The organism is Enterobacter sp. C6 (assembly GCF_008122455.1).
GTDB classification, from domain to species: domain Bacteria; phylum Pseudomonadota; class Gammaproteobacteria; order Enterobacterales; family Enterobacteriaceae; genus Enterobacter; species Enterobacter pseudoroggenkampii.
In genome coordinates this window covers 1-41,959 of record NZ_QPFW01000220.1, presented here as the reverse complement: position 1 = coordinate 41,959, position 41,959 = coordinate 1, and the positions used below count along the sequence as shown (strand labels likewise).

40 protein-coding genes and 1 pseudogene are annotated in these 41,959 nt (G+C 56.4%); 21 read left to right on the top strand and 20 right to left on the bottom strand.

Annotated elements, in window-relative coordinates; all coding sequences use genetic code 11:
• The coding region (locus tag DOU50_RS12325) for a hypothetical protein (RefSeq protein ID WP_416202955.1) at positions 1–191 on the bottom strand (191 nt) is incomplete at its 3' end.
• A gap of 242 nt (positions 192–433) precedes the next feature.
• On the opposite strand from DOU50_RS12325, the gene DOU50_RS12320 reads away from it, so the two are divergent.
• Positions 434–1,495, top strand: a complete 1,062-nt coding sequence (locus tag DOU50_RS12320; protein ID WP_148769486.1) for a YncE family protein — start codon at positions 434–436, stop codon at positions 1,493–1,495.
• Positions 1,496–1,546: 51 nt separating this feature from the next.
• Here the strand turns inward: DOU50_RS12320 and ansP are convergent, their stop codons facing one another.
• Together ansP and DOU50_RS12310 are read right to left on the bottom strand one after the other, a co-directional pair.
• Positions 1,547–3,043 (bottom strand): L-asparagine permease, encoded by a 1,497-nt coding sequence (gene ansP / locus DOU50_RS12315; RefSeq protein WP_024909651.1) that lies wholly within the window; start codon positions 3,041–3,043, stop codon positions 1,547–1,549.
• 304 nt (positions 3,044–3,347) lie between these two features.
• Positions 3,348–4,262: a LysR family transcriptional regulator gene (locus DOU50_RS12310; RefSeq protein WP_061715047.1), complete on the bottom strand. Its 915-nt coding sequence runs from the start codon at positions 4,260–4,262 to the stop codon at positions 3,348–3,350.
• A 108-nt stretch (positions 4,263–4,370) separates the two neighbouring features.
• Between DOU50_RS12310 and DOU50_RS12305 the strand changes: the two genes are divergently transcribed.
• A complete protein-coding gene (locus DOU50_RS12305; protein ID WP_061715048.1) occupies positions 4,371–4,769 on the top strand; it encodes a cupin domain-containing protein in 399 nt (132 codons plus the stop codon).
• On the opposite strand, the gene DOU50_RS12300 is transcribed toward DOU50_RS12305, so the two are convergent.
• On the bottom strand, positions 4,766–6,301 hold the full coding sequence (locus DOU50_RS12300) for a methyl-accepting chemotaxis protein (protein WP_148769485.1): 1,536 nt from the start codon (positions 6,299–6,301) through the stop codon (positions 4,766–4,768). The two genes, DOU50_RS12305 and DOU50_RS12300, sit on opposite strands and share 4 nt — an antisense overlap.
• 344 nt (positions 6,302–6,645) lie before the next feature.
• On the opposite strand from DOU50_RS12300, the gene DOU50_RS12295 reads away from it, so the two are divergent.
• The 11 genes and pseudogenes from DOU50_RS12295 to DOU50_RS12240 all read left to right on the top strand — a co-directional run bounded on the left by DOU50_RS12295 (position 6,646) and on the right by DOU50_RS12240 (position 16,915).
• On the top strand, positions 6,646–7,185 hold the full coding sequence (locus DOU50_RS12295) for an AAA family ATPase (RefSeq protein ID WP_148769484.1): 540 nt from the start codon (positions 6,646–6,648) through the stop codon (positions 7,183–7,185).
• A gap of 110 nt (positions 7,186–7,295) precedes the next feature.
• On the top strand, positions 7,296–8,297 hold the full coding sequence (locus tag DOU50_RS12290; RefSeq protein WP_148769483.1) for an LLM class flavin-dependent oxidoreductase: 1,002 nt from the start codon (positions 7,296–7,298) through the stop codon (positions 8,295–8,297).
• Entirely contained in the window at positions 8,294–9,415 is a 1,122-nt protein-coding gene (locus tag DOU50_RS12285; protein ID WP_148769482.1) for a M20 peptidase aminoacylase family protein, read from the top strand. Before DOU50_RS12290 ends, DOU50_RS12285 begins: the two co-directional genes overlap by 4 nt.
• 16 nt (positions 9,416–9,431) lie before the next feature.
• Positions 9,432–11,695: pseudogene (locus tag DOU50_RS23860) on the top strand (NtaA/DmoA family FMN-dependent monooxygenase).
• A gap of 9 nt (positions 11,696–11,704) precedes the next feature.
• The gene (locus DOU50_RS12270) at positions 11,705–12,214 is read left to right on the top strand and encodes a GNAT family N-acetyltransferase (RefSeq protein ID WP_008501765.1); all 510 of its coding nucleotides are present in this window, start codon (positions 11,705–11,707) and stop codon (positions 12,212–12,214) included.
• Positions 12,215–12,223: 9 nt separating this feature from the next.
• Positions 12,224–13,150, top strand: a complete 927-nt coding sequence (locus DOU50_RS12265; RefSeq protein WP_023327573.1) for an amino acid ABC transporter permease — start codon at positions 12,224–12,226, stop codon at positions 13,148–13,150.
• Positions 13,134–13,907 (top strand): amino acid ABC transporter ATP-binding protein, encoded by a 774-nt coding sequence (locus DOU50_RS12260; RefSeq protein ID WP_024909602.1) that lies wholly within the window; start codon positions 13,134–13,136, stop codon positions 13,905–13,907. Before DOU50_RS12265 ends, DOU50_RS12260 begins: the two co-directional genes overlap by 17 nt.
• A gap of 9 nt (positions 13,908–13,916) precedes the next feature.
• Positions 13,917–14,804, top strand: a complete 888-nt coding sequence (locus DOU50_RS12255; RefSeq protein WP_148769481.1) for an ABC transporter substrate-binding protein — start codon at positions 13,917–13,919, stop codon at positions 14,802–14,804.
• 41 nt (positions 14,805–14,845) lie between these two features.
• Complete coding sequence (locus tag DOU50_RS12250; RefSeq protein WP_048992013.1) at positions 14,846–15,463, top strand: glutathione S-transferase family protein; 618 nt, start codon at positions 14,846–14,848, stop codon at positions 15,461–15,463.
• 37 nt (positions 15,464–15,500) lie between these two features.
• Positions 15,501–15,731 (top strand): tautomerase PptA, encoded by a 231-nt coding sequence (gene pptA / locus DOU50_RS12245; RefSeq protein WP_024909599.1) that lies wholly within the window; start codon positions 15,501–15,503, stop codon positions 15,729–15,731.
• Positions 15,732–15,913: 182 nt separating this feature from the next.
• On the top strand, positions 15,914–16,915 hold the full coding sequence (locus DOU50_RS12240) for a Kdo(2)-lipid IV(A) acyltransferase (RefSeq protein WP_024909598.1): 1,002 nt from the start codon (positions 15,914–15,916) through the stop codon (positions 16,913–16,915).
• 44 nt (positions 16,916–16,959) lie between these two features.
• Here DOU50_RS12240 and DOU50_RS12235 read toward each other — a convergent pair whose 3' ends face one another.
• Positions 16,960–18,645: an NAD-dependent malic enzyme gene (locus tag DOU50_RS12235; protein ID WP_148769480.1), complete on the bottom strand. Its 1,686-nt coding sequence runs from the start codon at positions 18,643–18,645 to the stop codon at positions 16,960–16,962.
• 32 nt (positions 18,646–18,677) lie between these two features.
• Entirely contained in the window at positions 18,678–19,625 is a 948-nt protein-coding gene (locus DOU50_RS12230) for an AEC family transporter (protein ID WP_024909596.1), read from the bottom strand.
• 405 nt (positions 19,626–20,030) lie between these two features.
• Between DOU50_RS12230 and DOU50_RS12225 the strand changes: the two genes are divergently transcribed.
• Together DOU50_RS12225 and DOU50_RS12220 are read left to right on the top strand one after the other, a co-directional pair.
• Complete coding sequence (locus DOU50_RS12225) at positions 20,031–21,362, top strand: 2-hydroxycarboxylate transporter family protein (protein ID WP_033145663.1); 1,332 nt, start codon at positions 20,031–20,033, stop codon at positions 21,360–21,362.
• Between the two features lie 121 nt (positions 21,363–21,483).
• Positions 21,484–22,119, top strand: coding sequence for a helix-turn-helix domain-containing protein (locus DOU50_RS12220; protein ID WP_024909594.1), 636 nt, complete (start codon positions 21,484–21,486; stop codon positions 22,117–22,119).
• 27 nt (positions 22,120–22,146) lie between these two features.
• Here the strand turns inward: DOU50_RS12220 and DOU50_RS12215 are convergent, their stop codons facing one another.
• Positions 22,147–23,625, bottom strand: a complete 1,479-nt coding sequence (locus tag DOU50_RS12215) for a PLP-dependent aminotransferase family protein (protein ID WP_148769479.1) — start codon at positions 23,623–23,625, stop codon at positions 22,147–22,149.
• 164 nt (positions 23,626–23,789) lie between these two features.
• Between DOU50_RS12215 and DOU50_RS12210 the strand changes: the two genes are divergently transcribed.
• Positions 23,790–24,245, top strand: a complete 456-nt coding sequence (locus DOU50_RS12210; protein ID WP_048992019.1) for a GNAT family N-acetyltransferase — start codon at positions 23,790–23,792, stop codon at positions 24,243–24,245.
• 58 nt (positions 24,246–24,303) lie between these two features.
• On the opposite strand, the gene DOU50_RS12205 is transcribed toward DOU50_RS12210, so the two are convergent.
• Positions 24,304–24,606, bottom strand: a complete 303-nt coding sequence (locus DOU50_RS12205; RefSeq protein ID WP_148769478.1) for an ArsR/SmtB family transcription factor — start codon at positions 24,604–24,606, stop codon at positions 24,304–24,306.
• Between the two features lie 160 nt (positions 24,607–24,766).
• On the opposite strand from DOU50_RS12205, the gene fusA reads away from it, so the two are divergent.
• On the top strand, positions 24,767–26,866 hold the full coding sequence (gene fusA, locus DOU50_RS12200) for an elongation factor G (RefSeq protein ID WP_032647431.1): 2,100 nt from the start codon (positions 24,767–24,769) through the stop codon (positions 26,864–26,866).
• Between the two features lie 77 nt (positions 26,867–26,943).
• Here fusA and DOU50_RS12195 read toward each other — a convergent pair whose 3' ends face one another.
• The 3 genes from DOU50_RS12195 to DOU50_RS12185 form a co-directional block, all read right to left on the bottom strand.
• On the bottom strand, positions 26,944–27,369 hold the full coding sequence (locus DOU50_RS12195) for a DUF3828 domain-containing protein (RefSeq protein WP_024909589.1): 426 nt from the start codon (positions 27,367–27,369) through the stop codon (positions 26,944–26,946).
• Positions 27,369–27,731, bottom strand: coding sequence for a hypothetical protein (locus DOU50_RS12190; RefSeq protein ID WP_024909588.1), 363 nt, complete (start codon positions 27,729–27,731; stop codon positions 27,369–27,371). The genes DOU50_RS12195 and DOU50_RS12190 overlap by 1 nt, the downstream gene beginning before the upstream one ends.
• Before the next feature lie 126 nt (positions 27,732–27,857).
• On the bottom strand, positions 27,858–28,430 hold the full coding sequence (locus tag DOU50_RS12185; protein WP_024909587.1) for a flavin reductase family protein: 573 nt from the start codon (positions 28,428–28,430) through the stop codon (positions 27,858–27,860).
• 108 nt (positions 28,431–28,538) lie between these two features.
• On the opposite strand from DOU50_RS12185, the gene nhoA reads away from it, so the two are divergent.
• A complete protein-coding gene (gene nhoA / locus DOU50_RS12180; RefSeq protein WP_048992022.1) occupies positions 28,539–29,384 on the top strand; it encodes an N-hydroxyarylamine O-acetyltransferase in 846 nt (281 codons plus the stop codon).
• Positions 29,385–29,438: 54 nt separating this feature from the next.
• On the opposite strand, the gene DOU50_RS12175 is transcribed toward nhoA, so the two are convergent.
• Positions 29,439–30,032 (bottom strand): TetR family transcriptional regulator, encoded by a 594-nt coding sequence (locus tag DOU50_RS12175; RefSeq protein WP_148769477.1) that lies wholly within the window; start codon positions 30,030–30,032, stop codon positions 29,439–29,441.
• A 116-nt stretch (positions 30,033–30,148) separates the two neighbouring features.
• On the opposite strand from DOU50_RS12175, the gene DOU50_RS12170 reads away from it, so the two are divergent.
• Positions 30,149–31,636: an MFS transporter gene (locus DOU50_RS12170; protein WP_148769476.1), complete on the top strand. Its 1,488-nt coding sequence runs from the start codon at positions 30,149–30,151 to the stop codon at positions 31,634–31,636.
• Positions 31,637–31,713: 77 nt separating this feature from the next.
• Complete coding sequence (locus tag DOU50_RS12165; protein WP_148769475.1) at positions 31,714–33,597, top strand: potassium transporter Kup; 1,884 nt, start codon at positions 31,714–31,716, stop codon at positions 33,595–33,597.
• 36 nt (positions 33,598–33,633) lie between these two features.
• Here the strand turns inward: DOU50_RS12165 and DOU50_RS12160 are convergent, their stop codons facing one another.
• From DOU50_RS12160 to DOU50_RS12130, 7 genes are read right to left on the bottom strand one after another with little or no spacing between them, the layout of a single operon-like run.
• Complete coding sequence (locus DOU50_RS12160; protein ID WP_148769474.1) at positions 33,634–34,860, bottom strand: Zn-dependent hydrolase; 1,227 nt, start codon at positions 34,858–34,860, stop codon at positions 33,634–33,636.
• On the bottom strand, positions 34,857–35,339 hold the full coding sequence (locus tag DOU50_RS12155; RefSeq protein ID WP_090416815.1) for an L-2-amino-thiazoline-4-carboxylic acid hydrolase: 483 nt from the start codon (positions 35,337–35,339) through the stop codon (positions 34,857–34,859). Before DOU50_RS12155 ends, DOU50_RS12160 begins: the two co-directional genes overlap by 4 nt.
• Before the next feature lie 17 nt (positions 35,340–35,356).
• Complete coding sequence (locus tag DOU50_RS12150) at positions 35,357–36,514, bottom strand: branched-chain amino acid ABC transporter substrate-binding protein (protein ID WP_148769473.1); 1,158 nt, start codon at positions 36,512–36,514, stop codon at positions 35,357–35,359.
• 28 nt (positions 36,515–36,542) lie between these two features.
• Positions 36,543–37,262, bottom strand: coding sequence for an ABC transporter ATP-binding protein (locus tag DOU50_RS12145; RefSeq protein ID WP_148769472.1), 720 nt, complete (start codon positions 37,260–37,262; stop codon positions 36,543–36,545).
• A complete protein-coding gene (locus tag DOU50_RS12140) occupies positions 37,255–38,022 on the bottom strand; it encodes an ABC transporter ATP-binding protein (protein WP_148769471.1) in 768 nt (255 codons plus the stop codon). Before DOU50_RS12140 ends, DOU50_RS12145 begins: the two co-directional genes overlap by 8 nt.
• Entirely contained in the window at positions 38,019–39,125 is a 1,107-nt protein-coding gene (locus tag DOU50_RS12135) for a branched-chain amino acid ABC transporter permease (protein WP_048992039.1), read from the bottom strand. The genes DOU50_RS12140 and DOU50_RS12135 overlap by 4 nt, the downstream gene beginning before the upstream one ends.
• An 8-nt stretch (positions 39,126–39,133) precedes the next feature.
• A complete protein-coding gene (locus tag DOU50_RS12130; RefSeq protein ID WP_148769470.1) occupies positions 39,134–40,084 on the bottom strand; it encodes a branched-chain amino acid ABC transporter permease in 951 nt (316 codons plus the stop codon).
• Positions 40,085–40,254: 170 nt separating this feature from the next.
• On the opposite strand from DOU50_RS12130, the gene DOU50_RS12125 reads away from it, so the two are divergent.
• Complete coding sequence (locus tag DOU50_RS12125; protein WP_148769469.1) at positions 40,255–41,199, top strand: LysR substrate-binding domain-containing protein; 945 nt, start codon at positions 40,255–40,257, stop codon at positions 41,197–41,199.
• A 49-nt stretch (positions 41,200–41,248) separates the two neighbouring features.
• On the opposite strand, the gene DOU50_RS12120 is transcribed toward DOU50_RS12125, so the two are convergent.
• On the bottom strand, positions 41,249–41,959 hold a 711-nt coding region (locus DOU50_RS12120; RefSeq protein WP_194266144.1), incomplete at its 5' end, for a porin.

The window sequence follows — 41,959 nt, the reverse complement described above, 5'->3', positions numbered from 1 at the left end:
GGCGCGGCGTGGCGCATGTCATCGCCATTGACGACGCTGACCGCGGCCGAGGTATCCAGCTCCGATACGGTTTGCGGCGTGGCGCTGACGATCATGGTCTGTTCCTCCGCGCTCATAGCGGTGAGCGGCGCGAAAGTAACGGGAACCAGCAGCAGCGGGAGAGAGGCCTTACGGGCAGAAATGATTTTCATGAATAAAACCGGTTGTGGTGTATAAACGAACCAAATGGAACATGTCCATACATGTTAAAGGTTTTGTAAATGTTTTGAAAACTATAACCGCACATTGCGTTAATGAAAGGTGGTGTGGGAAAGAAAAACTCCACATTCATCTGATTAATGATTACTATTCTCATTATCAAAAGGCAATGCCATGACGTTGTCTGCCGGAAGTGATGTCAGCCCAAACCCCACTTTTCAGAAAAGGAATTGTTATGTCTTTACGTCATCTGTGCTCGCCGCGTCTGAGCCTGTCACTGCTGTCTGCCACTTTACTGCTTGCCGGGACGTTCCAGGCGCATGCCGCCGAAGAGGTGCTGCGTAAAGCGGTGGGCAAAGGGGCGTATGAAATGGCCGTGAGCCAGCAGGAGAATGCGCTGTGGGTGGCGACCTCGCAAAGCCGCAAAACCGATAAGGGCGGGGTTGTTTACCGTCTTGATCCGGTCACGCTGGACGTGACGCAGGCGATTCACAGCGATCTGAAACCCTTTGGTGCCACTCTCGACAGCGCGACGCAAACCCTGTGGTTTGGCAACACCATCAACGGCGCGGTAACCGCGATTGATGCAAAAACGGGCGACGTAAAAGGACGTCTGGTGCTGGACGGGCGTCAACGCAGCGAAACCGTCAAACCGCTGCAGCCGCGCCAGCTGGTGGCTGATGACGCGAACAACACGATTTACATCACCGGTGTCGGCAAAGAGAGCGTGATTTGGGTCGTGGATGGCGCAACGCTGAAGCTGAAAGAGACCATTGCCAATACTGGCACCTACAGTACCGGTCTGGCGCTGGATGCGCAGGCGAAACGTCTCTATACCACGAATGCGGACGGTGAACTGGTGACGATTGATACGGCCAGCAACAAGATTATCAGCCGTAAAAAAGTGCAGGACGACGGGAAAGAGCACTTCTATCTGAACCTGAGCCTCGACGCTGCCGGTCAGCGTGCGTTCCTGACTGATTCAAAACAGCCGGAAGTGCTGGTAGTGAGCCTGAAAGACGGCAGCGTGCTCGAGAAAATCGCCGCGCCGGAATCCCTGGCGGTCCTGTTTAACCCGGCCCGCAACGAAGCCTACGTGACCCACCGTGAAGCCGGCAAGGTGAGCGTGATTGATGCGAAAACGTATAAGGTTACTAAAACGTTCGACACGCCGGTCTACCCGAACAGCCTGGCGCTTTCTGCCGATGGTAAAACGCTGTATGTGACGGTGAAACAAAAATCCACCCGCCAGCAGGAAGCCACCCAGCCTGACGATGTCATTCGTATCGCGCTGTAAGATAAAAAAAGGGAAGGCATTTGCCTTCCCTTTTTAATGCTTTCTGGATGCTTAACGCGAGGTTTCTTCTACCAGCGGCGCGTCGTGTTTTTCATCGTCGTGATGAACCGGCGCGGTGCTGTGGATCTCGTGAACGCGCTTACGCACGCCGAACCAGCCGGCAATCAGCAGTACCGCCAGCAGCGGAATCGTCGCGATGGTGTAGGTACCGTTCGGATAGTCGAACGCCATCAGCACCAGCACGCTGAACAGGAAGAGCAGAGTGAGCCAGGAGGTCACCGGTGCGCCCGGCATCTTGAAGCTCACATCAGCCGCTTTGCCTTCTTTAATCGCCTTGCGCAGACGCATCTGGCAGACCACGATAAAGCCCCAGGAAGCGATAATCCCCAGTGCAGCCACGTTCAGAACGATCTCAAATACGCGGGACGGCACCAGATAGTTCAGGAACACGCCAAAGACGTAAACCACCAGCGTTGCCAGAATCCCTGCATAGGGAACCTGCTGCTTGCTCATCTTCGACATGAACTTCGGCGCGGAACCGCCCATCGACATGGAGCGCAGGATACGACCGGTAGAGTAAAGGCCGGAGTTCAGGCTGGAGAGCGCCGCCGTCAGGACCACGATGTTCATGATGCTGCCCACGTAAGGCACGCCCAGCTTAGAGAAGAAGGTCACGAACGGACTCTGGCCCGCCTGATAGGCAGTCCATGGCAGCAGCAGAACCAGCAGCACCACGGAACCGACGTAGAACAGACCGATACGCCAGATCACGCTGTTGATGGCTTTTGGCACCATCGTCTGCGGATCTTTACATTCACCTGCCGCGGTGCCCACCAGTTCGATAGAGGCGAAGGCGAACACGACGCCCTGAACCAGTACCAGCGCAGGCAGCAGACCGTGCGGGAAGAATCCGCCGTTATCGGTTATCAGGTGGAAGCCGGTGGCATTGCCATCCAGCGGCTTACCGCTGCCGAGGAAGACGGTACCCACGACCAGGAACACCACGATGGCCAGCACTTTTACCAGCGCAAACCAGAACTCCATCTCCGCGAACCACTTCACGCCGATCATGTTCATGGTGCCGACAATCGCCAGCGCGCCAAGCGCAAAGACCCACTGCGGCACATCACCAAACGCGCCCCAGTAGTGCATATACAGCGCAACGGCGGTGATATCGACAATACCTGTCATCGCCCAGTTGACGAAGTACATCCAGCCCGCAACGTAGGCCGCTTTTTCACCGAGGAATTCACGGGCGTAAGAGACGAAGCTTCCGCTGGAAGGGCGATGCAGTACCAGTTCGCCCAGTGCACGAAGAATGAAGAAAGAGAAGATCCCGCACACCAGATAGACCAGGGCGAGAGCCGGGCCAGCCATCTGCAGGCGTGCACCAGCACCTAAAAACAGACCCGTTCCGATAGCGCCGCCGATGGCGATCATTTGAACCTGACGGTTGCCCATCGCTTTGTGGTAGCCCTCTTCGTGAGAGTTCAACCAGCGACGTTTAGCAGCATGATGATCGGCTGCGCTTTTATTGCTTGTTTTCATTGAGTTACCTGTTTGCCTGTCTGAACCATTATCGTGATAGTCCTGCCTGGCAGAAAGCAATACAAACGATTGCTTCTGCGCAAACACATGTCGCCTTCCCAGTCATTCTGCGTATGGATAAGGCGAAACATGGCGAGGCATCCTACCTGCAATTCATAAGCGACGCAAAATATAACCGTGCCGAAAGTGATGCACGTCGAAGGAAATCGTGTGGTCAGAGCAGACGGGGATCACAACACGCTGAATCGTGATGAGTTTTTAGTCAAAACAATGGCGAGGTTGATTATTTAATCATCAGATTCTCTTAATTATTACCAGATGGTATAAATTTTTGCTGCTGCAGGGCATCGAGAAGTAACCTGAACGCGGTTGTGTGCTGCCGGCGGCTCGGATAATAGAGGTGGTATCCTTCAAACGTGGGGCACCACGATTCAAGGACCCTGACCAGCCGTCCCTGATTCAGAGCGTCCAGAACCGAGGACTCGGGCACGTAGGCTAATCCGAGACCATTCTCCGCGGCGTCGATGCGCTGCGACAGGTTATTCAGCGTAAGCTGTCCGTCAACCCGCACGCGAAGCTCGCGCCCGTCGCGCTCAAATTCCCAGTTATACAATCCCCCTCGGGTGGGCAGGCGGAGATTGATACAGCGGTGTTCACCCAGCTGCTCCGGCACGAGCGGCACGCCAAAACGAGCCAGGTAATCCGGGGAGCCGACGACCGCCATGCGCATGTCCGGCGCAATCCGCACCGCAATCATGTCTTTTGCCACCTGTTCACCCAGGCGAACCCCTGCGTCGAAGCGGCCATCTACGATATCTGTCAGGCCATTGTCGACCATCACTTCGACGTTAATGTCAGGATATTGCAGCATAAAAGCCTTTAGGACCGGCCAGAGCACGGCATCCATCGCGTGCTCGCCGGCGACGATGCGGATAGCGCCTGCGGGTTTGTCGTGGGTGCTGCGAAGCGCCGTGAGTTCCTGTTCGATCTCCAGCAGATGCGGGCTGAGGCGCGAAAAAAGCTGCTCACCCGCGGGTGTCGGAACCACGCTGCGGGTTGTGCGGGTTAACAGGCGAACGTCTAATCGCGCCTCAAGCTTGCGCATCGCATGGCTCAGTGCCGATTGCGAGACGCCCAGCTGCGCCGCTGCGCGCGTAAAGCTACGCTCGCGGGCCACCACCATAAAGGAGAGCAGATCGTTGAAATTATCTTTTAGCATCGCGGTTCTATTTATGAGTTTCAGTCATGTGTCCTATCTGATTATGCACCCTAATGCTGCCGAGTGCTTTGCGCTACTGTTAACGCAACAGTCAACGAGGAGCAAAAGATGAAAATTATCCGCAGCGGTTCAATACCTTCAGTACGAGGACCGGAAGCCTGGTTTACCGGGACTGTTCGGATTGACGCACCCTTTCAGGCGACCGAACCTGACAGCGTCGGCGGGGCAACCGTAACCTTTGAGCCGGGCGCGCGCACGGCCTGGCATACGCATCCCCTGGGACAAACGCTGATTGTGACGCAGGGGCGCGGCTGGTTACAGGAGTGGGGCAAAGAGGCGGAAATTCTGAATCAGGGCGATATCGCCTGGATCCCACCCGGCGTGAAGCACTGGCACGGCGCAAATGCGCAAACGGCGATGACGCATCTTGCCATCGCCGAAGCGGTAAACGGCAGCCCGGTAACATGGCTGGAAAAAGTGACTGACGAGCAGTACCCGAACGGCTAACCGCCAAAAACGGAAATTGCCTGCTGCAGGCGCGTCGTCCGCTGCGTCAGGTGATTCGCAGCGTGAGTGACGTTATCCACCATCCCCGTATTGCTCTGGGTCATTGCGCCGATACGGGAGAGGGAGGCGTTGATCAGCGTCAGCGCCTGGGTTTGTTCCTGCGTGGCGTGGCCGATCTCCTTAATCAAGGTGGAAACCTGCAGAACATGGTCGATCATGACCGTCAGCTGTGATTCGGTTTGTACCACCTTCTCCACGCCAGCGTTGACGCTGGCAACGTTTTTCTCGATCAGCGCTTTGATCTCTTTCGCCGCCGTCGCGGAGTGCTGCGCAAGATTGCGCACCTCAGCCGCCACCACGGCAAAGCCGCGCCCGGCTTCACCCGCGCGCGCCGCTTCCACGGCGGCATTCAGCGCAAGAATATTGGTCTGGAAGGCAATGCGATCGATAACGCTGATAATATCGACGATCTGGCCGTTATCCTGCGACACGGACTGCATCATACCGATGGTCTCTTTCATCATCGCTTCACCGCAGTGGGCGCTGTCGCTGGTGCGATCCGCCATCTGGATCGCTTCATTCGCGGTTTCTGCCGTCTGCTTCACCGCGCTGGCGATCTCTTCCACCGCAGATGCGGTTTGCTGCAGAAAGTCTGCGGTTTCTTCAGAGCGCGTTTGCAGCGCCGCACCTTCTTTCGCGACCTGCTGGCTGATGGTGCCAATCCCGCTGATTTGCGCCCCGACATCGTCAACCAGCGAATTCAGGTTCAAACCTGATTGATTCACCAGGCGCATCATCAGCCCGATGTCATCGATCCTGTCAAAATGGTAATAGTCCGTTTTACGTCCTGAAACCACGCGCTGCATCTGTTGAACAATAGATTTTACCGGCCGTGCGATCTGCGCGTGAAGATAACAGGCAAGGGCAGAAAAGAGCAGCGCCAGACTCCCCGACTGCACAAGTTTATCAGGGAAGAAATACACCGCCAGGCAGGAGAGTAACGCTGTCGTTGCAATACCAAGATGGATTCGTTTACAGGTGCTGAGACATTTAAAAAGCGACATAAAGGAAAATAAACCGCGTCGAACCAACAGTCCTTTATAAAAACGATAATGTTTTAATTCGTTATTACGCACTTTTGCATACAGTTTTTCACTGGCTGCGATCTCTTCCCGTGCGGGGATATTTCGCACCGAAATATAGCCCGTCAGGGATCCACCCTGCCAGACCGGCGTCACGTTGGCCCGCACCCAGTAGTGATCGCCATTATGACGACGGTTCTTCACCAGCCCTGTCCAGGTCTCGCCCTGCTGCAGGGTAAACCACATGTCGCCAAACGCTTCGGCAGGCATGTCGGGATGGCGGATGAGGTTATGCGGCTCACCAAGAAGATGTTCTTCTTTATATCCGCTGGCTTCAATAAAAGCGGAATTAGCATAGGTAATATGACTTTTTGTATCGGTGGTCGACATTAACGTCGAACCATCGTTAAGCAAATACTCGTTTTGTGTAACGGGAGTGTTACGCCTCATGAGTAACTCCATGATGTTGTGCAAGAATAAAAAAACGTCCGGAAAGCACTCCGGCAAGATTAATGAGATTATTTTTATAACTGTCTGCTGCTTATTCTCTCTGAATTTTTGGCTGTCTGAAATACTCGCTACATATTATTTTTAAACGGTTAACGCTATCGAATGTAATAAAAATGAAAACATTTTCAGGGGCGTTTTTGGGAGGCGCTGTAAATAAATGACATAAGCCAAACTGTAAGAGGGAGATCGCTTCCCGGGAAAAATTGTCATGCTGAAATAGCGTTTCGTTAACAGGATGAAAACGCTATGATTGGTCACATTTTCGTAAATACAGGGAGGCTGAGGTGAAAATTAACGTCATAGGAACCAGCGGAAGTGGAAAAAGCACGCTGGCGAAGCAGATTGCGACCGAACTGGCTATTCCCTGTATCGAGATGGACAGACTTTACTGGCAGGCTGACTGGCAGGGCACGCCGGACGACGAGTTTCAGGCAAAGCTGGAGCAGGCGCTACAGGCGTCGCCAGACTGGGTGCTGGACGGTAACTACAACCGCACGCGGCCTGTGAAATGGCGCGATGTAGATGTGGTGGTGTGGGTGGATTATGGGTTTATCCGCACCCTCTGGCAGGCCGTCACCCGAGCAATAAAGCGGGCCTGGCATAAGCACGAGCTCTGGCCGGGAACGGGGAATAAAGAGAGTTTCCGGCGCGCGTTCTTCAGCAGAGAATCGATTATCATCTGGACGATGAAAACCTGGCGTAACAACCGCACGCGCTATGAAGCCGATCTGCAAAACCCGCAATATAGCCATATTCGCTTCGTCCGCATTACCCGTCGGGAGCAGGTGGAAACGCTGATTGCCTCCTTAAAGTCTTATCCTTAGCATGGTTTTATATATCTGTTTTCCGGCAAACTAAATGTAAATTAATTGTTTCTCAGTGGTGAAATGCGCCTTTAATAATGACGACATGTTAAGTCAAACGAGAACGCAACATGTCATGGCGAATCAGCATTCTGGATAAAAGCCCCATCGCTGAAAACGAAACGGCTGCCGATGCACTGGCGCGTACCCTGGCGCTGGCGCAGCAGGCAGAAAATCTGGGCTATCATCGTTTCTGGATTGCCGAACACCACAACACCCCACAGCTTGCCAGCCCTTCCCCGGAGCTGCTGATTGCCTGGATCCTCGGGCAAACCACGCGCATTCGCGTCGGGTCCGGCGGCGTAATGCTTCAGCACTACAGCCCCTATAAAGTCGCCGAGAACTTCAACGTGCTGGCCGCGCTGGCGCCTGGCCGCGTGGATCTCGGCGTCGGGAAGGCCCCCGGCGGACTACCGCTCTCAACCCGCGCGCTGCAGCAGGGCCTGAATCAACAGGAAAAGGGCAGTTTTGCCGAACAGCTGGCCCAGCTCGACAGCTGGATCCGTCCTGAGCATCACGCTATTGAAGAAGCCGTCCGCGCCACGCCGCTGCCGCCGCTGCCTGCGGAGGGTTTCCTGCTGGGCGCGAGTACCGAAAGCGCGCTGCTGGCCGCCAGGCTCGACTGGCACTTTGTGTTTGCCGCACACCTGAACGGTGACCCGGATCTGCTGCGTGAGGTGGTATCGACCTGGCGTGAGAACAGCGCGCGGGACGTGATAGTGGCAGTACAGGCGATTGTCGCGCCGACGCAGGCCGAGGCAGACGCGCTGGCGCAGAAGGTCGAGGTGTGGGGCGTTGAGCTGGCAAACGGGCAGCGCGTCACCGTGGCCAGCGAAGAGCAGGCCTACGCCTTTGCACGCCAGGCGGGCAGCGAGCCGGTGCGCATTGCACGTCGGGCGCAGTCGCTGCTGGCGGGTACCGCTGAGTCGGTAGTGGAACAGCTCAACGCGCTGCATCAGCAGTGGGGCATTGACGAATTTATCATCGACACGCCGGTAGCGGAGGGAGCAACGCGCGTCGCGTCGCTGCGCCTGCTCGCCGAGGCGCGTCTTAACAGGGAGGTCACCGTATGAGCTTTGGCGAACAGCTGATTGCCTGGCGTCGCGAACTGCACCAGAACCCGGAGCTCTCCGGCCAGGAAGTGGAGACCACGACGCGCCTGCGCCAGTGGCTGACGAATGCCGGGATTACCCCGCAGCCTTACGACCTGTCTACCGGGCTGGTGGCGGAAATCGGCTCGGGCAGCAAACTGATTGCGCTGCGGGCGGATATTGATGCCCTGCCGATTGAAGAGCGCAGCGGCGTGCCGTTTAGCTCGCAGCGTGCAGGCGTAATGCATGCCTGCGGACACGATATCCACACCAGCGTCATCCTCGGCGCCGCGTTAAAGCTGAAAGAGCGAGAGGCCTCGCTTAACGGCCGGGTGCGGATCCTGTTTCAGCCTGCCGAAGAGAACTTCGGCGGTGCGAAGAGCATGGTGCGCGCCGGTGCCTTACGCGATGTCAGCGCGATTTTCGGTATGCACAACGAGCCCGGCCTGCCGGTCGGTGAGTTCGCTACCCGAGGCGGTCCGTTCTATGCCAACGTCGACCGCTTTGTGATCCGCATTACCGGTAAGGGCGCGCACGCCGCACGTCCGCATGAAGGCAACGACGCCATTGTGCTGGCGAGCCAACTGGTGACGGCGCTGCAAAGCGTCGCCAGCCGCAACGTCAATACGCTGGATTCGGTGGTGCTGAGCGTGACGCGCATTGCGGGCGGTAACACCTGGAACGTGCTGCCGGAAAGCGTCGAGCTGGAAGGCACGCTGCGTACCCATCGCACGGAAGTGCAGCAGAATGTGAAATCCCGCGTGGGCGAAATCGCTGCCGGTTTTGCCAGCGCCTTCAGCGCGCAGATTGATATCACCTGGTATGCCGGGCCCACCGCGCTGGTGAATGACGAACGCTGGGCCGATTTCGCCACCTCGGTCGCCCGGGACGCCGGATACGAAACCCGGCACGCCGAGCTGCATATGGGCGGGGAAGATTTTGCGGTCTATCTGCAGCAGATCCCGGGGGCGTTTGTCAGCATCGGCAGCAACAGCCCGTACGGTTTACATCATCCGGCATTTAATCCGGATGAAGCCTTAATTGAGCCCGCTGCCCGCTATTTTGCACAGCTTGCGGAAAAAGCCCTGCAACACGTTTAATTCTTAAGAGGTGAATATGTCTGCACATCGTCAACTGCGGCTGGGGACCATTTTGCATGGTGCATCCGGAAATATGTCCGCCTGGCGTCACCCTGAGGCCGTCGCCGATGCCAGTATCAATTTTGATTTCGTCAAATCGACGGCGTTAAAGGCGGAGGAGGGCAAACTCGATTTTTTATTCGTTGCCGACGGTCTCTACATAAACGAGAAATCCATCCCGCATTTTTTAAATCGCTTTGAACCGCTGACGGTGTTATCTGCTCTCGCCAGCATCACCTCGCGCCTGGGGCTGGTGGGAACCTTATCCACCTCCTACAGCGAACCCTTCACCACGGCGCGCCAGTTCGCCAGCCTCGACCACCTCAGCAACGGACGCGCGGGCTGGAACGTGGTGACCTCGCCGCTGGAAGGGTCGGCGAAGAACTTTTCCCGCGAAAAACACCCCGAGCATGCGCTGCGCTACCGGATTGCGGATGAGTATCTCGACGTGGTGAAAGGGCTGTGGGATTCCTGGGAGGGTGATGCGTTCGTACGTAATAAAGAGAGCGGGCAATTCTTTGACGCGTCAAAGCTTCACACCCTGGATCATCACGGTGATTTCTTCCAGGTCGCCGGGCCGCTGAATATTGGCCGCACCCCGCAGGGGCGTCCGATTGTCTTTCAGGCCGGGGCGTCGGACGACGGGAAAAAGCTGGCGGCGAAACATGCCGACGCCATTTTTACCCATCACGAGACGCTCGACGAGGCAAAAGCCTTTTACCGCGACGTGAAGCAGCAGCTGGAAACAAACGGCCGCCGCGCGTCAGATTTACATATTTTTCAGGGCGTCAGCGTGATTGTGGGTAGCGATGCCGAAGACGTGGAAAACCAGTACCAGACCACGGCGGCGCTGGTGTCGATTAACGATGCCCTCAATTACCTCGGGCGTTATTTTGAACATCACGATTTCAGCCAGTATCCGCTCGACGAGCCGTTCCCGGATATCGGCGATTTAGGCAAAAACAGCTTCCGCAGTACCACCGATGAAATTAAGCGTAACGCCCGCGAGCGCAGCTTAACCCTGCGTCAGGTAGCCCTTGAAGCTGCATCACCGCGCCCGCGCTTTTCCGGCACGCCGGAGGAGGTGGCAGACGGTCTTCAGGCCTGGTTTGAAGGCTATGCCGCTGACGGCTTCATCATTCAGGGCGGTACGCCAGATACCTTCCCGCGCTTTGTTGACCAGGTGGTGCCCATTCTTCAGGCCCGCGGCCTGTTCCGTACCGACTATCCGGGCACCACGCTGCGCGAAAGCCTGGGTTTAGACCAACCGAAAAACCAGTTCACACAACAATAAAAGAGAACCCCGCTATGCAGAAATCATCGCTTATTCTGGCGCTCGCGCTGGCCTTTACCCCTGCCGTCTGGGCAGAGAATGTGAATATTAACGGCACCGGCGTGAGCATCGAGGCCAATAAAACGCCGGTTAACACTGCCAAAAACAATGATGCGGTGGCACAGCTGCCGAAAGACTATCGCTTTGCCGTGCCGGGGAAATTTACCGTGGCGGTTGCGGGGCTCAATCAACCGCCGCTGACGGTCTTCTCCGACGACAACAAAACGCTGCTGGGGAGCGAGGTTGACGTCGCCCGTCTGGTCGCCGACAGCCTCGGGCTGGAGCTGAACGTGGTGCCCACCTCCTGGGAAGACTGGCCGCTGGGCGTGGCCTCCGGGAAATACGATGCCGCCATCAGCAACATCACCGTCACTAAAGAGCGCAAACAGAAGTTTGACTTTGCCACCTACCGAAAAGATTCCCTCGGGTTCTACGTGAAATCAACCAGCCCGATCAAGTCGCTTGAGAAGGCTGAGGACATCGCCGGGCTGCGGATTATCGTCGGCTCCGGCACTAACCAGGAGGCCATCCTGCTGGCATGGAATGCCGAAAACCTGAAGAAGGGGCTGAAGCCCTTTACCCCGATCTACACCAAAGACGATGCGGCCCAAACCCTGGCGCTGCAGTCCGGGCGCGCGGATGCCTACTTCGGTCCGAACGTGATTGGCGCCTGGAAAGCGGCGCTGAACGGGAAAACCAAACTGGTGGGCAGCGTCGACGGCGGCTGGCCGAAGGCGGCACACATCGCGGTGACGCTGAAAAAAGGCAGCGGACTGGTTGAGCCGGTGCAAACCGCGCTGAACGGCGTCATCAAAAACGGCGATTACGACAAAGTGCTCAACCGCTGGGGGGAAGGGGTTGAGCGCATTCCTCAGTCCGAAGTGAACCCGGCTGGCCTGGGCGATTAAGGAGGCGTGATGAGCGAACGATTTCGTGATGTATCACCGGAAGATGCTGAACTTCAGCCCATTATCGAGGGGCTGTTCGGTGAATATGCCGCCCGCTACGGGGACTACTTCTCAAAAGACGCGGAAGTGGAGCTCACCGAGTGGTATTTAGCGCCGCAGGGGCTGTTTATCGTCCTGGAGCGCGATGGGAAGATTATCGCTACCGGCGCATACAAACCGTTCGACGAACGCACCGCGGAAATCAAACGCATCTGGACGGACAAAACCCTGCGTCAGCAGGGGCTTGCCGGGCGCGTGGTGCAGGAGCTGGAGCGCAGGGCGGTGCTGGCAGGGTACAGTCAGATCTACCTGACAACCGGTTTTCGTCAGCCGGAGGCGGTCAGGCTCTATCTTAGCCAGGGCTATCAGCCGCAGTTCGATCTGAACCGCGATCCGGAAGAGTACAGCCAGCCGCCGTTTGATGGTCGGCTGCGATTCACCAAAACGCTGGTACGTGAAGCGTTCAGTAAAACCGCATGAGGAACGACGATGAGCAACGTTGAAACCATTAAGGTGGTCCCGGCGCGTTATCCGCTGCGGGCCGTCGGCGCCGCGGTGGCGCTGTTTGTCCTGGCGGTCGTGATTCAGTCCGTGGCCTTTAACCCGCGCTGGGAGTGGGCGGTGTTCGCCCGCTGGTTCTTCGACCCGGTGATCCTCGAAGGTGTCGGACAGACCCTGCTGCTGACGCTGATCGGCACCGCGCTGAGCGTGGTGTTTGGCGGCATGCTGGCCCTGGCGAGACTCTCTTCATCCTGGCTGCTCAGCAGCCTGGCGTGGGCGTACATCTGGCTGTTTCGGTCGCTGCCGCTGATTGTGGTGCTGATCATTCTGTACAACTTTTCATATCTCTACGACACGCTCTCGCTCGGCGTGCCTTTCACCGGCATCACCTGGGGCAGCTTTGAAACCATTAACGTGCTGGGGCAGTTTTCTACCGCCGTGGTGGGGCTAACCCTGGTGCAGAGCGCCTATACCGCCGAGATCATTCGCGGGGGCTTCCTCGGGGTCGATCACGGCCAGTATGAGGCCGCCGCCGCGCTCGGCCTGCCGGCCTGGCGCCGCACGGTGCGCATCATTTTGCCTCAGGCGCTGCGCACCATTCTGCCGTCGGGGTTCAATGAAATCATCAGCCTCGCGAAGGGCACGGCGATGGTGTACGTCCTGGCGATGCCGGAGCTGTTCTATACCATCCAGATGATCTACAACCGCACGCAGGAGGTGATCCCGCTGCTGATGGTCGGTGCCGCCTGGTACCTGGCGATCACCACCGTCCTGTCCGCTATCCAGTACGGTGTTGAACGCGCACTTGCCCGCAGCGAACGCCGCTCTGCCGTTAATCAGAACCGTGCCGCTCGTCGTACCCGTTCTGTCACCACCACGCCAGCACAGGAGCCTATCCATGCAAGCCTCTCCTGAAGGACATATTTCGATTACCGGCGTCAGCAAATTTTTTGGCCGCCATAAGGCGCTCGACAACGTTTCGCTTGAGATCCCTCCCGGGTCCGTGACGGTCATTCTCGGGCCGTCCGGGTCAGGCAAATCAACCTTGCTGCGCACCATTAATCACCTGGAGCGCGTCGATGAAGGCTTTATTCAGATCGACGGGGATTACATTGGCTACCGTCGTCAGGGAGACAGGCTCTACGAGCTGAAGGAGAAGGAGATCCTCAAACAGCGCGTCAACGTGGGCTATGTGTTTCAGAACTTCAATCTCTTTCCGCATCTCACGGTGCTGGAAAACCTGATTGAGGCGCCCATCGCGCATAAAAAGCTCAGCAAAAAAGAGGCGGTAGAAAGGGCGTACAGCCTGCTGGACGTGGTCGGGCTGCGGGATAAAGCCGATGCCTGGTCGCGGCATCTCTCCGGCGGGCAACAGCAGCGTATTGCCATTGCCCGTGCGCTGGCGTTACGTCCTCGCGTGATGCTGTTTGATGAACCCACCTCGGCGCTGGATCCGGAGCTGGTAGGGGAAGTGCTGGACGTAATCAAAAAACTGGCCCGGTCCGGGACTACGCTGGTGGTGGTCACTCACGAGATCGGCTTTGCCCGGGAAGTGGCGGATCAGGTGGTGTTTATGGTCGACGGAAAAATTGTCGAGCAGGGAAGCAGTGACGAGGTATTAAACCGTCCGTCACATGCGCGAACGCGCCAGTTCCTGTCAAAAGTGCTGTAAGGAGCGCAGATGAAATATGGACTTCTGGCAGGACTGCTTTTTACGACGGCGAGCCACGCCAGCATTGATTTGAAAGCCAACGAGCAGCCGCTGCCGGTGACGGTGGATCGGCAGGCCGTGGCGAAGATCCCCGCCGGTTACAAATTCGTGGAGCCGGGTACGCTGACGGTCGCCGTCTCAATGCTGAACTCCCCGCCGCTGGCGCTGCTGGCCAGCGATAACCGTACGCGCATTGGCAGCGACCCGGATATCGCCCGCCTGCTGGCGGGCAGCCTGGGGCTGAAGCTGAAGCTGGTGCCGACGGCGTGGGAAGACTGGCCGCTGGGGATCGCCTCCGGGCGCTACGACGTGGCGCTGGTGAACATTGCGGTGACCGAACAGCGTAAAGAGAAGTTTGATTTTGCGACCTACCGCGTCGACTCGCTGGCGTTTTCGGTGAAATCCACCAGTGAGATCCAGTCAATCAAAAGCGCGGAAGATCTGGCCGGGAAAAGGGTGATTGTCGGCTCCGGTACGAATCAGGAACGCATTCTGCTGGGCTGGAACGAAGAGAATAAAAAGGCGGGGCGCGAGCCTGCGCTGCCGGTTTATCTCCACGATGATGCCTCGAGCAATCTCTATATCCAGTCCGGAAGGGCGGATGTGTTCTTCGGACCGCAGTCGGTTTCAGCCTATAAAGCGGCGCTCACAGGTAAAACCCGCGTGGTCGGTTTAGGGCCGAAAAAAGCCTATGTCGCGACCACGACCAAAAAAGGCAATGAGCTGGTGTACGCGTTACAGGCGGCGCTGGACGGCGCGATCAAGCGGGGAGATTACCAGAAGGTGCTGGCGCGCTGGGGCGAGCAGGGGGAAGCGGTGGCACAGTCGGAGGTCAACCCGCCTGGGATAACCTACTAATGGTGCTCTACACTTAGGATTTTCACTCCTGAGGGGGCAACATGATTAAACTCTATGGCGTACCCGGCTGGGGCTCGGCGATCGGTGAAGTGATGCTAACCCTGGCTGATATCCCTTATCAATTTATCAACGTGGACGGGTTTGACCAGCCCGGCCCGCAGCGTGAGCTGCTGCAAAAGCTCAACCCGCTGTGTCAGGTGCCGACGCTGGCGCTGGAAAATGGTGCCATCATGACCGAAACGGCGGCGATTGCCCTGATGGTGCTCGACAGATGTCCCGACCTTGCTCCGCCCGTGGGGCAGGCCGAACGCCAGCAGTTTCAGCGTCTGCTGATCTGGTTTGTGGCCAACGTCTATCCCACATTTACGTATGCAGACTATCCCGAACGCTGGGTGCCGGATGCGCCGGAACAGCTGCAGAAAAACTGCATCGCATACCGGAAATCCCTCTATTTGTGGTTCGAAAGCCAGCTTAAGGCCGCCCCGTTTGCGCTGGGGGAAAGGCTGACGCTGCTGGATGTGTATATTGCGGTGGCGCGCACCTGGGGGCCTCGTCACGCCTGGTTTGCCGAAAACACCCCTAAATTCACGGCAATTGCGGACACCGTATGTCAGCTACCGGAACTGCACAAGGTGTTAAAGGCAAACAATATTATCTGATAACGTGTAACCCACATTCACAACCGGAAGCCTGCACATGCCACACGTAGATATCAAATGTTTTCCCCGTGATTTGAACGACGAACAAAAAACGGCCCTGGCGGCGGATATTGCCGACGTGATTATTCGCCATTTCAACAGCAAAGACAGTTCCGTGTCGGTGGCGTTGAACCAGATCGCGCCTGAAGACTGGAAGGCGCAGGTCTGGGATACCGAAATTGGACCGAAGCTGGAGGAGCTTATTAAGAAGCCCGGGTATTCGATGTAGGATCTTTGCCGGGGAGCGAATAAGTCCTTCCCGGCTTGTTTTCCCGTTTTCGCAAAAATCGATAAAAATGCGTTTTGTCTTATCCGCTACACTTAACGTTTCTGGCTGACATATTATTAATCCTTAGGAAAGATCTTCAACAGAATCAATTAAGGACAGACACGTTAAAGGATAATTTTCTGATGACAAAATTACCCCGTTTTTCATTCGCCTTTCTTCATCCCCGTTACTGGCTAAGCTGGGCCGGCATTGCCGCGCTGTGGCTCATCATGCTGCTCCCTTATCCGCTTCTGTTCAGAATCGGTCATGGCCTTGGTCGACTGGCGATGCGCTTGCTTCCCCGCCGCGTCGAAATTGCCCGCCGCAACCTGGAGCTTTGTTTCCCGGAGATGAAAAAGGCGGAGCGAGAGTCATTGCTGCAGCGTAATTTTGAATCGGTAGGAATGGGGGTGATCGAGACCGGGATGGCATGGTTCTGGCCCGAGTGGCGGGTGAAGAAATACTTTACCGTGCGGGGTTATGAGCACATGGAAAAGGCCAGGGCGCAAGGAAAGGGCGTGGTGCTGGTGGGGATGCATTTTCTGACGCTTGAGCTAGGCGCGCGGATATTTGGCATGCTTAACCCCGGTATCGGGGTGTATCGTCCTAATAATAATGCCCTGCTGGACTGGCTTCAGACGCGCGGGCGCCTGCGTTCCAATAAAACCATGCTCGATCGTCATGATTTAAAGGGCATGATCCGCTCGCTGAAGCAAAATGAAATTTTGTGGTACGCCCCGGACCATGACTATGGCAAAACCAATAGCGTATTTGTGCCGTTCTTTGCGGTGCCGGATGCCGCGACGACCGCTGGAAGCTATATGCTGGTCAAAAGCGCTAAGCCTGCCGTCATTCCCTTTGTGCCGCGCCGTAAGGCGGATGGCACCGGTTACGAGCTGATCATTCTGGACGATATCAGCGAGGCGTTGCAGGGCGGCGATAAAGAAGCCGTGGCGACGCAGATGAACAGGGCGATTGAACACGCTGTACGGATGGCGCCAGAACAGTATATGTGGCTGCACCGGCGCTTCAAAACGCGTCCCGAAGGTGTACCTGACCGGTATGACCGCCGCAAGAGCGTGGCCCCACGGGGTGATATTCTCTCCGCCAGCGATTTTTCTGACCGATCAGGCATACAGCACTAAAGCCTCAGCGATGCCCTCACCCTGCGGTGAGGGCATGACCGTCGCTACAGCGCGGATCGGCGGTACGGCGCATAGTCCGCCTGCCACCACGTCTTCTCGATACGCGCCATCAACGTCTCATCATCTATCGCCGGTGCCACGCCCTGTTCAATCGCAGCCCGGGCGACGGCGACGGCAATCTGGCGTGAGACCGTTTCAATCTGATCTACCGGCGGCAGCAATCCACCTTTTTCCGTGGTGACCAGAGGAGACTGCGCGGCCAGGCTGCGGCTAGCTGCCATCAGCATCTCTTCCGTGACCCGGCGCGCGTTACAGGCCAGAACGCCCAGCCCCAGACCAGGGAAGATATAGGCGTTGTTACACTGGGCAATCTCGTAGTGTGCATTCTCCCAGAATACCGGCGCGAACGGGCTGCCGGTGGCCACCAGCGCGGCTCCCTGGGTCCAGGCGATAAGATCCTGAGGCTGGGCCTCCGCCCGCGACGTCGGGTTTGAGAGCGGCATGATAATCGGACGCGGGCAGTGGCGATGCATCTCTTTGACAATCTCTTCGCTGAACAGACCCGGCTGGCCTGAAACGCCGATCATCACCGTAGGATGCGCGTTCTTCACCACGTCCAGCAGGGAAATATTCTTCGCCTCTACCTGCCAGCGGCTAACGGCGTCGCGCGCGGTAAGCAGGTTTTTCTGGAAATCGAGCAGGTTGGTCATGTCGTCGGTCAGCAGACCGAAGCGATCGACCATGAAGATCCGGCTGCGCGCTTCGGACTCGCTCAGGTCGTCATCCACCATCAGCGCCACAATTTTTTCAGCGATCCCGCATCCGGCAGAACCACTGCCCAGGAAGACAACGCGCTGATCGCGAATGCGGGTGCCTGCCGCATGGGCCGCCGCCATCAGCGTACCTGCGGTGACCGCTGCCGTGCCCTGGATATCATCATTGAAGCAGCACAGCTGGTCGCGGTAGCGCTGGAGCAGGCGAGTTGCGTTTTTCTGCGCAAAGTCTTCAAACTGCAGGAGAACATTGGGCCAGCGTGCTTTCACGGTGCTGACAAACATATCCATAAACTCTGCGTATTGGTCGTCGCTGATGCGCGGATGACGCCAGCCCATGTACATCGGGTCGTCGAGGTGTTGCTGATTATTGGTGCCGACATCCAGCATAATCGGGAGGGTAGAGGCCGGATGGATCCCCCCGCAGGCGGTATACAGCGACAGCTTACCAATCGGGATGCCCATACCGCCGATACCCTGATCGCCAAGCCCTAAAATACGTTCCCCGTCCGTCACCACAATCACGCGAACGTCGTTGCGTGAAAAACTTTGCAGCATCTCATCAATACGATGACGGTTAGGCCATGAAATAAACAAGCCGCGCGCGCGGCGATAAATCGTAGAGAAATGCTCGCAGGCTTCACCGACCGTCGGGGTATAGATAATCGGTAACGTCTCTTTCAGATGCGAACGCAAGAGATTGTAAAAGAGAGTTTCATTGGTGTCCTGAATATTTCGCAGATAAACATGACGCGAGATATCGCTTTTAAAATGACAGAACTGTACCCAGGCGCGCTCGGTTTGTTCTTCAATGGTTTCAACGTTGTGCGGCAATAACCCATGCAGATTAAAATTATCACGCTCTTCTTTAATAAAAGCGAGTCCTTTATTTAATAGCGGATTCTCCAGCAATACGGCCCCATTGTAAGGGGTGTACAGAACTTCTTTCCGGGACATGGTTAACTCCTGAATTTTTTATATAAAACAGATTAAGAGATGAAATAGATCATAATGCCTTCGGTCACGACCCCGACGGCAGTACCAATTAATATGGAAGAGGATGCGGTATCAATATAGGTGTCGCTGCGTAAAGCAAACATCCCCGCGGCAATAGCGGAAGGCGTTGCGCCAATAATTACGACCTGCTGCAGTAAGGTATGACTCAGGCCAAAGGCGATCCCTGCGGCGGCCATCATTGCCGGCTGAATCAGGTTTTTAATACTGATATTGGTAAATGTCTGCACGTTCAGTTTTGGACGTTCACCGTAAAACAGCAGGCCGAGGGCAAACAGGGACAGTCCGCCGGAAACCTTGCCAACCATCTCAATAGGCATGCTGAGAATGGAAGGGATTTGCACACCGGCGAGACTGAGCAAGACGCCGGAGACCGGGATCCAGACGATAGGGTTGCGAGCCGCTTTGATGAGGTTTTGTACGATCATCGCCCCCGGGTGCAGCGCCTCCAGGCCATCATGACCGTTTTTATCACCCATACGAATCAGGACGATAGTCAGAGGGATCATGATAACGCTGGTGATAATGTTACCTATCAGCACACCGATAAATCCTTCCGGCCCAATCAATACCGCCAGGACCGGCGCGCCAAAGTAGGCCATATCAGGAAAGGCGCAAACCAGAGACTGAATGGCGCTGGTTTTGATATCGTGGCGAAAAACATAGCGTGAAATAAACAGCGTCAGTAAATACGACCCCATTAAACCGACAACCAGGACGGCCATAAAGGTCAGGTTTTTAATTTTATTGGGATCGGTATGCAATGCACCAATGAAAAGATGAAAAGGAAGGGCGAAACGAATCACCACGGTTGCCATGACGTTTGCATCTTCACGCCGGGAATATCCCAGCTTTCCACTTAGCCATCCAAGTAACATAATAAAGACGAGCGGAAACAGTGACTGTAATAGTAATGAAGGCATAGTATTTCCTGTAGGGTATTTTATGTGTTTTATTGCAGCGCTAATCTAGCGCTTAGATAGCAGGGCAGGAGTGACAAGTGTCACACTCTCTCTGGTTTTATTAATTTCAAAAAGATTGCATTAGTTGGATAAGTAATGCTTGCGTTAAAAATTGATAAGACGCAAGAATGCGACATGAGTTGCGATAAATAACTTTAGTTACTAAACGCTGAATTAAGTTATTTAAAGGCAAAGAGCCGAATTGTTCACATTTCTCCCTGCAGGCCCGTGATAATTTCACCCTGAGCCTGTTTTTAGAAAAGGCCATCTAAATCATTATTTATATTTAAGAACATTTTTTCGTATCAGGAATAGTTTCAGTTATTCCTTTCTCTGTATATCCGAACACAATTTTCAGGTGATTATATGAAAGATAATCCTGTACCGACTTCTGAGCTGTCTACCTCGCGTTTTGCCTTTGGGCTCAACAATACCGAGGTGGGCACGGTCCCGCTGATGCTGTTCGTCGGGATTGCCGCGATTGTGGCGACATCCGCCTGGGCAGGGCTGCTGCCAAAAAATATGATAGGTGGCCTCGCGGTGATCATGACCCTCGGTTTCGCGTTTGCGAAAGTAGGGCGTCAAATCCCGGTGCTGAAAGATATCGGCGGCCCGGCGATCCTGTGCCTGATGGTGCCCTCCGTGCTGGTCTATTTTGGCGTATTCGGGAAACATACCCTTGATACCGTGCATCTGCTGATGAAAGAGGCGAACCTGCTCTATTTCGTGATTGCCTGCCTGGTGGTCGGCAGCATTCTGGGGATGAACCGGGTGCTGCTGATCCAGGGGATGATGCGCATGTTTGTTCCGCTGGTGGCGGGAACATGCATGGCCGTGCTGAGCGGCCTCATTGTGGGCTCACTGTTTGGTTATACGCCTTACCACACCTTCTTCTTCATCATTGTGCCCATCATTGGCGGCGGAATTGGCGAGGGCATTTTGCCGCTGTCCCTGGCCTATTCGGCAATACTGGGGCAGACGCCGGACGTCTACGTTGCACAGCTGGCACCCGCTGCGGTCGTCGGGAATATCTTCGCCATTATTTGTGCGGGCTCGCTGGCGCGTCTCGGCGCGAAACGTCCTGCGCTTTCGGGAAATGGCATGCTCACGCGGAGTAAAGACGACGCCAGCCTGTTTGCCGGAGCGCAAAGCACGCAGCAGACGGATTTTCATCTGATGGGCGGCGGGTTACTGATGGTGTGCGCGTTTTTCATCGTCGGCGGATTGTTTGAAAAACTGGTCCACATTCCCGGCCCGGTGCTGATGATCCTGATTGCTGTTCTGTGTAAATACTTCAGGGTGATCCCGGCCTCAATGGAGCAGGGCGCGCACAGTTGCTATAAATTCGTCTCGGCTGCGCTGGTCTGGCCGCTGATGATCGGCCTTGGGATGTTATACGTGCCGCTTGAGAGCGTGGTGTCGGTGTTCTCGGTAGGATACGTGGTGGTATGCGGTTCGGTTGTGATTGCAATGGCGTTGAGCGGCTACTTTATCGCGTCGCGTCTGAATATGTATCCTGTGGAAGCGGCTATTGTAACCTGCTGCCACAGCGGGCTGGGCGGAACGGGGGACGTGGCCATTTTGTCCGCGTCTAACCGGATGTCGCTCATGCCGTTCGCGCAGATCGCCACCCGCATCGGCGGCGCGTCGACGGTGATTTTCGCCACGCTGCTGATGGGCTGGATTATGGCGCACTGATTCGAAACGTCAGGATACTGAATCGCAACGACATTTTCAGGATGTCGCTGCGGTTCAGTCCTTTATAAATATCACCGTACTGTATAGAATTACCGCATCCACAGCGACGGGATACCACACGATGACCGGAAGAGTTGATTATCAGATTGAAAAATATCTCCTTACCGAAGCCGCCGAGCCGGAGCGCCTGACGCGCCAGTGGGCGGAGGTGATGGAAGAGTGTCGTGAGCAAAAGTCCGGGGCAGAGGAGCGGTTGCGTCTCGCGTTGCTTAATGTGGATTACGTCACCAGCTTCGAGCTGCCCTTCAGGCTACTTCTCACCCGTGCGCCCCAGTTAATAGACGTTGTCAGAAAAGAGCTTCAGCTCAGTCAGAAAAATGTTCTGTTTAACGGCAAGCGCTTTGGCTGCGTCTATAGCCTGAAAAGGGATCTCGATGGAATACCTGACGAGTTTACCTATCAGCTGAAAACGCGGATCCAGCGCAGTGACGCGACAGGATGTAATGAAGTGCCTTACAGGCAAATTGCCCAGCAGGTCAAAGCCCCAAAGGAACGTCTCAAGCTGGCGCTGGAAAACGGCCTGTCTGTGACGGCACTCGACGGGCTTTTCTGGTTTGGCATTCAGCGCATCGCGGCGGATGTACAGAGGTTAAGGAAAATGGGCGTGAGAATTGTGACGTCGGAGACCGAAGTCTTTGATACGCTGACAAAGACCAGCCGACGGATCCCCGTATATAGCCTTGCTCGCCCGGAATGAGTATTCGCCGCTGACCGGTCGACGGCATCAAACATGACGGAAAATGGCGGCCAGTTTTTTTACAGCGTCTTCTATTTCCCTTTCCGTGTAAGCAGCAAATCCCATCAAAAAACCGGTGGACGCGGGGGGACCTGCATATAAATCGGTGAGCCCAAGTATATCAACACCCGCACGGCGGGCGGCGGTTGCTATCTCTTTCTCGGATATTCCGTGTTTCAGATGACAAGGCATTTGCATTCCCCCCGCAGGCGTTTCAGAGGCAACATACTCAGAAAGATACGCATCCATCAGGCTTGCCAGCGTGTCGCGACGAGCAACGTAAATACTCCTCATCTTACGAACATAGGCACCAAAATGGCCTCCCTCCAGAAATTTAGCCAGCGTCAGCTGGGTTATTGAGGCGGTGTGACCATCCATCAATGTCCTCGCCATGGTAAAGGGCTCTGTCAATTCTGAGGGAACGATCATGTAGGCAATACGCAGCCCGGGGAACAGAGACTTGGTGAACGTGCCGATATAAATTGTCCGGTTGTACGTATCAAGCCCCTGAAGACTGGCCATAGGCTTACCTTCGTAGTGAAACTCACTGTCATAGTCATCCTCAATGATCCAGGCCCCGTAACGGTTTGCCCATTTGACAACTGACAGTCGTCGGTCAAGAGAGAGCGTCACCCCGGTAGGGTACTGATGAGAAGGCGTAAGGTATATCGCCCTGGCTGGCTCGGTCAGAGAATTAAGACCGTCAACCGAGATGCCTTTTTCATCAAGAGGAACCGGAATGCAGCGAAGTCCTGCGGCGTTGAACGCTTTGTGTGCCCCTTGATAGGAGGGATCTTCAATGACAATCCCGTCTCCGGCATCCATCAGCACGTGGGAACAGAGCGCAAGCGCCTGTTGAGAACTTGTCAGAACGATGATCTGTTCTGCCCTCGCACGCGTTCCGCGCTCCAGGTTGACATATTCCGCAATGGCCCGTCGCAGGTGCTCTATACCCTGTGGTGGACTTTGCTCTAATGCCTGATGCTGAAACTCCTTCAGGACCTGTCGCTGAAGACGCTCCCAGGTTGAAATGGGAAACATGCGGGTTTCAGGAATGCCGGGCGCAAGGGGACGAGGGGAGGAAAATTCGCGGATCCCGCCGCTTTCATAAACGATCTTTCCTCGGACGCTGAGTTTTGCTTTTCGTATCTCAGCGGTTGGCTGATGCTGTCGAGGATGGGGTTTTAAAAAGCGCGCGCTGGAAGAGACGAAGCTCCCTCTGCCTGTTTGTCTCTCAATAAACCCTTCGGCATGCAGGCTGGAGTAGGCCGCTTCTATGGTATCCCGGGAAACGCTGAGAGAAGCGGCCAGAGCGCGTGAAGCAGGAAGGGCCTTACCGTGAGATAGTACCCCTTCCAGTATCAGCGTCCGTATTGCTCTCTGGATCCTTTCATGAAGCGGTAGCGATCCGTTAGCGGGGTCGATAATCCATGCCTTAACCGTTTCAAGCTGCGCGTGCTTAAACATTACGTTGTCCACTTTTCCTCTGTGTCTCTTGATTCTAAAGCAATACTGCATGCAGCAGGATGAAAAATTGGTCTGCTTTGATGGCGAGAATTGGCGGGGCAAAACGTGCCATTCAGCGAATACACTCTTCCTGAAACGAATAAACGGGTGAGAGAAGAGGCAATATGAACAATACGATCGTGACAATTGAGGCAGTTAAAGAACGTGATTTTGAAAGCTGGATGCCACTATGGGGAAAATATCAGGCGTTTTACAACGTCGATCTGTCCGGGGCGATTACAGAACGAACCTGGCAACGATTTTTCAGCCCCGTTGAGCCGCTATTCTGCGTGGTGGCACGATGTAATGGAGAAATAGTGGGTTTTGCGCATTATCTCTTTCACCGTTCGACCTGGGCTGAGAGCGATTACTGCTACCTCGAAGATTTATATGTCTGCGAAGCTGTCAGGGGCAAACACATTGGCAAACAGTTAATAGAATATGTTCAGAGAGAAGCCAGAAAACATCATGCCAGTCATCTTTACTGGCACACGCATGAAGCCAACTATCGCGGGCAACGATTGTACGACTGGATTGCGAAAAAAAGTGGAATGATTGAATATCGTATGCAGGTAAGGTAAATCCCTTTGCTGACGATATGCCCCTTACATCATTAAGGGGCTTTAACCCGATATGCTCTTATGATTTAGCCTGTAAAAGTATCGCCATCAGCCCCGGAAAGCGGGTATCCAGATCCTCTCTGCGCAATGAAATCATGTTTTCTCGTCCCTGCGGACGCTGCCAGATCACGCCGCTGTCGCGCAATACGCGCCAGTGATGGGTCATCGTAGACTTCACCACATCTTCCGGGCGCAGCGCGTTACAGCTGAGTTCGCTGCCATCGGCCAGCCGGCGAATTATCGACAGCCGGAGCGGGTTGCCGAGGGCAAACAGCACATTTTCCAGCAGTATTTGTTCAGTTTCAGGGTGGTTTGGGATCATCGTTTTCCTGCGTATGGCGTCAGATTGAGCTATATCAACAATAGGTCAACCGTTAAAAAATAGTTCGATAATACTCGTACAATAGGACTATTATAGCAAACGAACGAATGCACGACCATCCTGGTCGTCACAGACAAGTCATAAGACTTAAGGAAATATCATGCCCCGACCCATCCCTCTCGAACGTTATCGCAACATCGGTATCTCCGCGCATATCGATGCCGGTAAAACCACCACCACTGAGCGCATCCTGTTTTATACCGGGATGAGCCACAAGCTGGGTGAAGTACACGATGGCGCGGCAACCACTGACTGGATGGCGCAGGAGCAAGAGCGCGGGATCACGATTACCTCCGCGGCGGTCAGCTGCTTCTGGCCGGGTATGGACAGAGGATATGAGCCGCACCGGATTAACATCATCGACACCCCGGGGCACGTGGATTTCACCATTGAAGTGGAACGTTCCATGCGCGTACTCGATGGTGCCGTGATGGTGTATGACTCCGTGGGCGGCGTGCAGCCGCAGTCAGAAACCGTCTGGCGTCAGGCCAATAAATATCACGTTCCGCGACTGGCCTTCGTCAACAAAATGGACCGTCCGGGTGCTGATTTCTTCCGCGTCGTGCGGATGATGCAGGAACGCCTGAAGGCCAATCCGGTGCCGATTGTCATCCCGGTGGGTGCTGAAGATCACTTCACCGGCGTGGTGGATCTCATCAAGATGCGCACCATTCTGTGGGACGATGCGACGCAGGGCATGGTGTTTACCTATGCGCCCGTGCCGGATGATTTAGTCAGCACCGCCCGGGAATGGCGGGAGAAAATGGTCTCTGCGGCGGCGGAAGCCAGCGATGAACTGATGGATAAGTACCTGGAGACGGGCGACCTGACGGAAGCGGAAATCATCAAAGGGCTGCGTATTCGCACCATCTCGGGCGAAATCCAGCCGATGCTGTGCGGCAGCGCGTTCAAGAATAAAGGCGTACAGCGCATGCTCGATGCGGTTATTGAGCTCATGCCGTCGCCGCTGGACGTGCCGGCCATTGATGGCGTGGATGAAAAAGGGCAGCATGCGGAGCGTCATCCGAGCGATGATGAGCCGTTCTCGGCCCTGGCGTTCAAGCTGATGAGCGACCCGTATGTCGGGCAGCTGACCTTTATCCGCGTGTACTCTGGCGTGCTGCGCAAAGGCGACGCGGTGTACAACCCGGTGAAAGGGAAGAAAGAGCGTATCGGACGTATTGTGCTGATGCATGCCAACGATCGCCACGAGGTGGACGAACTGCGCGCCGGGGATATCGCGGCCTGTGTCGGGCTGAAAGACGTGACCACCGGCGACACGCTTACCGATCCGAACGCCGTCATTACGCTTGAGCGCATGGAGTTCCCGGATCCGGTGATCTCGCTGGCGATTGAGCCGAAAACCAAAGGAGATCAGGAGAAAATGGGGATCGCGCTGCAGCGTCTGGCAGCGGAAGACCCGTCTTTCCGCCTGCATACTGACGAAGAGTCCGGCCAGACCATTATCTCCGGGATGGGTGAGCTACACCTCGAGATTATCGTCGACCGCATGAAACGTGAGTTTGGCGTCGAGGCAAATATCGGTCGTCCGCAGGTGACCTATCGTGAAACCCTGCGTAAAACGGTGAAGGATATCGAAGGCAAATTTGTCCGTCAGTCCGGCGGTAAAGGCCAGTACGGTCATGTGGTGCTGAGCCTGGAGCCGCTGGAGCCCGGAAGTGGTTTTAAATTTGAAGATGCCACTAAGGGCGGCGTGGTGCCGCGCGAGTATATCCCGTCCGTTGAGAAAGGACTGCGGGAAGCAATGAACAGCGGCGTGCTGGCGGGCTATCCGGTCGTCGATGTCAAAGCGACGCTGACGTTTGGCTCGTATCACGATGTCGACTCCTCGGAGATGGCCTTCCGCATGGCGGCGATCCTCGGTTTCAAAGAGGGCGCCCGCAGGGCAGATCCGGTGATCCTCGAGCCGATCATGCACGTGGAGGTGGAAACACCGGAAGAGTACGCCGGTAACATTATGGGCGATCTCTCTTCACGACGCGGCATGGTGCAGGGGATGGCGGAGCAGTACGGCAGCCAGATTATTCGTGCTGACGTGCCGCTGGCAGAGATGTTTGGCTATGCCACGACATTGCGCTCGATGTCCCAGGGACGCGCGACGTATACGATGGAGTTCCATCATTTTGCGGAAGCCCCGCGGAATGTTGCGGATGAGATTATTTCACGGCGTGCGAAGTAGTTAATGAATTGCACACGGTAGCCGCTGGGTTACCGTGTGCTTTTGCCGCTGTAGCAGAGGACTTTCATAGACGTTTATTACTTGATCAGCGTGGCCGACCGAACTTTCCATTTCCCTTTTTCCTGAACGAGACAATCTGCTACAACGTGATCTTGTTTCTTACCAAATGCGATATAAACGTTTGTGCAAACGGCATCAAAATCAGAATGCAGAACGGTTATCTGATCCCAGTCCTCATCCCAGTCCTGCGCTTTAATGAACATATCAGCATCGGGCATGTCTTTTTCGTTACTGTCTCCTGAGTACATCTCCTTAATTGCATCAATTGTCCCAGAGGCAACGTATTCATTCATAATGTCTGGATTCAGCACTGGTGGTTTGTCCTGATTCAGCTGAGCGATATACCATTGATTGAATTTAAGCGCAGCCTGGCCTGGGGCATAGTCAGTTTGGGCGACTGCGAACGGAGAGAGGGCAAAAAGAAAAAAGCAGAGTATTTTCATTAGTCGTGCCTGAACAATTCGTAATGAGGCTGTATGTTTCGGTAAGCCTGTCCCGGATACAGGGTGCGTTGTACAAAATCGCTTATCCACTGCTGGCCATCATAAATGCAAACGTGCCCGCTATCGTGACCCACTATATTTTGGATAACGGCTACGTCTCCGGCATGAGGTTGATCGTATACCAGGCGGAATCCAGCGTTGACCAATGTACGCCCCATATCTTTTGCCAGACGCGTATTGGGAATTTTTAATTTTCCCCCCGTTCTGATCGCTTCGGTGACGTAGCGAGCACAATAACCGGTGCTCTTCGGTTGGGCGTGTGATTTGGCATAGGAGATTGCGCCATCTTTATTCCATGACATTGATATTTCCTTAACGGGAGAGTGCTAATGCAGCAACTCCGGAAATATCCTCCGTTTTACAACGCAAGAGTAAACATAAAATGCCATAGAAATTTAATATAATTCAGCCATATATGATTTAAACAATCAATCCAGCGCCTTCACCATCTTCCCGCTCGCCACAAACGTCCCGGCCCCAAGATGATGCAGGGTATTGAGCTTATCCCCATCAAACTGCCAGCGTCCGGCGATAAACGCCCGTTCATCCGCTGCCGCTGAAACTACTTCGCCAAACAGGGTGTCGTATTTCTCTGCCGCGGAGGTCACGGGTAATAACCGGCATTCCATCCACGCCAGGCATTTCTCTTCAATGACCGGCAGGCCGAGCTCCGGGCCATTCACCACCGGGATCCCATAGCAGTTGAATTTGTCCTCATCGCGCCCGCTGACGCTGCCGACCGCGTAAGTCCAGTTGGCCGCCGCCACGCCGGGGATAACGATGCCAAATTTCCCGCTGCGTTCGATCAGCTCGCGTGACCAGGTACTTTTATCCACGACTATCGCGATGCGTGGCGGTTCAAACTCAACGGGCATTGACCATGCGGCGGCCATAACGTTACGTCTGTCCAGGCTTTCATCGCGGCTGGTGATCAGCACGGTAGGGCCGTGGTTCAGCAGACGGCTGGCATGACGTAATTCAACAGGGTGAAAGTGGCTCATAGGATCTCCTCATCTGTAACGATGAGTATGACGAAAAAGCACGTAAATCAAAGTGAGTGCGTAAAATTAGTTTATAAACAGAACATCACAATCAAAGGAAACTGATGTATGTCCCCATTCCTGACCGCCTACTTCGCTCGCATCGGCTGGACGCAACCGACACGGGTGGATATCGATACCCTGCGCGCGCTGCATTTACACCATAACTGTGCGATCCCTTTTGAGAATATTGACGTCGTGCTGCCGCGCGAAATCCAGCTTGACGATCGGTGTCTGGTCGACAAGCTGGTCACCGCCCGTCGCGGAGGATATTGCTTTGAGCAAAACGGCCTGTTTGAGCGGGTATTGCGTGAGGTCGGGTTCACGGTGCGCAGCCTGCTGGGACGGGTGGTATTAGCGAACCCGCCGCAAATGCCGCCGCGCACTCACCGCCTGCTGCTGGTTGAGCTTAACGGCGAGCGCTGGATTGCGGACGTGGGATTTGGCGGCCAGACGCTGACGGCGCCAATTCGTCTGCTCGCCAGTGAGGAACAGGAAACGCCGCACGGCCTGTATCGTCTGCTGAGCGAGGGTAACGACTGGGTGCTGCAGTTCCGTCACCACGAGCACTGGCAGTCGATGTACCATTTTGACCTGACGACACAGTATTTCAGTGATTACGTGATGGGGAATTTCTGGTCAGCGCACTGGCCGCAGTCGCACTTCCGCCATCATCTGCTGATGTGCCGCCATCTGCCGGACGGCGGCAAGCTGACGCTGACCAACTTTAACTTTACCCACTGGCAGAACGGTCATGTGGAGGAGCAGATCCATTTGTCGGATGCGGAGGCGCTGTATAAGCTGATGCAGGAGCGGTTTGGCCTGGGCGTTGACGACCCTAAGCACGGTTTTTCACTCGCAGAATTGACGGCGGTGATGGCGGGCTTTGATACACATCCTCAGGCCGGGAAATAATGCGCAAAGAGGTGGGCTGTAGGCCGGGTAAGGCGAAGCCGCCACCCGGCAACATCACGGCTGAGACGGGGTAGTAAACAACTCGAGCGTGATTAACTTATCCAGATGATTGTTGAACGCGACCTCATCCATTTCGGGCATGTTTAAGATATACATTCCGTCAAGACCACACACCAACCCAATCAAGCGCCAGGCGATATTTTCCGCCCGATCGCCGGGACGAAATACCCCGGCCTCCGTTCCCGCGTTAATCAGCGCCACCGTTTCCTGATGCCACATCTCCATGGTCATCACATAGGCGCCCTTGATGTCGGCATCACGGCTGGCAAGGATCTGGGCTTCACGCCACAGGCGAATATAGGGCTCAAACCTCCCGTCATCGCTGCCGAGCATGGCATGAAGCTGCTCCCGCCAACCGGCCTGTTTACCCGCGACATCTGCATCCAGCAGCTCGCGAATCAACCGTACGAAGGCCAGCGATTTTAACTCCCCGCCGGAGGTAAAATGATGGTGAACCTGTCCGGTGGCGACTCCGGCTTCAGCCGCAACGCGGCGGACCGTCATTGCCGCCAGTCCTTCTGCCAGCGCCACGCGCATGGCGGCCTGTAAGATGGCTTCCCGCCGTTCATCCTTGCTCAGATATCGCATGTTTACTCACTCTCAATGGGAACGAAACGAGTGTAACAAAAAGCTGGACATGCGTTCAACTTTACGTAGGATCGCATCCTGGACATGTGTCCATGTTTTAAAAGAAAAGGAAATTTATGTTTCGTCAGTGGTTAGCGTTAGTGATTATCGTGCTGGTGTATATCCCGGTGGCGATCGACGCGACGGTGCTGCACGTGGCGGCGCCGACATTGAGCATGACGCTGGGTGCCAGCGGCAATGAATTGCTGTGGATCATCGATATTTACTCGCTGGTGATGGCGGGTATGGTGTTGCCTATGGGCGCCCTGGGTGACCGTATCGGTTTTAAACGGCTGTTGATGATCGGCAGTACGCTGTTTGGCCTGTCATCGCTGGCGGCAGCGTTTGCCCCGTCAGCAGGGTGGCTGATTGCGGCGCGCGCCTCGCTGGCAATTGGTGCGGCGATGATTATTCCGGCTACGCTGGCTGGGATCCGTACGCTGTTTATCGACGCGCGGGATCGTAATATTGCGCTCGGCGTCTGGGCGGCGGTCGGTTCCGGTGGGGCGGCGTTTGGCCCGTTGATTGGCGGTATGCTGCTTGAGCATTTTTACTGGGGATCGGTGTTTTTAATTAACGTGCCGATTGTGCTGGTGGTGGTTTCGCTGGCTGCGCGTTTTGTGCCTCTTCAGCACGGCCGCCCGGAGCAGCCGCTGAATATTAGCCATGCCATTATGTTGATTGTGGCGATTTTACTGCTGGTCTTCAGTGCGAAAACCGCCCTGAAAGGCGCGCTGTCACCGTGGATAGTCGCGTCCGCGCTGATTACCGGCTCGGTACTGCTGTTTATCTTCGTGCGTATTCAGCTCCGCGCTCGCGTACCGATGATCGACATGCGTCTGTTCTGCCATCGCATCATTTTGAGCGGCGTGGTGATGGCGATGACCGCCATGATTGCCCTGGTCGGGTTTGAGCTGCTGATGGCCCAGGAGCTGCAGTTTGTTCACGGCTTTACGCCGTTTGAAGCGGGCATGTTCATGCTGCCGGTGATGGTCGCCAGCGGGTTCAGCGGGCCGATCGCAGGCGTGCTGGTTGGGCGTTTGGGGCTACGCATTGTCGCGGCCGGCGGCATGGGGCTCAGCGCCGTCAGCTTTATCGGGCTGTCGATGCTCGACTTCAGCACACAGCAGTGGCAGGCGTGGGGGCTGATGGTGCTGCTCGGCTTCAGTGCCGCCAGCGCGCTGCTGGCCTCGACCTCGGCAATTATGGCGGCCGCGCCGAAGGAGAAAGCCGCCGCCGCGGGAGCAATTGAAACCATGTCCTATGAACTGGGCGCCGGGCTGGGGATCGCCATTTTTGGTCTGCTGTTGACCCGCAGCTTCTCGGCCTCGATTGCCCTGCCGCAAGGGCTGAATGCCTCGCTCATCGATAAAGCCTCGTCATCCATTGGTGAGGCGATGAAGGTGGCGCAGGATCTGACCCCGACGCTGGCGGAGTCGGTGATTGAGGCGGCGAAAAGCGCGTTTATCACCTCGCACAGCGTGGCGCTGGGCAGCGCGGGCGGAATGCTACTGCTGTTGGCAGTGGGGATCTGGTTCAGCCTGGCGAAGGTCAAGCCGCAGTAATACAGGGCGCGCGGTTGGCGCGGGCGGGGCAGATGGGCTATGTTTTTTACAGGATTATCTGACTCTTGCTGGAAAATATGAGCCTTCGCCACAGCAGTGAACCGTCCCAACCGCTCTCCCGGTTAACCCTGCTTGCAGGGGGGGCGCTGGGCGTCGTTTTTGGTGATATCGGCACCAGCCCGCTTTATACCTTCCGCACGGTGCTTTCGCTCTCTGAGCATGACCCTACGCCTGACGTCATCCTGGGCCTGCTCTCCCTTATTACCTGGACGCTCATCCTGGTGACCTCCATCAAGTATGCCGCCTTCGCCATGCGAATTGATAATCATGGCGAGGGGGGCATCATGGCCTTAATGTCGCTTCTGGTGGAAAAAGGCAAAGGCGGTCGCTGGGTCATTTTTGCCGCCCTGATTGGAGCCGCGTTGATATACGGTGACGGCGCGATAACCCCGGCCATCTCCGTGCTTTCCGCCCTGGAAGGGCTGGAGATGGTGATCCCTGAGTCCCAGCCGTACATATTACCCCTCACGGTGGCGGTGTTGCTGGCGCTGTTCCTGATCCAGCCTTTTGGTACCGCCCGCATAGGGAAGATATTTGGCCCGGTGATGGCGCTGTGGTTTTTGGCGATTGCGGCCCTGGGCGTGCGGGGGATCGTTCAGCACCCCTCGGTACTGTTGGCTCTTAATCCTGCTTACGGCATCGCGTTTTTGTTTTCGAACGGGTATACCAGTTTCCTGGTCCTGGGGGGCGTTTTTCTCTGCGTGACGGGGGCCGAGGCCCTGTATGCAGACATGGGGCATTTTGGTAAAAAGCCGATCTGGCTGGCCTGGTACGGCATCGTCTTTCCTTCGCTGCTGCTCAACTATGCTGGCCAGTCAGCGCTGATTCTGGCCGGTGCCGACAGCAAGCAAAACCTTTTCTACACGCTCTGTCCGCCTGTTCTCCAGGTTCCGCTCATCATACTTGCCGCGCTGGCGACGATCATCGCCAGTCAGGCGATTATTACCGGCGCTTTTTCCATGACGCGTCAGGCGATTCAGCTCGGCTGGTTACCCCGGCTACGCATCAAACAGACGGCGGCAGAAAGCTACGGTCAGATTTATATAGGGATAATAAACTGGCTGCTGATGGTGGTGACGATTGGCCTGGTGGTGTTCTTTAAATCCTCCGATAAGCTTGCCGCGGCGTACGGCATCGCCGTGTCGTTAACCATGCTGATGACCACGGGGCTGTTGTTTGTGGCGATGCGGGAAGTGTGGCGCTGGAGCCGGGTCAGCAGCGCGCTTATTGCCCTCTGTTTCCTGGTGATTGATGCCACCTTCTTGTTTGCCAATCTGATTAAAGTCCTGGAGGGTGGCTATATCCCGCTGCTGATGGCCGCAGCCATTTGTACGGTGATGCTAATCTGGCACCGCGGCGTTAAGGCGGTCTCCGCATCGGTGGGCGAGAAGGGCGTCAGCGTGGATGCGTTCTTTGCCCAGCTTCAGCAAAAGACGGTGCCCAGAGTGGTAGGCTCGGCCGTGTTTTTGACCCGTACACAGAACAATATCCCACCGGTCATGCGCTGGCATGTCGCGCGAAACCGGGCACTACAGCAGGATGTGTTGTCGCTGACCATTGATATACTCAATGTGCCCTACGTCGGGGAAGAGCAGCGTATCAGGGTGGAGCAGCGCGCGCCGGGCTACTGGCACGGCGTGGCGCAATATGGCTTTATGGAACACCCGGACATTCCGCGGTTGTTACAGGGGGTCAGCGAGATTAACGCGCTTTTTGCCACGGATGATGCCACCTGGTATGTCGGGCATGAAACCATTGTGGCAGGCGAAGGCGGGACCGGTATGGCGGCCTGGCAACGGCACATTTTTGCCTTCATGAAGCGCAACTGCACGCACGTCATCAACCACTACCACCTTCCCAGCGATCGGGTGGTTGAAATCAGCCGGCGCGTTGCCGTCTAGCGTCGCGCGAAAGCAGGGGGCTGCTTTCGCGCCGTTCTAGCTCTCCTGGGCCGCGGACAGGACGCTGTGCAACAGCACGTTCGCCCCTTTCTCCGACCACTCCGGCAGGATCCTTTCCGCTTCGTTATGGCTGACGCCCTTCACGCAGGGGATAAAGATCATGCTGGCGGGCGCTATTTTGCTGACATAGCAGGCGTCGTGTCCCGCACCGGAGACCATCTGTTTCGACGAATAGCCCAGCTCCGTCACGGCCTTCTCCGTACGAGCGAGGCATTCGGCATCAAACGCGATGGGCGCGTAGTCAAAAATGCGCTCAACGAGAGCCGACACGCCGCGCAGGCTCAGGCTTTCAGCCACCTTATGCAGCGCCGCTTCCATGGCTTCCAGAGCCGCCTGCGCCGGATGGCGAAACTCCACGCTGCATTCAACACGAGACGGCACGACGTTGCGCGAGTTTGGCGTAACCTTCGCCATACCGATCGTCGCGCGTCCGTCCGGCGCATGCCGATAGCCAATCTCTTCCACTTTCAATGCCAGCTCGGCGAAGGCGGTCAGCGCGTCGCGGCGGCTGTGCATCGGCGTCGTGCCCGCGTGAGAGGCGAATCCGTCCAGCGTCAGGGTAAACCAGCGCTGCCCCATTGCCGCGCGGACTGAGCCGATATCGATGGCCTCATCTTCCAGGATCGGGCCCTGTTCGATGTGCAGTTCGTAGCAGGCGTGAACAGGAAACGCGCGGGCAGGGGCTTCACCCCGGTAGCCAATGCTATCCAGCGCTTCACCCACGGTGATACCGTTGCTATCCGCGCGGGCGTGGGCGTACGCTTCGCTAAACTGCCCCGTCCAGACCCCTGAAGCGAGCATGGCTGGCGCAAATCGCGCGCCTTCTTCGTTAGTCCAGTTCACCAGCACGATGTCACGCTCCGTCTCAACGTGATGGTCATTGAGGGTACGCAGCAGCTCCAGCCCGGCCAGCACGCCGTAAACGCCGTCATAGTTCCCGCCCAGCGGCTGGGTATCCATGTGCGAACCGGTCATGACCGGGGCAAGCTGCGGGTTTTTCCCCACGCGGCGGATAAACATGTTGCCCATGCTGTCGACGTCACAGGTAAAACCGGCGTCCAGCGCCCAGTCGCGCAGCAGGTCACGCGCAACACGATCTTCCTCGCTCAATGCCAGACGGGTGACGCCACCGGCGGGCGTGCCGCCGATCTGCGCCATCATCTCAAGCGTTGACCACAGCCGTTCGGCGTTGACGCGGATCATGTCTTGTCCTTGCTGCTGCGGTAGCGGAAATCACAGCACGCACCGCCCTGCATAATGGTGGTGGTGCGGGTTAGCTCAACGTCCGGCGCATAGCCAACGATGAATTTTTCATCCCGCGCGCAGGAGAGCAGATGACCAATCTCGCCCAGCCCCATTTCGTGATACATCTCCGCGTAGCGACAGCGGGTCACGTTGTAGTTGTACTGCTGGTCGTCGGCGTCGATCACCTTCACCTCCAGGGCGTTATCTTTCTCCCACAGATACTGCAGGGCGATAAAGCTCTTGATGTTCGCGCCGTTGGGTTCTTTGCTGGCAAATGCTTTACCAGCGTCAATCGCGGCCTGCTCAATGGCCTCGCCAATCACCGCCTGGGCGCGGGCTTTCCCTATCTCGCGCACCAGGATTTCATAAATTGGCTTAATAATTTCTGCTTCAATTTTGCGGCGGGCGAGAATGCCCAGCTCGTTATTATCACTCATCACATTGCCTCGCTGCGTTACTTCGCTTTTGCGCCGCCCAGCACGGTCTGCGGCTGCCATTTGCCGTCGACCACCTTGTAGACCGTGAACGACGGCGATTTCAGGTTGCCCTCTTTATCAAACGCGATCTGTCCGGTGACGCCGGAATAGCTGATGGCGCGCAGGGCGGGCAGATACGCGGAAGGCTCAACGGAGTCTGCTTTTTCCATTGCCGCAACCAGCACGCGGGTGGCGTCATAGGCGAACGGGGCGTGCAGTTCGATATGGGTGTGGTAGCGGGACTGGTACGCCTGCTCGAACGCTTTGCCGCCCGGCATCTGGTCAACGGGCAGGCCCGGTTCCAGGGCCACAACGCCTTCGCCTTCTTTCTGCGCCAGCTTCAGGAACGTCTGGCTGACGAATCCGCCTGCGCCCATCAGCGTGGCATTCATGCCCAGCTGTTTGATGCGACGCGCCAGCGGTGCGGCCTGGCTGTCGACGCCGCCGAAGAAGATCAGATCGGCGTTTTTACTGCGGATGGCGGTCAGGACGGCGCTAAAATCGACCGTTTTGTCATCCACGTACTGACGATCGACAATTTTCACGCCCTGGGCTTCCAGCGATTTAATAAACTGGTCTGCCAGACCCTGACCAAATGCGGTACGGTCGTCGATCACCGCAATGCGTTTGGCTTTCAGGGTATTCACAGAGTACTGACCGGCAAACTGACCGCCGTCATCGTCGTGTCCCATCACGCGGAAGCTGGTATCAAAACCTTGTTGCGTATAGGCGTGACCGGTCGCGACCGGTGCGACCTGTGCGATGCCCGCATCGTGATAGACACGTGCGGCAGGAATGCTGGTACCGGTGTTCCAGTGACCGACGACGCCCGCCACGCCGCTATCCACCAGACGCTGCGCGACGGCCACGGCGGTGCGCGGATCGGACTGATCGTCTTCGGACTGCAGTTTGAAGGTCACCGCTTTGCCGCCGATGGTCGGGTGCTGCTTGTTAATGTCGTCAATGGCCAGCTGCGCGCCGTTCTCCAGATCTTTACCGATACGGGCAGACGGGCCGGTGAGCGGGCCCGCGAGACCGATAACCACGGTTTCGCTGTCAGCGGCCCACGTGGCCGTCGAGGCAAAGCTGCCGAGGAGGATAGCGGCGCTGAGCGCACTGATTTTTACTGTTTTCATTGTATTTCCCTGATGTTGGCTGGTGTGGTTAAACGGGCATTTCGCCCAAATAAATCTGTGCAATCTGGTCGTCATTGAGCAGCGCTTTCGATTCGCCATGATGAACAATGCTGCCGCTGTCCATCACCCACGCGCTGTCGGTGACTTCCAGCGCGAGACGGGCGTTTTGTTCGATGAGCAGCAGGGCAACGCCGCGCTCGCGCAGGCCGGCAATGACGACAAAAATGTTTTCAACCATCTTCGGCGCAAGGCCCATCGACGGCTCGTCGAGGATCAGCAGGCGCGGGCGGCTGAGCAGGGCGCGGTTAAGGGCCAACAACTGTTGCTCACCGCCGGACAGCAGGCCGGCAAGCTGATGCTGGCGTTCGCCCAGGCGCGGGAAGCGCTCGAAAATCTCGTTCATTTCGCGACTAACGGTGACAGTGTCACGTCTTAGCCAGGCGCCCATCTGCAGGTTTTCCAGGACCGTCATGCGGGAGAAAATCCCGCGGCCCTCCGGGACCATCACCAGTCCGTCGCGCAGTAGCGCCTCGGGCCTGTGTCTGCGGACGTCTTTACCGCGGAATTCAATACTGCCGCTAAAGCTTTCCAGCCCGGTAATGGCGCGCACGGTGGAGCTTTTCCCCGCGCCGTTAGCGCCGATCAGCGTCGCCTGTTCACCCTCGTGCAGGGTAAAAGAGACATCCCGGACGGCCTGAATACCGCCGTAATGCACATCCACACGTTCCACCTTCAGTAATTCAGACATGGGCGTTGCCTCCAAGCCAGGCGGCGATCACTGCCGGGTCTCGACGTACGTTCTCCGGCGTGCCGCTGGCGAGCGTTTTGCCGTAATCCAGCACCGTCAGGCGATCGCAGATGCCCATCACCAGCTTGACGTCATGCTCAATCATCAGCAGGGTTTTGCCGTCATCGCGCAGGCGCATTAGCAACTCGCCGAGCGCCACTTTTTCCGCCGCGTTCATCCCGGCGGCGGGTTCGTCCAGCGCCAGCAGCAGCGGATCCGTTGCCAGCGCGCGGGCAATCTCCAGACGGCGTTGATGACCATAGGCCAGATCGCAGGCGCGGTAGTGGGCGAACCTGGCAATGCCGGTGTACTCCAGCCAGTGCCAGGCCAGTTCCCGGGTCTGCCTCTCTTCCTCGCGAGCGCGTTTGTAACGGCTCAGCGCGGCCCACAGGCCGTTACGGGTGCGCACGTGGCGACCCACCATCACGTTTTCCAGCACCGACATGTCGTTAAAGAGGCGCACGTTCTGAAACGTGCGGGCAATCCCGGCGGCGGTGACTTTCTCAATGTGCTTTGGGAAATAGGGCTTATCGGCAATCGAAAATTCACCACTGTCCGCCGGATAAAGCCCGGTGATCAGGTTAAAACAGGTGGTTTTTCCCGCCCCGTTGGGACCAATCAGGCCGTAGATCTCACCCTTGTTCACGGTGATCGAAACGTCATCCACGGCGGTAAGCCCGCCGAAGCGTTTTGACATGTTGCGTACGGTTAACAGGCTCATGCTTTCACCTCCTTGTGGCGAACCGGCCAGATCCCGGACGGGCGCACCAGCATGACCAGTACCAGCGCCAGGCCGTAAAACAGCTGACGCAGCACTTCCGGGTCAATCAGCACCGTACCGAACAGCGCCTGCTGAACCGGCGCTGCCTGACTGCGCAGCAGTTCCGGCAGGGCGGTAAGCAGTATCGCGCCGAGGATCACGCCAGGAATGTGTCCCATACCGCCCAGCACCACCATCGCCAGCACGGCAATGGACTCCTGTAACGTGAAGGATTCTGGGGAGACAAAGCCCTGAAACGCGCCGAACAGGGCACCCGCCACGCCGCCAAAAGAGGCACCCATCGCAAAGGCCAGCAGCTTATAGTTACGCACGTTGATGCCCATCGCGCGCGCCACATCCTCATCCTCGCGGATGGCGTGCCAGGCGCGACCAATACGGGAATGCTGCAGGCGCAGGCAGACAAAAATAATCGCCACAATCACCAGCATCAGCAGGTAGTACCACAGCCACAGCGCGGGCACTTTGAAACCAAACCAGTGGTATACGCCGCTGAACTTCAGGCCGAACAGGTTGAGCGTATCCACCCCGGTAATACCCTTCGCACCGTTGGTGATGTTCACCGGTCGGTCGAGGTTGCGCATCAGAATGCGGATAATTTCGCCAAAGCCGAGGGTTACTATCGCCAGGTAGTCCCCGCGCAGCTTCAGCGTAGGAGCACCGAGTAAAATGCCGCAGACCGCCGCGACGAGCGCCGCCAGCGGTATAATCAGCAGATATGAGGTGTGCAGCCCGTCAGGGAACCAGACGCTGAGGATCGGAAACACCTCCAGAAGGTGTGGGGAGGCCATTAGTGCCGCAAGGTAGGCGCCGACCGCGTAAAAGGCGATAAAGCCCATGTCCAGCAGGCCGGTATAGCCCACCACAATATTAAGCCCGAGTGCCAGCATGATGTAGAGCAGGGCGAAGTCGATCACACGTACCCAGTAGTTGCCGCCAAGCTGCGTGGCCATTACGGGAGCAATCAGCAGCGCGAGGCAGAACAGGACCATGCCTGACCAGAATTTGCGCGTCGTCGTCGGGGCCTGAAGTTGAAGTGTTGTCATGGTATTCCTTACGCCCTGTGCGCCACGCGCTCGCCCAGCAGGCCTGCCGGACGGAAGACCAGCACCAGAATCAGGACCATAAAGGCAAAGACATCCTGATAGTTGCTGCCAAAGACGCCGTGGGTGAGTTCCCCCAGATAACCTGCGCCCAGCGCTTCGATAATGCCGAGCAGGATGCCGCCAATCATGGCGCCACGAATGTTACCAATGCCCCCCAGCACGGCGGCGGTAAAGGCCTTGATCCCGGGCAAAAAGCCCATCGAGAAGCTGGCGTTACCGTAATTGCTGGCCATCATCACGCCTGCCAGCGCGGCAAACACGCCGCCAATGGCAAACGTCAGGGTGATGATGGCGTTTGGGTTAACCCCCATCAGCGTGGCCACGTGTGGGTTTTCCGCCACGGCGCGCATACCGCGCCCCAGACGGGTGTATTCCACCAGCAGCCACAGGCCGGTCATCACAGCCAGCGCCAGCGCCACGGTGACAATGCCGGTAACGGTCACGATGGCGGGCGGGTGCGTTTCACTTCCAGACGTCACGGCAATCGGATCCATGGGCAGGATCTGCGGGAACATCAGCGGGTTGCGCGTCCAGATAATCATCGCCACGGTTTGCAGCAGGACCGAGACGCCGATACCCGATATCAGCGGAGCCAGGCGTGGGGCGTTACGCAGTCGACGGTAGGCAAACCGCTCCACGGCCATTGCCAGCAGGGCGCAAACGGCCATGGCAATCACCAGGGCAACACCAAGCTGCAGCAGCAGCGGCATGTGAGGAAAGGTGGTATTCAGGGCGTTAATGGCGGAAAGCGTGGTGAGCGCACCGACCATCAGAATATCGCCGTGAGCAAAGTTAATAATGCGCAAGATGCCATACACCATGGTATAGCCCAGCGCGATCAGCGCGTAGATGCTTCCCAGCATCACACCGTTGATCAGTTGTTGTATGAGTGTATCCAACGTCTGTACCCGCAAAGTGCTGTTTCTGCGGCTACCATCCGATAATTGAATTAAATTGTAAAATACACATATATTATTTCTTATGATAAACCGGAATTGCTTTATCTTAATGATTTGTATAAAGATAATGTAATCGCGTTCCCGGCTAAAAAGCCTAAAGAAATCAACATATGAATAAAACAGAACAATCGGCAGATTTGTCCGCGTATGCAGACAGTCGCCTGGCAAACGATCCGCCGCTTCGGGCTGTCCGTGCCTTTGAGGCCATCGCCCGGCTGGGCAGCGTCACGCTGGCCGCGCAGGAGCTGGATATCTCTCCGTCGGCGGTCAGCCATCAGCTCAAGGTGCTCGAAGGATACCTGCAAATGCCGCTCACGGAACGTCAGGGGCGCAGACTGGTGCTGAGCCAGCACGGACGTGAATATTACCGCTCGATTCGCGCGGCGTTTAACGTGCTGCGCCAGGCAACGGAGCACCTGGCGGAGCAGGCGCAAACGCGTCAGGTCACCATCAGCCTGATCCCGCTGTTTGGTATGGGGTGGTTTATCCCACGTTTGCCTGCGTTTATGCGCGCCAATCCCCAAACCGAGATCAACGTGGTATATGCCAACCACCGTAACTATCTGAGCGACGCGTCGGATATGTCGATTCGTTTTGGCAACGGGCAGTGGGCGGGCTATCAGAGTGAAAAGCTGATTTCCGGTCAGATGGTACCGGTGTGCAGCCGCGCGTTTTTACGCATTCATGGCCATATCGATACGCCTGAGCAGCTGCTGCAAATGCCGCTCCTGCACGATGAAGAGCGCACGAGCTGGACGCAGTGGTTTTTGTTGCAGGGGGTAAAACGTCCTCTCCGGCGCAGCGGCCCGCTGTTTGAAGACGGACTGTTGACGCTGGCGGGCGTACAGGCTGGTCTGGGCTGTGCGCTAATGCGTGAGCCGCTGATTGCGCCGTATCTTGAGAGCGGCGAGCTGGTGAAGATATTTGACTTACCGATTGATGACGGGCGCGATTATTACCTCTGCGTGCGTACAGACTCAGAGATGACCGAGGACGGCAAGCTGCTGCAAAACTGGCTTCGTTGGGCTGCGAACGGAGAGTCGTCAGCCGGATAGGAAGATAAAAAAAGCCAGCTTGTTCAGCTGGCTTTTGTAGTGACAAAATTTAGAACTGGTAGGTCAGACCCAGCGCCACGATGTTGTCGGTACCGATGCCTGCCTGGCGAGTGAACTTGTTGTCGTCGAGCAGGTTGATTTTGTAATCCACGTAGGTGGACATGTTTTTGTTAAAATAATAGGTCGTGCCAACATCGATGTATTTAACCAGATCCTGGTCGCCGAAGTTTTCGATGTCTTTGCCTTTAGACTGCAGGTAAGCGATGGATGGACGCAGGCCAAAGTCGAACTGATACTGAGCCACAACTTCGAAGTTTTGCGCCTTGTTGGCAAAGCCGTAGATGTCGGTACGCTTGTTGTTAGAAGTACCGAAGCGGGTTGCGTTATAGGTCTGAGAGTACTGCGCCGCGAGGTAAACGTTGTTCGCGTCGTATTTCACACCACCGCTGTATACTTCAGCGCGGTCGCCTTCACCGTATACGCCAGCCGCATTCTGGTCAGCGGTACGACGTGAAGAGGACATTGCGCCACCCACGCTGAAGCCTTCACCCAGATCGTAAGTCAGGGATGCGCCATAGCCGTCACCGTTCTGGTTCAGCAGGCTGCGACCGCTGGTGTTTTCACCCTCTACGCTGCCGTTTTTGCCCTGGTACTGCAGAGCAAAGTTCAGGCCGTCAACCAGACCAAAGAAGTCCTGGTTACGGTAGGTCGCGACGCCGTTAGCACGTTGCTGCAGGAAGTTGTCAGCGCCGTAGGTATC

Excerpts from the sequence above, each read along its gene's own strand:
- DOU50_RS12215 (WP_148769479.1), bottom strand. The coding sequence starts at position 23,625 with ATGTTTAAGCACGCGCAGCTTGAAACGGTTAAGGCATGGATTATCGAC.
- DOU50_RS12320 (WP_148769486.1), top strand. The coding sequence starts at position 434 with ATGTCTTTACGTCATCTGTGCTCGCCGCGTCTGAGCCTGTCACTGCTG.
- DOU50_RS12265 (WP_023327573.1), top strand. The coding sequence starts at position 12,224 with ATGAGCAACGTTGAAACCATTAAGGTGGTCCCGGCGCGTTATCCGCTG.
- DOU50_RS12240 (WP_024909598.1), top strand. The coding sequence starts at position 15,914 with ATGACAAAATTACCCCGTTTTTCATTCGCCTTTCTTCATCCCCGTTAC.
- DOU50_RS12195 (WP_024909589.1), bottom strand. The coding sequence starts at position 27,369 with ATGAAAATACTCTGCTTTTTTCTTTTTGCCCTCTCTCCGTTCGCAGTC.
- DOU50_RS12125 (WP_148769469.1), top strand. The coding sequence starts at position 40,255 with ATGAATAAAACAGAACAATCGGCAGATTTGTCCGCGTATGCAGACAGT.
- DOU50_RS12255 (WP_148769481.1), top strand. The coding sequence starts at position 13,917 with ATGAAATATGGACTTCTGGCAGGACTGCTTTTTACGACGGCGAGCCAC.
- DOU50_RS12305 (WP_061715048.1), top strand. The coding sequence starts at position 4,371 with ATGAAAATTATCCGCAGCGGTTCAATACCTTCAGTACGAGGACCGGAA.
- DOU50_RS12290 (WP_148769483.1), top strand. The coding sequence starts at position 7,296 with ATGTCATGGCGAATCAGCATTCTGGATAAAAGCCCCATCGCTGAAAAC.
- ansP (WP_024909651.1), bottom strand. The coding sequence starts at position 3,043 with ATGAAAACAAGCAATAAAAGCGCAGCCGATCATCATGCTGCTAAACGT.
- DOU50_RS12175 (WP_148769477.1), bottom strand. The coding sequence starts at position 30,032 with ATGCGATATCTGAGCAAGGATGAACGGCGGGAAGCCATCTTACAGGCC.
- DOU50_RS12150 (WP_148769473.1), bottom strand. The coding sequence starts at position 36,514 with ATGAAAACAGTAAAAATCAGTGCGCTCAGCGCCGCTATCCTCCTCGGC.
- DOU50_RS12285 (WP_148769482.1), top strand. The coding sequence starts at position 8,294 with ATGAGCTTTGGCGAACAGCTGATTGCCTGGCGTCGCGAACTGCACCAG.
- DOU50_RS12135 (WP_048992039.1), bottom strand. The coding sequence starts at position 39,125 with ATGACAACACTTCAACTTCAGGCCCCGACGACGACGCGCAAATTCTGG.
- DOU50_RS12235 (WP_148769480.1), bottom strand. The coding sequence starts at position 18,645 with ATGTCCCGGAAAGAAGTTCTGTACACCCCTTACAATGGGGCCGTATTG.
- DOU50_RS12190 (WP_024909588.1), bottom strand. The coding sequence starts at position 27,731 with ATGTCATGGAATAAAGATGGCGCAATCTCCTATGCCAAATCACACGCC.
- DOU50_RS12260 (WP_024909602.1), top strand. The coding sequence starts at position 13,134 with ATGCAAGCCTCTCCTGAAGGACATATTTCGATTACCGGCGTCAGCAAA.
- DOU50_RS12300 (WP_148769485.1), bottom strand. The coding sequence starts at position 6,301 with ATGAGGCGTAACACTCCCGTTACACAAAACGAGTATTTGCTTAACGAT.
- DOU50_RS12270 (WP_008501765.1), top strand. The coding sequence starts at position 11,705 with ATGAGCGAACGATTTCGTGATGTATCACCGGAAGATGCTGAACTTCAG.
- DOU50_RS12145 (WP_148769472.1), bottom strand. The coding sequence starts at position 37,262 with ATGTCTGAATTACTGAAGGTGGAACGTGTGGATGTGCATTACGGCGGT.
- pptA (WP_024909599.1), top strand. The coding sequence starts at position 15,501 with ATGCCACACGTAGATATCAAATGTTTTCCCCGTGATTTGAACGACGAA.
- DOU50_RS12160 (WP_148769474.1), bottom strand. The coding sequence starts at position 34,860 with ATGATCCGCGTCAACGCCGAACGGCTGTGGTCAACGCTTGAGATGATG.
- DOU50_RS12155 (WP_090416815.1), bottom strand. The coding sequence starts at position 35,339 with ATGAGTGATAATAACGAGCTGGGCATTCTCGCCCGCCGCAAAATTGAA.
- DOU50_RS12165 (WP_148769475.1), top strand. The coding sequence starts at position 31,714 with ATGAGCCTTCGCCACAGCAGTGAACCGTCCCAACCGCTCTCCCGGTTA.
- DOU50_RS12250 (WP_048992013.1), top strand. The coding sequence starts at position 14,846 with ATGATTAAACTCTATGGCGTACCCGGCTGGGGCTCGGCGATCGGTGAA.
- DOU50_RS12230 (WP_024909596.1), bottom strand. The coding sequence starts at position 19,625 with ATGCCTTCATTACTATTACAGTCACTGTTTCCGCTCGTCTTTATTATG.
- fusA (WP_032647431.1), top strand. The coding sequence starts at position 24,767 with ATGCCCCGACCCATCCCTCTCGAACGTTATCGCAACATCGGTATCTCC.
- DOU50_RS12185 (WP_024909587.1), bottom strand. The coding sequence starts at position 28,430 with ATGAGCCACTTTCACCCTGTTGAATTACGTCATGCCAGCCGTCTGCTG.
- DOU50_RS12205 (WP_148769478.1), bottom strand. The coding sequence starts at position 24,606 with ATGATCCCAAACCACCCTGAAACTGAACAAATACTGCTGGAAAATGTG.
- DOU50_RS12220 (WP_024909594.1), top strand. The coding sequence starts at position 21,484 with ATGACCGGAAGAGTTGATTATCAGATTGAAAAATATCTCCTTACCGAA.
- DOU50_RS12310 (WP_061715047.1), bottom strand. The coding sequence starts at position 4,262 with ATGCTAAAAGATAATTTCAACGATCTGCTCTCCTTTATGGTGGTGGCC.
- DOU50_RS12140 (WP_148769471.1), bottom strand. The coding sequence starts at position 38,022 with ATGAGCCTGTTAACCGTACGCAACATGTCAAAACGCTTCGGCGGGCTT.
- nhoA (WP_048992022.1), top strand. The coding sequence starts at position 28,539 with ATGTCCCCATTCCTGACCGCCTACTTCGCTCGCATCGGCTGGACGCAA.
- DOU50_RS12210 (WP_048992019.1), top strand. The coding sequence starts at position 23,790 with ATGAACAATACGATCGTGACAATTGAGGCAGTTAAAGAACGTGATTTT.
- DOU50_RS12225 (WP_033145663.1), top strand. The coding sequence starts at position 20,031 with ATGAAAGATAATCCTGTACCGACTTCTGAGCTGTCTACCTCGCGTTTT.
- DOU50_RS12170 (WP_148769476.1), top strand. The coding sequence starts at position 30,149 with ATGTTTCGTCAGTGGTTAGCGTTAGTGATTATCGTGCTGGTGTATATC.